The following is a 57,671-nucleotide window of genomic DNA, read 5'->3' on the forward strand; positions in this document are numbered from 1 at the left end:
TCCGGCGGGCGACCGTAATAATAGCGAGCCGGATAGCCGGTCTCCAGATAGTCCGGAATGGCCGCTTCCGGCCAGAAGATGATCCGCGGATCATCGTCTGCCCGTAGCGTCAGTTCCGCCAGCTTCGCCAGATTCTGATCCTCATAGCCGGCCTTCCATTTGTCCTGCTGACCGATATTGGGCTGGACCACGGTGATCAGCGGCTGGTCTGGAGACACCGGCGTCGCTCGTGGTTGCGGCAATAACGCAAGTCCGGCAAAGACCAGAAGCAACGGCAGCGCCACCCGCCATTCTTTCCGGCAAAGCAGCCACAGGCCGCCCGCGCCAGCGATCAGGATCGCCGACAACCCATAGGTGCCGATGATCGTGCCGGACCCGGCCATCTGGCCGAGCGGTAGCGCAACCGACCCGAGCGGGTTCCAGATGAAGCCGCTGAACACCCAGCTCCTTAGCCATTCGGTGACGATCCAGGCTCCGGCCAGTGCGATGACCAGGACCAGCGGCCGGCCCCTGCCGATCCACCAACCGGCCAGCGCGGCCAGCGCTGGATAGACCGCCAGATAGAGCGAAAGCAGCACGACAGCGATATAACCGAGCCACTCGGGCATCGCCGCCTGGAAGGTGAAAGCCTTGGCGATCCAGTTCAGGCCGATGATGAAATGGCCGACACCGAACAGCCAGCCGGTAAAAAAGGCGGCCTTGCGGCTCCCTGCCCGCATCACCAACACCATCCACCGGGCCAGCATCAATATGGTCAGCGGCCAGAGGTTCAGCGGCGCGAAGCCGGTTGCGCTCAACCCGCCCGCAAACAGCGAGATTGCATAGGGATGGCGGGCGATCATTTCACGGAGTTTTGACACCAGCGGCTTTTGCCGTGTTCGCGATCACCATTCAATTGCTAATTGCCGGAACAGCCATTTGCTTGCTAACGTCCGGCCATGAAAATTCTCGCTCTTCTGACGCTCGCGCTGACGCAACCGGCAAATAGCCAGCTCGAGCCGCTCAGCACGGACCAGCAACAGGCCCTCACCTGCGTCGCCGTGCTGGCGATTGTCGCTTCCGAACAGGAACGGGGCGTAACCACCGCGCTCGACTATCCCTTGCTCGCCGAACGCGGCGCGACCTATGCCGGGCTGGTCGGCCAGCGGATCATGGAGGATAGCGGCCGCAGCAAGGAACAGGTCCGCGATGCCATGATAGCAGCCGTGGCCGAGCGGCAGGCTCTCGCGCAACAGGCCGCCGATCCGGATGAGACGGTTGGTGACGAAATGGCCGGCTGCCTTGCTTTGCTCGATGCCGCGGTGCCACCCAAACCGAAACCGGACCTGACGCAATGCGCCGGCATGCTGCAACTTGCCTATGAAGAAGTTTACAATCGCGAGGGACTGTCCAAGACAGCGCAGGATCTGAAGACATTGGCAACGGTGCTCGACAGCCGCGCGCGCGACAAGATGCGGGCCGAAGGACTGAGCGGTCAGGAAAGCGACATAATGCTGACCCGGAGCCGAGAGGCGATGCTGGCCGACGCCAGGGAGCGGGAATCAAGCGGTCAGGGTTCCAATCTGGATTTTGAACATTGCTTCACCCTCGCCGCGCCGGAAGACAAGCAGAGAAAATATGAACATTGAATCCCGACCGCCCCTGCGGCCGTTCCATCTGGCTTTTCCGGTCCATGATCTCGACGCGGCCCGCACTTTCTATGGCGATCTGATCGGTTGTGAAGAAGGCCGCAGCGACTCACACTGGATCGATTTCAATCTTTACGGGCACCAGCTCGTCGCTCATCTTGACCAGACCTACACCGCCCTGCCGATGGTCAATCCGGTCGATGGCGAGCAGGTCCCGGTGCCCCATTTCGGCGTCGTACTGACCATGGCCGAATGGCAGGCACTTGCCGATCGGCTATCCGCAGCGGGGATCCGCTTTGTGATTCCGCCAACAATCCGCTTTGAAGGACAGGTGGGCGAGCAGGCGACGATGTTTTTTCAGGATCCGAGCGGCAACGCGCTCGAGTTCAAGGCCTTTGCCAGCGATGACCGGCTGTTTGCCAAGGAGTGACCGGCAAATTCGCGCCTAGGCCTGTTGCTCGTTGCCGATGCTGACCAGACCATTTTCCAGTTGCCGTTCGGCCATGTCCCGCGCGCTGTTGCGCGCCAGCCCCAATGATCCGGAGAGACGCTCTCCGATCAACGCATCGCCGAGGGCCATCAGCACCAGCACCAGCGTATCTTCGTGCAACTCGCGATCCTTGTGCCCGTCATCCCCGACATCGTCGACCAGTTTGTGAATCGCCTCGACGATCGGATCCAGCGCATCCTCGTTACCGGTCAGCATCATCCAGGACCAGAGCGCCGCAGCCCCCTGTTTGTCAAACGCATCGAAGGTCAGATCGACAATATCGCGCGCGGAGCCTTCGCCGGAGCGTGACTTGATAATAGCCTGCGCAATCATGCCGCAGACCTCGTCGGACAGATAGACCGCCAAAGCTTTTTGCAGACCCGAGGCGGAGCCGAAATGATGCAGGAGATTGGCATGGGTGCGCCCGATCCGGCTGGCAACGGCCTTCAGTGTTACCGACTGCGGCCCGGTTTCGATCAGCAGATCGCGGGCGGCTGCCAGCGCCATGCCGCGGCTTTCTTCAGGAGAGAGGCGTCTCTTTGCTATTGACATTTATGTAAGTAACCCTATTATCACTGATGTTAGCTATAGGCCGCATTTCGCAAAATGGAAACAGCCCATGAATATGCCCCAGATTGTCAGTGCTGAACCGGCAACCATAGACACGCCCACGCCCGAGGGACACGAAATCACACCGCGTGACCGCCGTTTCGGCCGGGAACAAGGCTATGACCCTGAAAAATACTGGCAGAATGGCGATCCTATCGCGACTGCCTTTTACAATTGCCTGTCGCTCACCTTCCCGCGCGGCGAAGCCTTTTTCATCGAGAGCGTGAAAGAGTTTCGCGAGCACACGCCACAGCAGTTGCAGAAAGAAATCCGCGCCTTTGTCCAGCAGGAAGTGATCCACAGCCGCGAACATCTGGCGCTGAACCGCCGGGTCGAGGAAAATGGCTATGACACCAGCCGAATCGAACAGCGGATCACCGAATCGCTGGCCATGACAAAAGGCCGCCCGAAAATTACCAATCTCGCGGCGACGATGATCCTCGAACATTTTACCGCGATCATGGCCCAGCAATTTCTCGCCAATCCCCGCCACTGGAAGGATTCGGACGAGGAAACCGCCGACCTGTGGCGCTGGCACGCCCTCGAAGAGATCGAGCATAAGGGCGTTGCCTATGACACCTGGCTCTACGCGACCCGGAACTGGAGCCGCTGGCAACGCTGGAAAGTGAAGGCACTGATGATGCTGGTGATCACCCGCAATTTCTGGGGCAATCGCTGGAACGATACACTCGATCTGCTGGCGCAGGACGGCATGACCGGATGGCGGATGAAGCTGAAGCTGCTGAAATTCCTGCTGATCGAGCCGGGCATTGCGCGGGCGATCATCATCCCGTGGATCAAATTCTTTCTGCCCGGATTTCATCCGTGGAACGAAGATGACCGGCACCTGATCCGGCGCGCCGAGAGCGAATATGAGTCGGCGATTACCGGACGGCCGGCGACAGCCTAGAATCAAGTCCTAGCGCCCGGCGATTAGTGCGCAGCTCTGTTGATGTCGACTTTTTCGACCCATTCCGGAAAGAAACTGGGCTCGCGGTTCGACCATCCCGGCGCGGTCGCCGCGGCTTCGCTGATTGACTGCAGCAGGCTCTTGCGGGTTTTCGGGTGCAGATGGGGTAATGCCGCCGCTGCGCAAAAGGCGCCGGGCAACCATGGACGTGAATCCGGTCCGAGCAGCCGCTCGTAGAGAAAACGAAAGGCCGGGAAGCTGTGGATACGGCCCTGACCCAGATCATAGGCGGCCAGCGAAATCAACGCCGGCATGAACGCCTCGATGCTGTCGACCGCGCAGTCTTCGGGAATGGCTTTGCGGATATCGCGAATGCGCCGGTACAGCGAAATCTGCACCTGGATGCCCGCTTCTTCCACCTTGTCCCGCGACCATGTCTCGACGGCATCGGAACGCTCGAGCCCGACGTCCAGCGACCGGCGGATATAGCGCTGGGTCGCGGAGCTGAAACTCGCAAATTCCTTTATCTCGGCCAGCGTCATCGCACCGGGGACGGATCGTGTTTCCTTGGTCATCTCTTCACCACTCCTCGTGGGCTTTTCCCACCAGAACAGTTGAGCAAAACATGGTTAGCAATTGGTTAAACCGGAGCGGTTTAATCCTGCGCGGCCTCTACGGAGTGGGAAAATTGCGCGTAAGGCTTATAAAGTTTCGACCAACCGCAAGCATGGTTCGACCGGTCGCGATTCGGCTAGAGACAATTGATACCAAATTGGCCTAAGCTGACCCGAAACCACGAATTGAACGCATATGAGAAAATTTGAACTGGGAAACCACAAGCCGTCGGTCGGGCATCAGGTAGCCATCCTGTCGATCGTCGGATTCTGGTTTTTCTACATGATCGTCCTGACATTGCGGGCGTCCATCGGTGACTGGCCGGCGCAAGGCGAGATGGTCATGCGGCGGACAGTCGTCACGATTTTCGGTATCGGCACAACCTATCTGCTCTATCTGTTTCTGCGACAATTCGAGGACCGGGCCCTTTCGACCCGGATCATAACGGCCTTTGCCGCCGCCATTCCCTGCGCGATCATCATCGCCTCGTTCAACCATTATGTCTTCAACGTCTATTATCCGGAAAATCTCTGGGACGAAGCGCATGTCGAGGAAATGCGCAAATATATGTCGCAGGAGAATCTGGCGTTCAAGGCGATCTTCGAAGATGCCACGTCGCGCTTTTTCTTCATCGTCAGCTGGACCTCCCTCTATCTGACTCTGAGCTACGCTGGCAGGGTCCGGCAGGTCGAGCGCAAGGCCGCCCGCTTCGCCCAGGCGGCGCAGGATGCCGAATTGCGGTCGCTGCGCTATCAGGTCAATCCGCATTTCCTGTTCAACACGCTCAACAGCCTGAGCACCCTGGTGATGCGCAGCCAGCCGGAAGAGGCCGAGGAGATGATCCTCAACCTGTCGAAATTCTATCGTACCAGCCTGTCCGGCGATCCTCTGGAGGATGTGCCCTTGTCGGAAGAGGTGCATCTGCAAAATCTCTATCTCGATATCGAGGCGGTGCGCTTCCCCGAACGGCTGCGGACGAAGGTGAATATTCCCGACGACCTGCTCGGCGTTCTGGTCCCTGGCCTGATCCTGCAACCGCTGGTGGAGAATGCGATCAAGCATAGTGTCGCCCACAGCAAGCGCCCGGTGACCATAGCGATCAGCGCCCGCTCCGACGGCGACAATCTGATCCTGACGGTGGCCGATGACGGCGATCCGCGACCGGTCGATCTGCAGGATGATGGCGCCAGCAACGGCATTGGCCTGGCCAATGTCCGCGACCGGCTCGAAACGCGCTTTGGCCGGCAGGCCGGTCTGCAGACTGTACGTCCGGCAGAAGGCGGCTATATTGCGCAGCTGACCCTCCCGTTGATGCTGGACAACCCATGACCGAAGAAACCGAAACCAGACCGCTGACCACGCTGATCGTCGACGATGAGCCGCTGGCGATCGAACGGCTGCAACTGCTCTGTGCGCGGCAGCCGGATATCAATCTGATCGGTACCGCCAGCGACGGCGAAGCGGCGCTGCGCCTTACCGAACAGCTGAAGCCGGATTTGCTGCTGCTCGATATCGCGATGCCCGGCAAGGACGGGCTGGATGTCGCGCGCGCCCTATCCGGCCAGGCCGATGCACCCGCGATCATATTTGTCACCGCCTTTGACCGCTTCGCGGTCGAGGCCTTTGATGTCGCCGCAATCGACTATGTCCTGAAGCCGGTCGAAAATGCCCGCCTGCAGCTGGCCATATCCCGGGTCAGGGAACGCACCGCCGAACCGCGAAAGGATGAAGCAGACGACTCCCCCTGGGCCGAAGAATTCTGGGTCCCCTACAAGTCCGAACTGCGCCGCATCGTCGCCTCCGAGATCGACCGGGTCGAGGCCGAGCGCGACTATATGCGCCTGCATGTCGGCAGCGTCAGCTATCTGCTGCACCAGACCATCACCGGTCTGGAAGAGCGGCTCAATCCGGAAGAATTCATCCGCCTGCACCGCTCGCATCTGGTCCGGCGCGACTGGATTGCCGGCCTGCGCCATGACGGCGGCGGCGTGTGGATGGCCTGCCTCAAATGCGGCACCGAAATCCGCATCGGCCGTACCCATCTGGCGGCAGCGAAAAAGCTGGCGGGCAAATAGCCGCCGTTCCTGATAGCGAGTCGGTCTTTCCGTAAGAATACCCATCGACAAGATATCGGGGGAAGTCCTATTTAGCGGCGTCACCATCCGGGACCTTCGGACATCATCGTGCTGCTGAATATCGCCATCATTCTTGCCGCAATCGCAACCGGACTGTTGCTATTCTCCCCGCGCCTGGCGAAATCAGCCCTCTGGCGCGCGACGGTGACACCATTGGCCTCGATTATCGGCAGCGGATTTCTGGTGCTCGCACCGATACTGGTGACCGACTATGGCTATATCGCGCCACTGATCATGGCCGGCCTTTGTCTCGGTGCCTATCTGTTTGGCGGCGCCATCCGGTTCAATATATTGCAACGCAATGGCAAGCATCCGCAGCAGGACCGGTGGACGGACCACCTGGAACTGGCCGCTTCCTGGGCTTTGGTGTTCGCCTTCATCATTTCGGTTGCCTATTATCTCAACCTGTTCGGTGCATTTGGGGTCAGCCTGACCGCATTTGACAATGATGCCAATGCCAAGCTGCTAACCTCGGCCGTCTATCTGTTGATCCTGATCGTCGGCTGGACCCGCGGTTTCAAGGCGCTGGAGAAGATGGAATACAGCGCGGTGACGCTGAAGCTGGCGATCATCGTCGGTCTGCTGGTCGGTCTGACTTCCTATTTCTACCAGAAGGCGAGCGCGGCGACATTGTTCGTTCATCCGCCGCTGCTTTCCGGCTGGCCGGCGATCACGCTCGCCTTCGGCCTGATCATCACGGTGCAGGGCTTTGAAACCTCCCGCTATCTCGGCCGCAATTATGATTCGGCGACGCGGATCAAATCGATGCGGCTGGCGCAGATTGTCAGTAGCGTGATCTATTTGGTCTATATCGGCCTGTTTGCCTATAGTTTCGAGCGCGAGCAATTTGCGCTCACCGAAACCGCGATCATCGACATGATGGGCATCATCACGCCGGTTCTGCCGCTGCTGCTGGTAGCAGCTGCGCTGGCCGCCCAGTTCAGCGCCGCGATCGCCGATACCAGCGGCTCGGGCGGACTGGTCGAGGAACTGACACAGGGCCATATCAAGGCACGCACCGGCTATGCGATCCTGGTCGGTATCGGACTGCTGCTGACCTGGAGTGCCAATGTTTTCCAGATTATCGCTTATGCGAGCCGCGCCTTTGCGCTCTATTATACGTTGCAATCATTGATCGCGGCGCGCCGGGCGTTTCTGATCGATGGAGAACGGCTCAAGGCTGCGGGCTTCATCCTGCTGGCGATATTCGGCATCATGATCATGCTGTTCGGCAATGATGTCGAATCGTCAAATGCTTGAGCAGCGCCGGACCATCGGGTGGTATCGGCCTGCTAGGCGATGACCGTCCGCGGCCGGGCCTGCCGATAGGTGCCCAGGATCCGCACGCTGTTGCAGTGATAGCCCAGTTCGGCAAGCGCCCGGTCGATCGCCGGATCGCCGGGAGCACCCTCGATATCGGCGAAAAATTCGGTGGCGGCAAAGCTGCTGCCCTGCTGGTAGCTTTCCAGCTTGGTCATGTTGACACCATTGGTCGCAAAGCTGCCGAGCGCCTTGTACAGCGCGGCCGGTATATTTTTGACCTCGAAGATGAAGGTCGTCATCAACGGGCCGTCGGGTTCGGGGACGGCCGCTTCCGGCGCGAGCACCACGAAGCGGGTGATATTGTCCGGCGCATCCTCGATTGCATCGGCGATCGGCTGAAGACCGTAGATCTGGGCGGCAAGCCGGGGTGCGATAGCCGCGGCATGGGGGTCGTCCTGCTGGGCGACAAAGGCCGCCGCCGCCGCCGTATCGGCATAGGCCACGGGGATGATGCCACGCTTGCGCAGATAGTGGCGGCACTGGCCGAGCGCTTGCGGATGGCTCATTGCGGTGCGGATCTCGGCGCTGGCCGAGCGCGCCATCAGGCAGTGGCTGATCTGCATGAAATATTCGTCGACGATATGAAGACCCGATTCGGGGAGCAGAAAATGGATATCGGCAACCCGCCCGTTGAGCGAATTTTCGATCGGAATGATCGCGCTGCCGGCCGTGCCATGTTTCACGGCGTCAATCGCATCCTCGAAAGCAAAGCAGGGAACCGGCAAGCCGTCCGGCGCATAGTCAAGCGCGGCGAGATGGGAATTGGCTCCGGGAGCACCCTGGAAGGCAATCGCCTGTTCCGGCTTTTCAGCGCCTTTTTCGGTCATTTTCCTGACCATGCCCAATGCGTTTTTCGGAAAGCTGTCCATCTCGTCCCTCTATTACATTGCTGCGATAGTCGAACGGGATGCAGCGGGGCAAGAGGGAAGTGGCCCGCCGGTCAGGCGCCTGCGCATTTCGCGGGGACCGTCGCATAAATTACGGCAATTGAGGCCTTGCGTTGGTCCGTTGCTCTCTTTACAGACAGCACAAATTTGGCAGGCCCATGGCCGCCGCTCACTCAGGGGTTTGAGAGACAATATGAGCAACAACAACACCATCGCAGGCTGGGTCCTGGCCGGCGGCATCGCGGCCCTCGGCTTTTCAATTCTCAGCGGCAAATATTTCCACGCGGGCAAGCACGAGCGTCCGGAAGTCATGGGCTATGTAATCGAGGGCGTTGAAACCTCCGGCGGTGCGGACGCCGGTCCGTCGATCGAAGCCCTGTTGCAGACGGCCGATGCCGCGGCCGGTGAAAAGGTTTTCGCCAAATGTGCCGCTTGCCACACGATCAACCAGGGCGGTGCCAATGGCGTCGGTCCAAACCTGTGGGACACCATGGGCAAGCCCCACGGTCATGTCGCCGGCTTTGCCTATAGCGACGCGCTGAAAAGCATTCCGGGCAACTGGGACTGGACCGCCATGGACGCTTGGCTTACTTCGCCGCGCAAATATGCCAATGGCACGAAGATGACCTTTGCCGGTCTCGGCAAGGCCGAAGACCGGGCCAATCTGATGGTTTATCTGAACGCCCAGGGGTCGAACATTCCTCTGCCGCCTCCTCCAGCGGCCGAAGAGCCGGCTGCTGAAGAAGCGGAGGCGGAAGCCGGCACTGAGGCAGAGGCCGAAGAAGCCGTGGAAGCCGACGCAGCGGCGGCTGAAGAATAAGCGCCGGCCCGGGCTGCGCCGGGCTGCCTAGTTGCAGTCCAGCTCGTAAAATTCCTGGATAATATCCCAGGCTTCGTCGGCGGTCTCCACGAACTCGAACAGCTCGAGGTCCTTACGGCTGATCGTGCCTTCGTCGGCCAGTGCGTCGAAGTTGATCACGCGGTTCCAGAATGTCTTGCCGAACAGCAGGATCGGTAGCTTTTCCATCTTGCCGGTCTGGATCAAGGTGACCAGCTCCAGAAACTCGTCCAGCGTGCCAAAGCCGCCGGGGAAGACCGCGACCGCCCGGGCGCGCAGCAGGAAGTGCATCTTGCGCAGCGCGAAATAGTGGAACTGGAAGCTCAGCGACGGAGTCACATATTCATTCGGTGCCTGCTCATGCGGCAGCACGATATTGAGACCAATCGATTCCTTGCCCACATCGGCCGCACCGCGATTGGCTGCCTCCATGATCGAGGGGCCGCCACCCGAGCAGACAACGAAATCGCGTTTGCCATTCTCCGAAATACCGCAAGCGCTGGCCAGCCGCGCCAAATTCCGGGCTTCGTCATAATATTTGGCTTTTTCCTTCAACCGCTCGGCGATCTTGCGCGAATCCTCGTCGGCCGCCGCCTCAATCAGGGCATCCGCCTTGTCGGGTTCCGGGATGCGCGCCGATCCGTACATCACCAGAGTCGATCCGATACCCGCTTCGTCGAGCAGCATTTCCGGCTTTAGCAGTTCAAGCTGGAAGCGGACCGGACGCAATTCCTCCCGCAGCAGAAAATCGGTGTCCTGAAACGCCAGCCGATAAGCCGGATCGCGGGTCTGGGGGGTTCCGAAATCCCCTTTCTCGGCGAATTCGGCTTCCTGTTTTGCACGGTAAAAACGGCGGTCGTGGAGATCTTTATTGGTCATGGCCTTGCTCTAATGCATAGAGCAGTGACTGACCAGTGACCTTGTGTCGCTATCGACAATATCCGCTGCCGCTCATGTCGAGATGAAAATGATCCCGATGGGCCGCATTGTAATTGGGGCTGAGAACAGTGCCAAAACGTTTGCAGGCGCTTGAGTGGATAGCGGCGAGAAACTGCATTTCCTGGCGACCGCTTTTCCAGTTATTCTCGACTGTGATCCGCCGACCGTCGGCGAGCACGAAACCGGAAACATCGATCGCATTGGCATGCGCATGTTGCGACAATTTACCCGATCCGGCGATATTACGACAGCTGTAGCTGCCCATTGTCTCGATCCGCTGGAGATCGCTGCCGAGATATTTGCGCGCCGCCCGTTTGACGGCATATTCGGTCCATGCCGCAAATTTTCCGGCGAGTTCGCATTTTACCGGCCCGAGATTGGTGACATCGGCCCCTACATCCAGCAACTTGATACTGTCGATCTGGCTGCACCCGCCGCTGAACCGGCGATTTGGCAAGGGCGAGAAACGGACATTGGCCCTGCCCAGTTCGCTAAAACATTGCTGCGCCGAAGGGGTCGGGTTGAACGAACCGAGACCGGCGGAGGCCTGGGGCCGCTGCGATTGGCTGCTAGGGCCCGCCGGGATCGCGCCACAGGCACTGACAATCAGCGAAGCGAGACCCAGAAATGCGACATTGCGCGCCCGGCGCCCGATATCAGATGACCTTTTCATGCTGCGCTCTATGTCAGAAGATGGTTAAATCCGGGCTGCAATCCATGGTTAACAGAATCTTGCCCCCTGTTTTGCCGGATTGTGAATTACCTAGTCGGAAACCACGCTCAGCGACACCGGATGCGAAAGTCAGGAAAAAAACCGGGCCGGGGATTGAAAAGCTCCCCCGCATTGCTAACCTTGATCGGTGTAGCTGCAATTTTGAACTTGCGCGCCTGAAATGTCGATGGACAAGACAGCGGTGCCTGTTCAAAATGGCGGCAAACCTATCAGAGCTGGAGAAGATGCCCATGAAATATTCCGTTATTACCGCCGCTGCGACTGCCTTGATCGCCACCACCGGTCTGTCCTCCCCGGCCCTGGCCACCGGCAAGATGACCTGCGAAGCGGGCCCGCAATCCGGCTGGAAAACGCAGGCCGAGCTGAAAGCAGAGCTAGTAAAAAAAGGCTGGACAGTCAAAAAATCCAAGGTCGATGGCGGCTGCTACGAAGTCTATGGCACCACTCCGGAAGGCGACCGGGTAGAAGCCTATTTCCATCCCGTATCCCTTGAAAAACTGCTGGTTTCACGCCGCGGCGAGATTCTTTTCCAGAAGAAATAGACGGTATCATCCGCAACAAAGATCGCGCTTGACATGCTGCGCCGCACAAGACAAAGCGGCGCCGGGCCACGCGGTCCCAACGCCGCGCGAGCTCTCTGTAAGGAGAAGCGTTACAATGACTGATACGACTATACCGACGCCAGAATTGCGTCCAGACTGCCCGAATTTCTCTTCGGGTCCGACAGCCAAATTCCCCGGCTGGTCCCTCGACAATATCAACACCATCGCCATGGGTCGCTCGCACCGTTCTGCGACCGGCAAGGGACGATTGAAATATGCGATTGACCTCAGTCGCGAACTGCTCGGCATTCCCGACGATTATCTGATCGGCATTGTTCCGGCCTCCGATACAGGCGCCGTCGAACTGGCGATGTGGAATATGCTGGGTGCCCGTCCGGTGACGGTTGCCGCGTGGGAAAGCTTCGGCAATGTCTGGATCCAGGACGCCGTGAAGCAACTCAAGCCTGCCAACCTGACGGTCCTCGAAGCCGATTATGGCGAAATTCCTGACCTGACCACGATCGACAAGGGTGACGATATCGTCTTCACCTGGAACGGTACCACGTCGGGCGCAAGAATTCCCGATACCGACTGGATTGCCGACGACCGCGAAGGCGTCACCATCAACGACGCGACCAGCGCCGTCTTTGCCCAGCCGATGGACTGGTCCAAGCTCGATGCCACCACCTACAGCTGGCAGAAGGTCATGGGGTCGGAAGCCGGTCACGGCATGCTGATTCTCAGCCCCCGCGCCGTAGAACGGATCGAAAGCTACAGCCCGTCCTGGCCGCTGCCGAAAATCTTCCGGGTGAAGAAGGGCGACAAGCTCAACACCGCGATCTTTGAAGGCGCGACGATCAACACGCCGTCCCTGCTCGCAACCGAAGACTATATCGCTTCGCTCGAATGGGCCAAGTCGATCGGCGGCTTGCCGGAACTGCATGCCCGCGCCGACCGCAACGCCAAAACCGTCCACGACTGGATCGAAGCCACGCCGTGGATGCGCAACATGGTCAGCGATCCGGCCAAATGGACCAACACCGGCGTCTGCATGGTGTTCCAGGGCGAATGGTATGACAGTCTCGACGACGATGCCAAGGCCTCCGTGCCCAAGAAGATCGCCGCAATGCTCGAGCAAATGGACGTTGCCTACGACTTCAACGGCTATCGCGATGCACCGCCGTCGCTGCGCATCTGGTGCGGCTCAACGGTCGAGCAGGAAGACATACGCCGTCTGCTGCTGTGGATCGAATGGGCCTATGCTCAGGTAAAAGCCGAGCTTTCCTAATTGTGTCGCCCCGGCGCAAGCCGGGGCCAGACCAATGCCCTGCTGTAAAGCCATTGGTCTAGAAGCCGGCCCGTGCCGGTGCGATCATTCCGACAAGGAACATTATCATGCCAAAAGTACTTATTTCCGACAAAATGGACCCGAAAGCCGCCGAGATTTTTCGGCAGCGTGGTTGCGAAGTTGACGAGATCACCGGCCAGACGCCGGAAGAGCTGATGAAAATCATCGGCGAATATGATGGCCTTGCCATCCGCTCCTCGACCACGGTCACCCCCGAACTCCTGGACGCTGCGACCAATCTGAAGGTCGTCGGCCGCGCCGGTATCGGTGTCGACAATGTCGATATCCCGGCCGCCTCAGCCAAAGGCGTCGTGGTCATGAACACACCGTTCGGCAACAGCATCACCACGGCGGAACATGCCATCGCCCTGATGTTCGCGCTAGCCCGCCAGCTGCCCTCCGCCGACGCCTCCACCCAGGCCGGCAAATGGGAAAAGTCGAAATTCATGGGCGTCGAGCTGACCAACAAGACGCTCGGCCTGATCGGCGCTGGGAATATCGGTTCGATTGTCGCCGAACGCGCGATCGGATTGCGGATGAAGGTTGCCGCCTATGATCCGTTCCTGACCGAAGAGCGGGCCGTGGAAATGGGCGTCGAGAAAGTGACGCTGGACGAACTGCTCGCCCGCGCCGACTTTATCACCATGCACACGCCGCTCACCGACCAGACGCGCAATATCCTGTCCGCCGAAGCGCTGGCCAAAACCAAGCCGGGCGTCCGTATCATCAACTGCGCGCGTGGCGGGCTGATCGACGAGGCAGCCTTGAAGGAAGCTCTCGAATCCGGCCATGTCGCCGGCGCGGCCCTGGACGTTTATGCTCAGGAACCGGCAAAGGAAAATGCCCTGTTCGGGACACCGAACCTGATCTGCACACCGCATCTTGGCGCTTCCACCAGCGAAGCCCAGGTGAATGTCGCGATCCAGGTCGCCGAGCAGATGGCTGACTATCTGGTCAATGGCGGCGTCGAAAATGCGCTCAACATGCCGAGCCTGTCGGCGGAACAGGCACCGAAGCTGAAACCCTATATGGCGCTTGCCACCCAGCTTGGTTCTCTCGTCGGCCAACTCGCAGCCGACCAGATCAAGGGCGTGGCCGTTGAAGTGGAAGGCGCAGCCGCAGAGCTGGACCAGAAGCCGATTACGGCAGCGGTTCTGGCCGGACTGATGCGGGCCTATAGCGACACCGTCAACATGGTCAACGCGCCCTATCTGGCGAAAGAACGCGGTCTCGATGTCCGCGAAATCCGTCATGAGCGCGAGGGTGATTATCACACGCTGGTCCGCGTATCCGTAACCACAGACGAAGGCGAAAAATCGGTTGCCGGCACTTTGTTCGGATCGTCCGGTCCGCGGCTGGTCGAAATGTTCGGGATCAAGGTCGAAGCCGATATGGAAGGCGATATGCTCTATATCGTCAACCGCGACGAGCCCGGCTTTATCGGTCGCGTCGGTTCGACTCTTGGCGAGGCAGGCGTCAATATCGGCACCTTCCACCTTGGCCGTCGCAGCGATGCGCCGGGTGGCGAAGCGGTATTGCTGCTATCGATCGATTCGCCGGTCGAAGAGCCGGTGCTGTGGTCGGTCTGTCAGCTGGAAGGCGTCAAGACGGTCAAGGCCCTGAGCTTTTGATTCAATAGGCGAGACCCAAGAAAAAAGATGGCCTGAGCCTTTGCTTGGGCTATGGAGCAGGGCCATGCGAAAACCATCGAATCTCTTGCCCGAAGGATTTCACGACGCGCTGCCGCCTTATGCCGAGGCGGCATCGCGACTGGAACGCGATGTGCTCGATACGCTCGCCAGCCACGGCTATGCGCGGGTAACCCCGCCGCTCGTCGAATATGAGGATGGCCTGACCGACCGGATGCAGGGCGCCTCGCGCAGCGATCTGATGCGCTTTGTCGATCCGATTTCGCAGCGCACCTTGGCACTGCGTCCCGACATGACCATGCAGATCGGTCGGATTGCCACGACCAGTCTGGCCGACCGTCCCCGGCCGCTCCGGCTCGGCTATTCCGGACAGGTATTGAAATTGCGCTCGGGACAATTGCAGCCGGAACGCAGCCGGCTGCAAATTGGCGCAGAGTTGATCGGCAATGACAGCGTTATTGCCGCCAGCGAGATTGTCTCGGTCGCGATCGAAGCGCTCGAACGGGCAGGTGTTTCCGGCATTACCATCGACTTCACCCTTCCCGATTTGATCGATATTCTGGCCGATGGCCCCTTGCCCCTCAATGAAATCCAGATTGCCGAGGTCCGGAACGAACTGGATATGAAAGATGCTGGCGGGCTGAACAGCATCGGCGCAACCGGTTATCTGCCACTGATCGAAGCGACCGGACCGTTCGATGAAGCAATGGCCAAAATGCGGGACTTTGACAGCGACGGCCTGCTGGGTTCGCGGCTGGACGGCATTTCCCGGATTGCCGCAAGCATCAAGGGCAAGGCCAGCCTCACGCTCGACCCGACCGAACGGCACGGTTTCGAATATCAGAACTGGTTCGGCTTCACCCTCTATGCCGACAGTTTCATCGGCGCTCTGGGCCGCGGTGGCAGTTATGAAATCGTGCACCCGGACGGCGATACAGAAGCCGCAGTCGGCTTCTCGCTCTATCCCAATCCGCTGATCGACGCCGGATTTGGCGCCAAGGCCAGCGAGCAGATTTTTCTGCCGATTGGCCATGACAAGCAGCTCGCGGCACATTTGCGGCAGACGGGCTGGCGGACAGTGGCGGCGCTGTCGGACAAGGACCAGGCCGAGGCGCTTGGATGTTCCCATATTCTAAACGGCGACCAGCCGGAACCAGTATAAGAAAGTGATTCAATGGCCAATGTAACGGTAATCGGCGCGCAATGGGGTGATGAAGGCAAGGGCAAGATTGTCGACTGGCTATCCGAACGCGCCGATGTCGTGGTCCGTTTTCAGGGCGGCCATAACGCCGGCCATACGCTGGTCGTCGATGGCGCGGTTTACAAGCTTTCGCTACTGCCCTCCGGCATCGTCCGGGGCGCCCTGTCGATTATCGGCAATGGCGTCGTGCTCGATCCCTGGCATCTGCGCGACGAGATCGAGAAACTGACCGGTCAGGGCGTCGCGATCAACACCGACAATTTCGGCATCGCCGAAACCTGCCCGCTGATCCTGCCGATCCACCGCGATCTCGACGCCATGCGCGAAGACGCCAGCGGCAAGGGCAAGATCGGCACCACCCGCCGCGGCATTGGTCCGGCCTACGAAGACAAGGTCGGCCGCCGCGCGATCCGCGTTTGCGATCTCGCCCATCTCGACGACCTGGGGCCGCAGCTCGACCGGCTGTGCGCGCATCACGACGCGCTCCGTGCCGGCTTCGGTGAACCGCCTGTGGATCGCGAACGGCTGCTCAATGACCTGAAGGAAATTGCCGACAGTGTGTTGCAATATGCCCAGCCGGTCTGGAAGCGGCTCAACGAAGCGCGGCGCGACGGCAAGCGCATCCTGTTCGAAGGCGCGCAGGGCGTCTTGCTGGATGTCGATCACGGCACCTATCCCTTTGTCACCAGTTCCAACACGATTTCGGGCACCGCTGCAGGCGGCTCCGGCATTGGTCCCTCCGGCACCGGCTATGTTCTCGGGATCACCAAGGCCTATACAACCCGCGTCGGCTCCGGGCCCTTCCCGACCGAACTGGACGACGAAATCGGCCAGCGGCTCGGCGAGCGCGGCCATGAATTCGGCACCAACACCGGCCGGCAGCGGCGCTGCGGCTGGTTCGACGCCATATTGGTGCGGCAGGCCCTGGCCGTCTCTGGCGTCCATGGCATCGCGTTGACCAAGCTCGACGTGCTCGACGGTTTCAAGGAACTGAAAATCTGCGTGGGCTACCAGCTGGATGGTGTGACCTATGATTATCTGCCGCCCCACCATCAGGACCAGGCGGCGGTGCAGCCGGTCTACGAGACCATGGAAGGTTGGAGTGAATCCACCGCCGGCGCACGCAGCTGGGCCGATCTGCCGGCGCAAGCGATCAAATATATCAAGCGGGTCGAGGAACTGATCCAGTGCCCGGTTGCCCTGGTGAGCACTTCACCGGAGCGGGACGATACAATTTTGGTGACCGATCCGTTCGCGGATTGAGGAAGGTTTTGTATTTTGCCTGCGCGGGGAGATGATTGGTCTGATTTAGAAATCGATATTGCAGTCGCTGATTATTTCTCAATGCTTGCAGATGAGCTCAATGGGACGAAATACAATAAGGCTGAACACAATCGCGGTTTACAACAGGCAATCGATAGAAGCAGAGGCTCGATTGAATTCAAACATCAGAATATCAGTGCGGTATTGCTAGGTCTGGGCCAACCATGGATATTGGGATACAAACCTGCATCAAATTTTCAAAACTCCCTCATATTAGGCGTATTGAGATTTCTCGATAGTACGACAAACTGGAATCCGATCGAAAACAGGAAATATATCGCGGGTTCATCCGATCAAACATTGTTTGAGAATCGGACGTTATGGGTCGGTCCGCCTCCTGCGCATCGAAACGAACTCCCTCCAGTTCAACCTGAATCCCTTGATCGAGTGATCGATCTTGGTGATCCGGCGGCCAGAGATGCTCGCAATCGCACATTAGGCGATGCGGGCGAAAGATGTGTTCTTGAACATGAAATGATGACCTTAAGAAATGCCGGTCGAACGGATTTAGCAGATAAAGTCAAATGGACGGCGCAAGATAATATGGCTGCAGGGTATGATATTGGTTGATATTTTCCCGACGGCCGAGAACGCTGGATAGAGGTTAAAACTACGAACGGCTGGGAACGTACACCGTTTCATATAAGCAGAAACGAATGCTTGGTAGCTAACGAGAACCGAGAAAGATGGACTCTGCTGCGATTATACGACTTTTCAAGGCAACCCAGAGCTTTTGAGTTGCGACCACCGTTGAACAATCACGTTGCATTGACGCCGACGGGATTTCTGGCTCACCTGAGATAAATCATCAAACATCGTCCGCAGAGATCATTTCCTCGCGGTCGATCTCGCCGGTCATCGAGGCCACCGTCACCGCTACCGCGGCATCGCCCGAGACATTGGTGGTCGTCCGCATCATGTCCATGATCCGGTCGACACCGGCGACAAAGGCGATCGTTTCCAGCGGCACGCCGACGCTGCCGAAGACCAGCGCCATCATGATCAATCCCGCACCGGGGATCCCCGCCGCGCCCACCGCGCCTAGCGTGGAGGTAATCGAGATCAGGAGATAATCGCCCCAGGTGAGGTCGACGCCGAATATCTGCGCGCCGAACAAAGTTGCGAGGCCGAGATACATGGCGGTACCGTTCATGTTGATCGTAGCGCCCAGCGAGACGACAAAGCTGGCCACCGAATTGCGGACACCCAGATTGCGTTCGACGCAGCGCAGCGTCACCGGCAGGGTCGCGTTGGAAGAAGCGGTCGAATAGCTGACCGCGATCGCGTCAACGATACCGCGAAAGAAATCGAGCGGTGGCAGTTTGGCGACAAATTTGATCATCCCCGAATAGACAATCCCGATGATCAGCAGGCAGCCGAGATAATTGAGCCCGACCAGTTGGGCCAGCGAGAGCAGTGCATCCATGCCCAATGTACCCGCGACCCAAGCCATCAGCGCGAACACGCCAAATGGCGTCAATTCCATCACGATCATCGTGACTTTCTGCATGACGATAGCGCCGCTATCGAAGATCTTGGCGAGCGGCTTGCCGTCTTCCTTGGCCATCAAGATACCGATACCGATCAGCAAGGCAAAGACGATCAGCGGCAGGACGCGGACATCGGCCATCACCTGCACCGGACTGTCCGGAACAATCGACAGTATCATGTCAATCGCGGTCGTTTCATTGGGGACCGGTGTCTCGCCTTTCTCGATAGCACTTGTGTCCACACCATTGCCGGGCTGGAAAAATGTGCCGAGTGCGAGGCCAAGCCATGCGGCGATCTGGCCGGTGATGACGAACAGGATCATCGCCCGCCCGCCGACACTGCCCAGTTTCTTGAGATCACCAAGCGCCGCAACACCCGCCACCAGCGAGAAGAAGATCAGCGGGACGACCAGCATCTTGATCGCCTTGATGAAGAAATCGCCGATCCATTTGATCGTTTCCGATTCCGGCCCCCATACCAGGCCGGTGATGACACCGAGCACAAGCGCCGCGATCACACGCTGCCAGAGCGGTATCTTGAACCAGAATGCCAACATGCGATTGTCCCCCGAAATTCTATCCCCCATGCCTATCGACCGCTGCGGGGCGCGGCAAGCCTTTAGGGGCAAACTACATCCAGAAGCTGATTGCCAGGCAGGTCGACAGGCCGACGCCAAAGGTCAGCGGGATGCCCGCCTTGAAGAAATCGGTGAAACGGTAATTGCCCGCAGCGTAGACCAGCGTATTGGTCTGATAACCGATCGGCGTGGCAAAGCTGGCGGAAGCGGCAAACATGACCGCGATCACCAGCGGACGGGGATCGACGCCCAGATCATTTCCCAGCGCAATCGCAATGGGCGTGATAATGATCGCGACCGCATTGTTGGTCACAATCTCGGTCATGATGACGGACAGCACATAGATCGCGAAAACCAGCCCCCAGGGTGGTACTTCCCGCAAATAGGGCGTCAGTTCGGAAACGATGAGGTCAACGCTGCCGGCCTGCTGCAAGCCGAGCCCCACGGCGAGCATCCCGAATATCAAAACCAGCACATTGCCGTCGATCGATCCCCAGGCCTCTTCCGCGTCGATACAACGCGCCAGCAGGATCGCACCAACCGCGAGAATGGCGGCGACAGCCAGCGAAATGACATTGAAGGCGGCCAAAACCACCACCGCAACCAGAGCACCGATGGCAATGGGCGCCCGGTCCCTGCGAAAGGCGCGAATCTTGGTCTGGCCGACACCGAACAGATTCGGGTTCTGATACATGCGATGGATATCTTCGCTGGACCCGGTCACCAGCAACCGGTCCGCCGCGTGGATACGGGCGTTGGTCAGATCGGACCGCGGCAGATTGCGATAGCGGGTCATGCCCAATATGCGAACATTGAGCTGCGACAGGAAGGGGATGTCATAAAGCCGGTTGCCGATGCTGGGATGGCTCGGCGCCACCGTGGCTTCGACCAGTTCCTCGCCCAGCGGCCCGGCATCGCCCTTGTGGACTATGCCGACCTTGAAATCCTCCGATTCCCGCAGCGAAATCAGCTCGGCAAGATCCAGTTGCACCACGATCCGGTCGCCCGCCTGCAACTCGTGATGATCCAGATCATGACGAATATAGCTGCTCAGCCGCTTGACGGCCGTGACTTCGATCCCCGCCCGGCGCAGCTCGGCTACGGCAGCAAGTTTCTTGTCGATCACCGACGCTCTGTTGCGCACCGTTAATTCGGTAAGAAAGGCGCTTTCATCGCTACTGTCAAACTGGCCCTTAACCTCGCCACCGGGCAGCAGCCAGCTGCTGAACAGAACCATCATCACGGTGCCGGCAACGGCAGCGATCAGGCCATAGGGGGTAATCTCGAAAATCCCGAACCCTGCGAGCCCCTGATCCCGGGCAACGGCATCGACAATCAGGTTGGTCGACGTGCCGATCAGCGTGGTCGTACCGCCCAATATGCAGATGAAGCTCAACGGGATGAGCAGTTTCTTGGACGAGAAACCGGTGGCCCGCGACAAGCGCAGGATGATCGGGATCAGAACAATCACCACCGGCGTGTTGTTCATGAAGGCGGAAGCGACAAAGGCCCCCAGAAACATTTCCGCGACCGCCAGCTTCGGATGCCGCTTGGCGCGCTTGATGATGAATCCGGCAATGGCATCGATTGTGCCAGTGCGCAGCAGAGCCCCAGACAGGATGAACATCGCGGCAATCGTGATCGGCGCCGTGTTGGAGAAGACCGAAAAAAGACCATCGGAATCAATGATCCCGAGGAACAGGAACATGCAGGCGCCGAGCACAGCAACCACTGCGGCGGGAAAGCGCTCCATGATGAACCCGGCAAACAGAAAGCCGAGAATCACGAGGCCGATGACGGCCTTGTTGGCCTGAATATATTCATCAATGACGTGAAGAATGAGGTCGATCATGGATCAGGACCAGCCGTCTGCACGGTACAGCGAGCCAAAAGGTGCCAAGGGCATGGCAGCTGGTTCCGGAATATATGTCATCCGCATTGCGCCCTATGCATCATTTTCTGATCGGCAAGAACCAATGCCATCATCGCCTCGACGACGGGCACGCCGCGAATGCCGACGCAAGGATCATGACGACCCTTGGTCGATATTTCGGTCGCTTCTCCTTCCGGAGAGATCGTGGGAACGGGCGTCAATATGGAGCTGGTCGGCTTGAACGCCACACGGCAGAAAACCGGTTGCCCGGTGGAAATACCACCCGCCGTACCGCCACTATGGTTGGCGAGAAATTCCGGGCCATCGGCTCCGGGCCGCATGGCATCGGCATTTTCCTCGCCGCGCAAGCGTGCTGCGGCGAAGCCGTCGCCAATTTCCACGCCCTTGGTCGCGTTGATCGTCATCATCGCCGCGGCAATCTCGCTGTCCAGCTTGGCATAGATGGGCGCGCCCCAGCCGGCGGGAACGCCGGTCGCCTCGCAGGCGATGATCGCGCCGAGGCTGCTGCCGTCCTTGCGCGCACCATCGACAAGGGATTCCCAGCGTTTGGCTGCAACCGGGTCGGGGCAGAAAAACGGGTTATTGCCGATTTCATCAGCATCAAAATTTGCCGGATCAATGGCGTCGCCGCCGATTTCGGCCACCCATGCGCGGATCGTGACTTCCGGAATCACCAGCCGCGCCACGGCACCGGCCGCAACCCGTGATGCCGTCTCGCGCGCGCTGGACCGGCCACCGCCGCGATAGTCGCGAAAGCCGTATTTCCGGTCATAGGCATAGTCGGCATGACCGGGGCGATAAGCTTTGGCGACTTCGCTATAGTCCTTGGACCGTTGATCGACATTCTCGATCATCAGCGAAATAGGCGTGCCGGTGGTTTTTCCTTCGAAGATTCCGGAGAGAATTTTGACCTGATCCGGCTCCTGCCGTTGCGTCGTATATTTCGACTGGCCGGGCCGCCGTGCATCGAGAAAGGGCTGCACATCAGCCTCGCTCAGTTCCAGACCAGGCGGGCAGCCGTCAACAACCGCGCCGAGCGCAGGTCCGTGGCTTTCTCCCCAAGTGGAAAAGCGAAAGGCGTGGCCGAAGATATTAAAACTCAAAAGTCGCTCTCCGCGTTTAAAGACTTATTCTGCATCCGATCCCCATTGCCCGGACATCGGCATTCATCAATCCAGCGCGATATCCGGCGCATCTTCCTGCTTCATACCAACGGTATGATAGCCGGCATCGACATGATGGGTTTCACCGGTGACGCCAGCAGAAAGATCGGACAGGAAATAGAGAGCCGACGCGCCCACATCATCGATGGTCACGTTGCGCCGAAGCGGCGAGTTATGCTCGTTCCATTTCAGGATATAGCGGAAGTCGCCAATGCCGGAAGCGGCCAGCGTCTTGATCGGACCGGCGGAAATCGCGTTCACCCTTATGCCGTCAGGACCAACATCATTGGCCAGATATTTGACCGAGGTCTCCAGCGCGGATTTGGCCACGCCCATGACATTATAATGCGGAATAACCTTCTCGGCGCCGTAATAAGACAAGGTCAACATGGACCCACCCGCGCTCATCAGCGCCGCGGCGCGCTTGGCGACGGCGGTGAAGCTGTAAACGCTGATATTCATGGTCATCAGGAAATCGTCCAGTGTGACATCGAAATATTTGCCGCGCAGCGCTTCCTTGTTGGTGAAGCCAATCGCGTGAACGACGAAATCCAGCTTGCCCCAGCGCTTCTCGATTTCGGCAAATGTCGCGTCGAGCTGGTCCATGTCGCTAACGTCGCAATCGAGCAGGAAATCACAGCCCAGTTCTTCGGCCAGCGGCTTGACCCGTTTGGCCATCACCTCGCCCTGATAGCTGATCGCCAGCTCGGCGCCATCGGCGGCCAGACGCTGCGCGATACCCCAGGCCAGAGACTTGTTGTTGGCAAGCCCCATGATCAAGCCTCGCTTGCCTTTCATTAAATCACTCATCGCCATGGTCTCCTGAATTCCGATAATCGCCGCTGATAAACGCTATCCGAATGATTTTCCAGCGTATCATTCGTCCTGTCCGATTCTGGAGGGCCGTTCGGCCAGCGCGGCGTTTATCTCTGCTCCGATTACCATTCCGAGACCGACAAGATAGAAAAAAATCAAGGTGATCACGACCCCGGCAAGGCTGCCATAGGTGAGCTGGTAGTTTGCAGCATATTTGAGGAAAACCGGCAAAAGTCCGGTGATCAGGAGCCACCATCCGCTGATGAACACGGCGCCCGGCCATTTGGGATATTGCCGCGGCCGATATTGCCGGGGCGTCAGCAGCCGGAACAGAAGATAGAGCGTTGTGAACAGCATCAGAAACGGAACGGCGCTGGACAGCGACAGCCAGAGTGCATCGCTTTCGATGGCCGGGAAATAGGTTCCCAGAAATTCGCTGACACCCGCCACCACAAATTGCGCGCTGAGCGCCAGCATCGCGAAAAATACGGAAATCAGAATGAGCGCAATCGATGTCAGGCGATATTCCCAGAACGCCCGCTGCGCCTGGACGCCGTAAGCGCGGTGGAGAATTTCGCGGATGGTTTCGATCAGGCTGGTGGTGGTCCACAATCCGACGATCGCGCTCAGCCAGAGCAAGGGACCGGTCCGCGCCGTCATCGCGTCATTGATCGGGTCGTGCAGCGCGCCCGCGACCGAAGGCGGAACGGTGACCAGAAAAGCCTCGACAAAATCGATGCCGATCGCGGTCTGGCCGAAACCGCCAACAATCGCAGCGGCAACGATGAAGAAAGAAAATACCGCAAGCAGCGACATATAGGCGAAATTGCCGGCAAAGGTGAAACCGTCATGATAGACGCCCACGGCGGTACGCTCGGCGATGATAAGCGCGCGTCGGATTGCACTTTCCTCGGCGAGCGTCTCGCCGGTTCGCTTCCCCGATGCTGCCGGTCCCCCGCCGACCTGCCGCCGGGCCTCGGGAGACAGTTCAGACTGGGAATTCCGGTTCAAACCTACACACCCATGCTGGCGCGCGGATTGTCTTTCGGATCCCAGTCCTTGACAAATTCAGCGAGCTTTTCATCCTTTTCCGGCAGAGTGATCATCAAGGTCACCAACTGGTTGCCGCGGACACCGGATTTGCTGTAAAATCCCTTGTTCTTCAGGCGCAGCGTTTTGCCCGAACTCGATCCGGCAGGAATGGACAGCATCACCGGTCCGTCCACCGTGGGCACCTTGACTTTCGCCCCTTCAACCGCCTCTTTCAGACTGATCGGCAGCTCCAGCCTGATATTATCGCCGTCGCGCTCATAAAAGGGGTGGGAATTGATGTGAATGGTGACAATCGCGTCACCATTGCCGCCCGGCCCCTGTCGCCCCTTGCCGCTGAGCCGCATCTGGGTACCTTCCTCGACGCCTTTCGGCAGGCTGAGGTCGATGGTCTTGCCGTCTTCCAGCGTGATACGCTGTTTCTGCAACGTCGCGGCGGCAATAAATTCCACCTTCAGCCGGTAGGAAACATTGGCGCCCTTGGGCGGTGGCGCGCTGCGCTGGCGACCGCCGAAGGGCGAACCAGCGCCACCACCGCCGCCAAACAGGCCTTCGAAAATATCGCCGAAATCAGCGCCGGCATTGCCGAAATCATGCTGCTGGCCCGCTGGTCCGCGCTGGTAACCGCCACCGCCGCCGAACCCGAAAGGAGCGGTAGGATTGCCTTCTGCATCAATCTCTCCGCGATCAAATTGCGCGCGCTTGTCCTTGTCGAGCAACAGATCATAGGCCTTGGTGACGTCGGAGAAACGCTCCGTCGCCTTGGGATTATCCTTGTTCCTGTCCGGGTGCAATTCCTTCGCCAGCTTGCGATAGGCGCTCTTGATTTCCTTTTCACTTGCGCCTTTTGCGACACCCAATGCTTGATAGGGATCTACCATTACTTACCCTTTTTCAAATCCTTACCCCGCAGAGATTGGGATTTTCTACTCATTTTCAACACTAGTGTCCTATTCGGGTATGACGGCATCTGCAACCTTGCTGTGACGCGTGAAACGCAAAAGCAGATATAATACCAGCCCCAGAGGCCCCAGCATCAGTACGAACAGCAAGATAGGTATCTGTATCCAGCGTGCAAACCCGTATTTGTCCGCATTGCGCGCTACCCAGATTCCGACGAACAAATCAAAGGCCAGATAATGGATCCAGCCGATGGTGGCACCGCCGGGGCTGGACAGCGTTTGCTGGACACCGGCAAGACTGGAAAAGTCCATCGCAGCTCCCGCGCCGCTGTCAACAATTCCGGCCATCAGCAGTATCATGACCACCGCATAGCTTGCAGAGAGCAAGGCCATGCCACCATAAAATAACCCAGTCATCACCACCGCCCCGCGCGGAGCCAGAAGCAGAATGACCCACAGCGTCAGCGCGTAGATATTGGTAACGGAAAAAACCAGCTCCCAGTCCATGAGCCCCCCTTTTACTCTGCTGATAGCAGAAATCAGAACCTTTTCGCCGAACAAAATATTGTTTGTTTGCCGGTGAGCGACAGACTGTTACAAGCCGTCCCATGACCGACCCCTTTTCCCTGTTCGAGAGCTGGTATGCCGAGGCGCGTACCACCGAGCTCAATGATAGCAACGCAATGACCATTGCCACCACCGACGCCAGTGGACAGCCGTCGGCACGGATGGTCCTGCTCAAGGGCCATGGCCCTGACGGCTTTGTCTTCTACACCAATCAGCAGAGTCGCAAGGCAGGCGACATTGCGGAAAATCCCAAGGGCGCAATCCTGTTTCACTGGAAAAGCCTGCGGCGACAGATTCGGATTGAGGGCCATATCGCAACGGTGGCCGACAGTCTGGCCGATGCCTATTTCGCAACGCGCAGCCGGGACTCGCAACTTGGAGCCTGGGCATCGGACCAGTCCCGCCCGCTGTCGGACCGCGCGACCTTCGAAGCGCGTTTTGCCGAGATGACCAAACGCTTCGAGGGCGGCGATGTCCCGCGCCCGCCACACTGGTCGGGCTATTGCCTGACGCCGGTACGATTCGAATTCTGGCAGGACCGCGCCCACCGGCTGCACGAGCGACTGACCTTCGTCCGCGACGGAGACAATTGGACGGAGGGGCTGCTCTACCCATGACCAGCCTGCCTTATTATCATGTCGACGCATTTGCCGATCGCCCTTTCGCCGGCAATCAGGCAGCAGTCATGCCGCTCGAAAGCTGGCAGGAGGATGCAGTCCTGCAAGCCATTGGCGAAGAAAATAATTTTGCCGAAACAGCCTTCTACTTGCCCGACCAGAGCGGCCAGGCAGATTATGAATTGCGCTGGTTTACCCCAAAGCTGGAAATCGCGCTTTGCGGCCATGCCACGCTCGCCAGCGGGCATATAATCTTGTCGCAACAGCCTGATCGCCAACAGGTAACGTTCCGGACACGGAAGGCCGGCATCCTGACCGTGATGCGCGAGGGAGACGGCTATGCGCTTGACCTTCCGGCTTATCCCCCAGCACCCCAGGAGATGCCCGAGATTGTCGCGATCATCGGCGGAAATCCGGTCGAAACCCAGTTTCACGAAGGACGCTATCATGTTCTCCGATACGAAAATCCCGAGGATGTGCTGGCCCTTATACCGGATATGAAAGCGCTCGCCGCCTTGGGCAATGCGCAATTCATCTGCACCGCGCCGGGCAACGACAGCGACGTGCTGAGCCGGGTTTTCGTTCCGGGCGGAGGGGTTGACGAAGACAGCGTAACCGGTTCAGCCCATGCCGTACTGACACCTTTCTGGGCCAGACAGTTGGGCCGCGATCGCTTTACTGCTTATCAGGCTAGCCAGCGCGGCGGCTATGTCCGCTGCCGTCTGGACGGCGACCGGGCCTGGCTGGGCGGCAATTGCGTGACCGTGGTGGAAGGCAGCTTTCGCCTGTAGCTTTCCGACGGTGGCAGATATTAGCTGCGATAGGGGAAAAGGGCCATTATCCGGCCGATCTGCGCGCTCATCGGGGCCAGGTCTTCATCCTGTGTCTTGCCAAGCCGGACCACCGTGAGTTGCTGTTCGGGCGACACGACGATCTGCTGACCGAGATGGCCGAGCGCGGCGAAGATGGTGTCCGGACCATTGTCGGGAAACAGCACCTGATTGCGGCCTTCGGGACGCCTTTTGTTAAGCCAGAGATGGCCGCCATAGGCCGGGTCGTTTTTGGACGACGTTTTCATGAACTTTACCCAGCTTACCGGCAAATGCTGAGCTCCTTTCCGGGCACCATTGTTGCGCAGAAACTCTCCGAATTTTGCATAGTCACGGGCCGTTGCATGGATGAAACTGCCCCCGAGAAATGTTCCGTTGGGACCGAATTCCGGATAGGTCGAATCCATTCCCAGCGGCTCGAGCAAGCGACCGCGGATGAAACGCAATGTATCGTGACGACGCACTTCCGGGTCGGGACTCTTGGTCAGGGTGCGCGCGATGATATCGGACAGAATGATGCTGGTCGCGGTGCTATATTCAAATTTCTCGCCCGGTCTTGCCTCCATCGGACGCGCTTCCGCATAAGCGGCGGCATCCTGCGCGCCATCGAGAAACAGCATACGGTTGGTGTCCGCTTCGAAGACGGTTTTCCCGCCCTCCTCCGGCACTTCGGTATGGTCCAGACCGGACGACATATGGAGCAGATGTCGCAAGGTGATATCACCGCGCGGATCACCAGGTCTTTGCCATGCGGGCACAGGCGCGGGATCGTCGAGCACCAGCCGCCCGTCTGCCACTAGGAAGCCGATCAGGGCACCGGTAAAGCTTTTGGCCATTGACCAGCTGATGAACCGGGTATCTTCATCATAGCCTTCACCATAGCGTTCGGCGATGATCCTGCCCTGATACATCAACACAAACGCCCGCGTTTCCGCCATCGCCGGATCTTCGAACAGCGGCGCGACAACCGCATCCAGCCGCGCCTTGTCGACAGGGCTGCTATCCGCAATATAGGCCAGTTCCGCGGGACTTTTTTGCGGTGCGCTGACAGTATCACCATCCGATCCGCACGCAGACAAGGCAAGCGTAAGGGCCGGGATGAAGGCGAGTTTAATCTTGTGCATAGGCCGTCGTTGCACCAATAGAAGCCGCCATGGCAACCGTAAAAGACTCATCCTCCTCTCCGCCGGGCAAGTTGCGCATTGCATTATATGTCGCTGCGCTGTTCCTGCTCGTTCTGATCGCGGTGCTCGCCGATAATTACAGCAGCATCAGGGGGCAGCTGGATATCGGCACCGCCTATGGCGCGCGGGTGGCCTGTTCGTGCCATTATATCGGCGACCGGGATATCGACGATTGCCGCAAGGATTTCGAACCCGGCATGGAAGTAATCGGATTGACCGTGGATGACGATCACCGGAGAGTGACCGCCTCGGCATTGTTGATAGAGTCTGCAACCGCCGAATTCCGGGAAGGCTGGGGCTGCGTGATCCTGACAGACGAACAGATCAAGGCGGAATAGGCTAGACTTCGACGCCAGCCAGCCATTGCTGTTCGACTGCAGCGGTGCTTACGATCCAGCCACCGCCCAGCACGCGATCCTTGTGATAGAAAACCGCTGCCTGCCCCGGAGCGACACCGAATTCCGGATTGTGGAACTGCAGTTCGTTGCCCTCCAGCCGCGCCAGTGTCGGCTTAGACATCGACCGCACCTTTACCTCTACCGGACCGGCATAATCGCCGCCAATCCAGTTGATGTCGCGGAGCGAGGCCGAGGCAACCGCCAGTGCAGATTTCGGTCCGACGATCACACGCTTTGCCTCCGGCTCCAGCCGGATAACATAGAGCGGTTCGGCCTGACCACCGATTTCCAGTCCCTTGCGCTGGCCCACGGTATAATGAATGAGGCCCTTGTGCCGCCCCATCAGCGTGCCATCAATATGGACAATCTCGCCATCATCATCGGCATCGGGGCGCAATTTGCGCACGACGCTGGCATAGTCGCCATTGGGAACGAAGCAGATATCCTGACTGTCGGGCTTGAAGGCGACTGCGAGCCCCATGTCCTCGGCTATTTCGCGCACCTGCGTCTTGGGCATATCGCCCAGCGGGAAACGCAGATATTCCAGCTGCTCCTGCGTTGTCGCAAACAGGAAATAGCTCTGGTCCCGTGCCGGATCGAGCGCCCGGTGCAATTCGGCACCACCCGGGCCAGCCACCCGCCGCACATAATGGCCGGTTGCCAGACAGTCGGCGCCCAGCTCGCGGGACAGTTGCAGCAGGTCGGTAAACTTGACCCCCATATTGCACTGTACGCAGGGAATTGGGGTCCGGCCGGACATATATTCGTCGGCAAAGACATCCATCACCGAATCCTTGAACCGGCTGGCATGGTCGAAAACATAATGGGCTATGCCGAGCCGGTCGGCCACAGCACGGGCATCGCGGATATCCTGTCCGGCACAGCAACTGCCAACGCGTCCGACCGCTTCGCCATGATCATATAGCTGCAGCGTAATGCCAATGGTTTCGGCGCCGGTGCGCGCCGCCAGGGCGGCGACAACGCTCGAATCCACACCGCCAGACATCGCCACTACAATGCGCTTGCCCGTGAGGTCGTCCCCGAGCTGGAAATTTCCGTCTATATTGTTCTTCATCACAACTGCACCCCTTAGAGAATTCCCGCCGCTTGCGCCAGCACAGCGAACAATTCCCGTTGCGGACACGGACGTGATCCATTTTGGTACGAATTGGCTCGATGCAAGGAAGGATTGCTTAACTTCTCCTAAGGCCGCGTAAACACCCCTTTTACATAAGTTTATATCTTCGCTGCTAGACCGGCGTCTATGGAAATGAACTTCCCCCACAAAGGCGCCGAATGGCCGGTGCTGGATGAAGGTCGCGATGGTACCGGACAGCGTACGGATCATCAGGCCCTTCTTGCCAAGGCCATAGCGAGGCAGACGTCCAGCCAGTCGGCGCGGAAATTTGTCGCGGCCAAGCGGAATTCCGGAAAGGCGAAGTCTGCGCTTCACGCCTCTTTCATGGATGACCGGATGGCTTTTTTTGCCGGACAATCCCGTTCTGACAAAAGCGGATTCGGGGGGACAACTTTGTTCAGGACCGGTAGTTTTCGGCCTGATCTAGCACAGCAGGGAAGCGATAGAATGCAAGAGTAGTAAAATTATAAACGTGACGTTTACCTTGGCAGTTCAGGTAATCGAAAAACTCTCCCGCTACGAAGGCCAGACGGAACGGGAATGAGGTGAAATGCCGCAAGGCAAAATTGAGGGTAGTATGATTGAAAACCAGAAAATAAAACCAGCGCAAGTTGTCGGGCCCCTTGGCGAACCACTCACCATTGACGATTTGCCGAAACCCGGTACGACTCGATGGGTAGTCCGCCGCAAGGCAGAAGTCGTCGCGGCGGTGAACGGCGGCCTGCTGACTGTAGATGAAGTTTGCGACCGCTACGATCTGTCGCTGGAAGAATTTGCGTCCTGGCAGCGCGCTGTTGACCGGTCCGGCATGCCCGGACTGCGCGTCACTCGCATCCAGCATTACCGGGACCTTTACGAGCGCCAGCAGAAATATTGATCGCATCCCTTCGTAACTGCATCCCGTACAAGATATATTGATCAGGGCGGCCGGACATGTTCCGGCGGCCCTTTTTTATTCCTTCAAGTTCAGGCGATAATCAGCTATGTAACTGTATTCGCGGATATACAGAATTTATAAGCGTATCAGATCAGGAGGAACATATGGGTTGGATTATTGCATTGATCGTAGGCGGTATTGCGGGCTGGCTGGCCAGCATGGTCATGGGGCGCGATGCATCCATGGGCGTCTTCTGGAATATCGTCGTCGGCATCATCGGTTCGGTAATCGGCAATTTCGTCGGCCGCTATTTCGGCTTTGGCGGCAGCATCCAGGAATTTTCGATCGCCGGTCTGCTGACGGCTTTTGTCGGTGCGGTTGTTCTGTTGCTGATCCTCAATCTTATCCAGCGTGGCAGGGTACGCTAACCTCCCTCTTCAGCAGGGCATTCTGAAACGCAAGGGGCCGGTTCTTTCACGAATCGCCCCTTTCGTACGATGATATTGATCGTTGGTCGAACCGGGCTTGAATGTCGGGCCGAAACCTGTTCCGGCTTGCTGCTGGTGCATTATTCATGTAACACAGCAAATATAAATCCGGACAGACTGGAGAATCAGCGATTCTTTTGTGTATTGCACAATTAAATTGCGATAAGGGCCCCGCCTGAAGAGTAAAACAATGAACTATGAATCCACCATCCCCAGCGACGATATTGCAACGCTTGAAAATGTCGAAATGCGCGACACCAATCGCAAGCGGCTGATCATTGCAGTCGCCGTGATCGTGGCGCTGTTGCTGGCCTATATTGCCTATAACTATTTCGCCGGCGGAGCAGTCGAGGATGACGGCGCGAGCCAGGCACCGATGGTATCGGTCATGAGCCCCGGCAAGCAACAGGTTGTGCGGACCATCAACGCAACCGGCACGCTGGCGGCACGACGGGAGATAGAGGTCAGTGTCGTCGGTGAAGGCGGACGCGTAACCAATGTCTATGTCGACGCTGGCGACTGGGTTAAACAGGGCCAGATCATGGCGAGCATCGACCAGTCGGTCCAGTCTCAGCAGGCGGCAAGCCTCGAAGCGTCAGTCGGCGTGTCGCGCGCCGATCTCAATCTGGCGCAGGCCAATCTCGATCGCGCGGAAAAGCTGGTCGACCGCGGCTTTATTTCAAAGGCGGATATCGACCGGCTGACCGCAACCCGCGATTCCGCCGCCGCACGTTTGCGCATGGCGCAGGCACAGTTTAACGAGGTTCGTGCGCGCAATGGGCGGCTGAACATCGTCGCCCCCAAGGCCGGACTGGTTCTGGAACGGAATGTCGAACCGGGCCAGACTGTTACACAGGGCAGCGGTACCCTGTTCCGGATGGCACAAAATGGCGAGATGGAATTGCAGGCGCTGCTCGGCGAGAGCGACCTGGCCACGGTTACGGTCGGCACCAAGACAGAGGTCACGCCGATTGGGACGGACAAGCTTCTTACTGGACAAATCTGGCAGATATCTCCGACCATTGACCCGCAATCGCGCCAGGGCGTTGCCCGCATCGCGCTGGGCTATGATAGCGCCTTGCGACCCGGTGGCTTCGCCAGCGCGCGCATACAGAGCGGTACATCGGACGCCGCTGTTATACCGGAATCCGCATTACAGAACGATAGCGAGGGCAGCTTCGTCTATATCATCGACGCGGACAACAAGGCCGTGCGGCGCGATGTGGTTGTCGGTTCGGTATCAAGCGCCGGGATATCCATCATCTCCGGGCTGACCGGCAATGAGAAAGTCGTGCTCCGTGCAGGTGGCTTCCTGAGTTCTGGCGAAACCGTTCGAACCGTCGTTCAGAAAAATGCGAACGGCGCTGGATCCAGTGCGCGAAACTGAGGCCTGACCGATGAATCTTCGCAATATTTCAGCCTGGAGCACCCGCAATCCGGTCGTGCCAATGGTGCTGTTTGTGGCCTTGCTCCTTGCCGGTCTGCTCAGTTTCAACCGGATGGATGTGGTCAACAATCCGGACGTTGAATTTCCGGCTGTTTCAGTCCGAATTTCGCAGCCCGGTGCCGCTCCGACGGAAATCGAGAACCAGATCACCCAAAGGGTCGAGGCAGCGGTCCGGTCGATCAGCGGTGTCAAGAATATCAGCTCGACGGCCAGCGAAGGCAGCAGCAGCACCTTTGTAGAATTTGAAATCGGCGCGGATGTCAACGACAGTGTCAACGAAGTAAAAAATGCCGTCGACCAGGTCCGCGGATCGCTGCCCGACGGCATTCTGGAGCCGCAGATATCCAAGGTCGACGTCGCTGGTGGACCGATCGGTTATTTTGCGGTTAAAGCCGATGACATGACAGTCGAACAGCTGAGCTGGTTCGTCGATGATACAGTCGCCAAACGATTGCTTACCGTCAATGGCATGGCAGAGGTCAGCCGCTTTGGCGGCGTCGACCGTGAAATCCGTGTCATTTTGAAGCCCGACCGGATGCAGGCGCTCGGCGTGACCGCCAATCAGATCAACAGCGTGCTGCGCCAGGTAAATATCAATGCCGCCGGTGGTCGCGCGGAGGTCGGAGGTACCCGCCAGTCGGTCCGCGTTCTCGGCAATGCCGACGATGCCTATGAATTGTCGCAAACCCAGATTGCACTACCCAACGGTCAGGTCATCAAGCTGAGCGATGTCGCGGAGGTTAGCGACGCCTTCGGCGAGCGTAGTTCGATCAGCAAAGTCAAGGGCGTAGAGGTTGTCAATTTCTCCATGGAACGGGCACGCGGTGCTTCCGACGTCACGGTCTACGATGCAGCGATCGAAATCATGGACAAAATCGAGGCCGAAAATCCGGGGATCGAGTTCATTCCGCTGGGGACCAGCGTCGATTATACAAAATCGCAATATAGAAGTTCGATGCTTGCGATGATCGAGGGCGCCATATTGGCGGTGGTTGTGGTCTTCATCTTTCTGCGCGACTGGCGCGCTACGGTCATTTCGGCCATTGCCATCCCCCTGTCGGCAATCCCCACTTTCTGGTTCATGGATCTGCTCGGATTCAATCTCAACTTCCTCTCTCTTCTGGCACTGGGTCTGGTGGCCGGTGTGCTTGTTGATGACGCTATCGTGGAGATCGAGAATATCGTGCGCCATATGCGCATGGGAAAAACCGCCTATCAGGCGTCGATCGACGCCGCCGATGAAATCGGCCTTGCCGTGGTTGCGACTTCTTTCTGCATCGTCGCCGTCTTCCTGCCGGTTGGCTTGATGCCCGGAATATCCGGCCAGTTTTTCAAGAATTTCGGTATTACGGTCGTTGTCTCGGTTCTGATGAGCCTGGCAGTTGCGCGTATGATCACGCCGATGATCGCAGCCTATTTCCTGAAGGCCAAGGGCCATGCGGAACATGGCGAAGGCATCTGGATGGATCGCTATATGCGACTGCTGCAATGGGTTCTCGACCGCAGCGAAGCCGACCGCATCCGGGAAAATCTTGTGCCGGCCAAAGCCGCCTGGTGGCAATATCTGTGGGGCTTCGTGATGTTCACCCTGATCGTTGTCGCATTCCTGGCTCCAGCCTTCGCGGTGGGTTTCCTGCTGAACGGACTGCTGGAGGCGCTGATACCCAGTGACCTTCTCCGGGCCCTGCTGAGTCTCGCTGCCGGCATTGCTGTGGGCGGGCTTGCCGGATATTTCGTGGCCTTCCTGTTCAGAATTCTTTCGGGGGTCATCGGCGGTCGTTTTGCCGACTGGTATACCTATCGTTCCGGCCGTTTCCGGGCACGCGCCCATGATCACCGGATGTGGATGATGGGCGTCGGGATAATAGCCTTTGTCCTGACCGTGATTCTCTTCGCTATCACCCCGCAGGAGTTTCAGCCGGTCACGGATCAGGATACGAGCCGGGTCGAGATCGAAGTTGTTCCTGGCACCACTCTGGAGCAGACCGAAAAAATCGCCGATAGAGTGTCCGAACTGATGTATGCACAGCCGGAAGTCGACCGGGCCTTGACACGGGTACGCGAGACCAATGCCACGGTGTTCGTATCTCTCAAAAAGGACCGGAGCAAAACCTCGATCGAATTCGAACGCGGCTTGCTGCCGGAACTTCAAAAAATTCCCGATGCCAGGATTTCCTTCCAATCGCAGAGCGGTGGCGGTGGAACCGGCCGGGATATTTCAATCATGCTGACGGGCTCTGATCCGGAATTGCTCGATGCCACAGCGGCGCAATTGGTCGAACAGATGAAAGATATCAAACTGGTCCGCGCTCCGCGGATCGCGGCCGACCTGAGCCGGCCGGAAATCATCATCACGCCCTATCTCGATCTGGCGTCCCAGCTCGGCGTCACCACCGCCACACTCAGCCAGACAATCCGCATTGCCACACTCGGGGAGATCGACCAGAACGCCGCGAAATTCTCCCTTTCGGACCGGCAGATTCCGATCCGTGTCATGTTGCCGCTCGAATCGCGTAACGATCTGACCACCATCCAGAACCTGCCGATTCCGATTGCCAGTGGCGGCACCGTGCCGCTCAGCCGGGTAGCCAAGGTGAGCTTCGGCTCCGGTCCTACCTCGATCCAGCGCTATAACCAGAACCGGCGGACCTTTGTCGGAGCGGATCTGGCACCGGATGTGATCAAGGGCGAGGCGATGGAACAGATCTTCGACCTGCCGATCATGAAAGACCTGCCGACCGGCGTCTCCAACGAGGCATTTGGCGAGGACGAATGGCAGGCCGAACTGGCGGTAAATTTCATGATCGCCCTGATTTCCGGTATCTTGCTGGTCTTTGCGACGCTGGTCCTGCTTTACAAGCGGGTGATGTCGCCGCTGGTCAATATGGGCTCGCTGGCACTTGCGCCGCTCGGTGGCATATTCCTCGTGTGGCTCTGGGGTCTGTCGCTATCCATGCCGGTCTTGATCGGGGTGCTCATGCTATTGGGTATCGTCAGTAAGAATTCGATCCTGCTGATCGACTTTGCGATCGAGGAAATGCAGAAAGGCGTCCCCAAATTCGAAGCGATCATGGATGCCGGGCACAAACGTGCCCAGCCGATTGTGATGACCACAGTCGCCATGACGGCGGGTATGGTACCCACCGCTCTCTCCCTGTCCGGCGACGGCGCCTGGCGCGCGCCAATGGGGGTTGTCGTGATCGGTGGCCTGATCGTTTCAACCTTGCTGACGCTAGTTATCGTACCGGCCGGATTCAGCCTGGCGGACGGGTTCGAACGGCGCGCCGGTCCATGGCTCCGCAACCGGCTGCTAACGTACAAGACCGGCGACGACCGGCATGACCGGCCCGGAGCAGAGGTTCAGCCCGCCGAGTGAAGCCGATATCGTCTCAGAGCAGCAGCGGCGGAATCTACCCCGCTACCAAAGCGGGCAATGCCGGCCGGGATATGAAGATCATCGCCACCGGCATGCTGGTAGTGATGGCGATCATCTATTTTGCCGCCAAAAGCTATGAAGCGGTGCATCCCGCTCTCGGGTTCGTGCGCGCCTTTGCCGAAGCCGCGATGGTTGGCGGGCTGGCCGACTGGTTTGCCGTCACCGCCCTGTTCCGCCATCCCATGGGCCTGCCGATACCGCACACCGCAATCATTCCGCGCAACAAGGATCGCATCGGTGACACGCTTGCCAATTTCCTCAAGGATAATTTCCTCATTTCCCGTCTGGTCGCGCAACGCATGCGCCATGTGGACCTTGCCAGTGGCATCGGCCGCTTTCTGCAATCGCCAAGTGGCGGCGAAGGCCGACTGAAATTCGGCGCGTCACGACTTTTGGGCGACGCCATTGCCTCGCTCGACAAAGACCGGCTGGGCACGATGTTCAAGGGCGCAGTCAAGGAACAGGCGGTCGGACTCGATATTGCGACACCCATGGGTCAGATTCTGGCCGCGGTCATGGCGGAAAACCGGCACGGACCGCTGATCGATTCGAGCATTCGCTGGGCCTATCGGACGCTGGACACCAACGAGGCGGTGATCCGTAAAATCGTTACCGACCGTGCCAATGCGGTGATGCGCTGGACGGGTCTGGACGACCGGGTTGCCAACGAGGTGCTGGATGGCCTCTACAAGCTGATGGCGGACATGGCGGCCGATCCCCATCATCCGGTCCGGGCGAAAACCGAGGAAAGCCTCGAGCAGCTGGCCCGCGAGTTGCAACATGATCCGGACCTGCGCGAAAAGGTCAATGAATGGAAGCTCGAGATGATCGAGAATCCGGCGATTGCCTCATGGCTCGACGGCATCTGGGAACAAGGCAGGGAAGCACTCTTGCGATCAGCACGTGATCCCGATGCGGCTATGGCCGGTCAGTTTGGCGATGCGCTGATCCAGCTGGGCAACAGCCTGCAGCAGGACAAGCAGCTGAACCGCCAGATCAATCGTTTCGGGCGGCGGGCGGTGATCGGTGTTGTCGACAGCTATGGCGACAATATCGTCAAGCTGGTGTCCGAAACGATACGCGGCTGGGACACCCAGACCATCACTGACCGGGTCGAGAATGCCGTCGGTCGCGATCTCCAGTTCATCCGGGTGAACGGCACACTGGTCGGCGGGCTGGTCGGCCTGTCCCTGCACACGCTGGGCTACTGGATCTAGCGCGAAAGCAGAAGGCGCGCCTGTCCGGCAATCTGCGCCAGCATCGCAATCGACGGCTTCGGTGTCTGCTGCGCCCGGTCCATGATCTTGCGGAACTGCGCCACCCGGGCGATATTGCGTTCCGCCCAGCTGTCGACGAATTGCTGCATGTCCTTGCCGCGGGTACGGCGCAGAAAATCGAGCCGCATCTGCTGGAAATCACGGGCTAGGCCGGCGACGAGCAGGCGGTCCCAGGGATCGGACGGATTGATCCGAGTCGCGGTCATCTGCGCCCAGTCCAGGCCAAGCTGACTGCCGAGACCGGTAAAGGCCGCGGCAACCTCCAGCGCATCAATATCCCGGCTATGGGCCAGATAGGCGATACCGGCCGCGCCGTCATTCTTGTAGATATTGGCGATCTTGCCGGCGATCTCCGAAGTGGCCCCCGCCTCGACCAGCAGCTTCACCTGACGTGACGCCTGCAAGCGGCCTTCCGCGGTTATCAGGCTTTCGACATTTTCGTTGAGCAGGGTCACGCCGGGCGCCAGCATTTCGACGGTATCGTCAATCCGGTCATCCGAAACGCCGATCCGCATCAGATCCGCCATATGCGAGCGCAGGACATAGGCAAGCCGGTCAAACAGCGTGATCCGGATATCTTCCGCAATCTCCGCTACCTCCAGCGCGTGCCACAGCCGGTCGGCGTGGAACAGACGTTCTGCCATGACAAAGGCCCGCGCGACCTCGCCCAAGGTGCAGCCTTCTTCCTCGGCCAGTTCGAACGGGTCGATCAGCCCGAGCCGGTTGATCATTCGGTTGGCCAGTTTTGTGGCTATGATCTCGCGGCGCAACTGATGGCTAAGAATGGCTTCGCGATGGCCTTCCTGCATTGCCGGCGGAAAGGCCTGCAGCAATTCGCTGTCCAGCCCCGGGTCATCCCCCAGGTCGCTATTTTCAATCGCATCCTGCAGAGCAAGCTTGGCAGTGGATATCAGCACCGCCAGCTCCGGCCGATAGAGGCCCCGGTTTTCCTGGCCGCGGCGGATCAGGTCCTCGTTACTGGCCAGCCCTTCCACCGTCCGGTTCAACTGCCCCTGTTCCTCGAACTGCTCGATCAGGCGGACATAGGATGGCAAGGATTTTGCTCCCCCCATTTCGGCGATGGACAGGCCCAGAGCCTGTAACCGGTTGTCTTCCAGCACCAGCGCGCCGACATCATCGGTCATCGATTTGAGCAGCTTGTTTCGCGCCGCGGGCTGCAGATTGCCGCTTGCCAGTTCCGCATTGAGGGCAATCTTGATATTGACCTCGTTGTCGGAGCAATCGACGCCGGCGCTATTATCGATAAAGTCCGTATTGATCCGCCCGCCGCCCGCGGCAAAGGCGATACGCGCGGCCTGTGTGATACCCAGGTTGGCTCCCTCGCCGATAACTTTCACACGCAATTGTTCGGCATTGACGCGAATCTTGTCATTGGCCGGATCGCCGACTTCGATATGATTTTCCGCCGCCGCTTTCACATAGGTACCGATCCCGCCAAACCACAGAAGATCGGCATTGCACGCCAGTATCGCTGCCATCAGCCGCGACGGTGTTGTCTCCATATCTTCGGCCAGACCGAGCATTCTGGCGGCCTGGTCGGAAAGCTTGATCGTTTTCGAACCGCGCGAAAATACCCCGCCGCCTTCCGAGATCAGTTCCTTGTCATAATCTTCCCAGCTGGACCGCGGCAAGTCGAACAGTCTTTTCCGCTCAATCCAGCTTTTCGCCGGATCGGGGTCCGGGTCGATAAATATATGCCGATGGTCAAAGGCAGCCACGATCTTCAGGCTCTTCGAAAGCAGCATGCCATTGCCGAACACGTCGCCCGACATGTCGCCGACCCCGACCACCCGGACCGGTTCGCTCTGGATATCGATTCCCGATTCAGCAAAATGACGCTGGACGGAAACCCAGGCGCCACGCGCGGTAATCCCCATCGCCTTGTGATCATAGCCGTTGCTGCCGCCGCTGGCGAAAGCATCGCCGAGCCAGAAACCGCGATCAATAGCGATCTGGTTGGCGATATCGGAGAAGCTTGCCGTGCCCTTGTCCGCCGCGACGACAAAATAGGGATCATCCTCGTCGAGCCGCTGCACTCTGGCCGGCGGTACGATCTTGCCCTCGACGATATTGTCGGTCAGCGACAACAAGGCCGAGATGAAGATTTTATAGGCCTCCACCCCTTCGGCGAGAAACGCGTCACGGTCATCGCCGGAGGGCAGTTGCTTGGCAAAAAAGCCGCCCTTTGCGCCGGTCGGTACGATGACCGCATTCTTCACCCGCTGGGCTTTCATCAGGCCCAGTATTTCGGTGCGGAAATCGTCGCGCCGGTCGGACCAGCGCAGGCCGCCACGGGCCACCGGCCCGGCCCGCAAATGTATACCTTCGACCCGCGGACTGTAGACAAATATCTCGCGCCACGGCACCGGCGCCGGCAGTTCCGGAATCCTGGCGCTCTCGATCTTGAAGGCCAGAGCTTCGCCGGCCTGATAGGCAAACGCATTGGTCCGCAATATCGATTCAATGACCGCGCGGAACAGCCGCAGGATGCGGTCATCGTCAATGGCGTGTACGCTGATCAGCGCCGCGTCCATGTCGCGTGTTGCCAACTGGGTCGCTTTCGCGCGATCACCGTCAAAATCCGGATCATGCAGAGCGCGGAAAATCGTGATCATCGCAGCGGTGACGGCCGGTGCTTCGGCCAGTGCTTCTACAACCGTATTCAGACCATAGCTGAGACCCGTCTGTCGCAAATAGCGGAACCAGGCCCGCATCCACACCGTCGAGCGCGCATCGATTCCCGCGGTCGTGATCAGCTGGTTGAACGCATCATTTTCCGCCTCGCCGTCGAGCACATTGGTGATGGCCGCCTCGATTTCATCGGCACGGGCGATCAGACGGTCGCAGCGCTCCTCGGACCGCAGTTCGAGCAGAAAATCGTGAATGAAACCCAGACGCCCATCGTCCAGCGGAGTCGGCACCGATTCGCGCACGATAAAGCCGAAATTTTCCAGTTTCGGGACTGCATCCGACAGCGGCAGCGCGCCGCCCAGATGATAAATTTTCAGCCGCAGCAGATTGTCGGCATCGCTGGCAAGGCGGTAAAGCCGGGTGGAACGCTGCCCGCCGCGCTCCAGCTTGAACAGACGCAGGATATCCTTGGCCGCCTCCAGCGCACCATAGGTCGACTGGTAGGTGCCCGGGAAGCAATTGGCATAGCGCTGCGCCAGAACCGCGGCCCGGTTTTCCTGACCCGCTTCGCGCAGGTTGCGCTCGACTTCCGGCTTCCAGCCCCGGACCATATTTTCAAGTTGCTGGTCGAGCAGATCGGGATCCGGAATTCTGCCGTCGGCTCCCATGTCGAGCGTATAGCGCAGAGAAGAGACTCCACCCTCTTCAAGCGTATTGGACCAGCTCAGAATTTTTGCGCCGGTTGCCTCCGTCAGCATTTGCTCGACATTCTGCCTGCGTTCGGTCGAAAGCTGCTCGCGCGGGAGCCAGACAAAGGCGAAGAGATGGCGGGCGAGCGGCGAGATCACGCTATGCAGTTTGGGGCGCGGCCGATCGATCAGCGACATCGAGATCAGCGCCAGTTTCTCCAGATCATCTTGTGCAAAGGTGATCAGCAGATCATGCGGCAAAGAGGTGAGCGCATGGGTCAGGCTTTTCCCGGCGTGGCCCGATACCGAAAATTCAAACTTGTCGAACAGCCGGGTGAGCTGGGTTCGCAACACCGGAATATTCTCGGGAGAAGCGGCCAGCGCCGCGCTGGTCCACATGCCGGAGATGATCGACAGCGCCGTGATCTTGTTCTTTTTCCTGACCGGGACGATGATCAGGTCCATCAGCACATGCCGATGCACTGTGGACAGCTGGTTGGACTTGATGATCAGCGGTGCCTTGCCGCCATTTTCAAACCATTCGAACGCGCGCCGCCTGCTTTCATCGGATAGTATCGGTTGCGGGCGCATCCGGGCCAGACCGAGCCGCTCGGTACGGCCGCCCTTGGTATCGACCATTTCGTGGCCGAGCAATGTCAGGTTGCGGTCGAGGAACCAGCGGAGCAGCGTCGCCCCTTCTCCCTCGGGCAAACCGTCGGCATTCTCACCCAGCACGATCTGCAATTTCAGCCAGTCGGTCACCGCCGCGGCGACATCCTTGAGATTCGCGCGCAGCGCCTTCACCAGTTCCCGGCGGACACGGGCGTCGGTTCGCTCCAGCTCGATATAGATAACCGATTCGCGCTTTTCACCGGGGGGGGCCTGCTCGACAAGCTCGATCAGCTGCCCTTCGGCATCCCGGCGCACGGCAACCACCGGGTGGATCAGCCGTTCGATTGTCAGGCCGAAGCCGGCAATCGTGGCGCAAACCGAATCCACCAGAAACGGCATGTCGTCATTGACGATCGCGAGGCGCAAGTGCCGGTTGTCATGCTGGCCGCTGACGCTTTCCAGCGACAGGTTCGCTTCGCTGCCCCGACGTTCCTGGGCGGATCGCAAGGTGAACCGGGCGGCTTCCTCGCAGGCCTGTTTATCAAAACCGATATTTTCGCCGGGCAACGCACTCTCGCGAAAGGCAGCCACCAGCTTTTTTTCGAGACCGTCAAGCCTGTCCTGGGCTGACCCGGATTTCCGTTCGCGATTGGCCGCCATTTTACCCCCAAGTGGATCGAGACGGGTCAGGCCCCGCCAGCATGGCTATGCTATGCGCCCAATCTGCAGCGCGCTCAAGGGCCGAGCCGGTCCTTTTCGCTTGCGATAGGAGAATGTTTTTGACCGTGATATTTCGGTTACATATGTAACTAGAGGCAGGATAGCAACGGCGTCACCGCCACCGCCTGCAGGATCAGATTTCGGTATGTTTCAACGCCTGGCTGGTCAGCTTGTCATTGCCGCGAACCGGTCCGACAATGGACAATTCACCGTCCGAGCCCTTGCGCGCGACGAGCACGACAAATTCGGAATCCCCTGGATCGATATCCTGCAACTGCCGCGACGGCGCTGCACGCAGTTTCACCAGCATATCCTCTCCGGCCGACCGCAGCTTGTTGAGCAGCCCTGAGGTCCGCCCGGCGGCGCGCTCGGCCTGCACAATCGCTTTCAGACCACCCTCATGCTGACCGAGCAAATCGGCGAGCGCGCCCTTGGCAATCGCATTGCGCTTGGCATATTTCAGCACTGCGGCATATTCGGTCAGCCGCGTCTTGTCATAACCGGTACCAAATACCAGTTTGACGATCGGCGTCATCGGTGCGCGTTCCTGGACCACAAGGCCGCAATCTTCGAGCAGCATCTTATAGTCGTCCGGGAACATCTCGGTCATCAGATAGAAATCATAGGCGTTGCTGATGGCGGCATATAGCGCCGCACGGCTGCGCTGCTCGTTATGCGCGGCATGGTCGGCGCTATTCCGGGCAGCCGCCAGCCAGTCGGCCAGACTCGCGTCCTCGGCCGGCTGATCCGGCGATTGCGCTTCGTCCTGTTGCGGGATGATGGCGAAGGCGGGCGTCAGCTCAAGCGGGCTGGTCGCGGCCTGATCCTCCCGGCCGGTTGCATTCGGTCCGTCTTCCCAGACCGGACCCGCCACCTTGCGTTCGGGAGCCGAAAGCATCGCCTCGGACACTTCCCCTTCGATCTCCCGCTGGACGGTATCGGCGGCCACTTCCTTCCAGTTGATGACGCCGTAGATAAAATCTATCGTGTCGTCATCGGTCGAGAAGGGCAGCAGAATACCGCGATACATGATCGTGATGCCTGCATGATTGACAAATTCGGCCTCGAAGCCGATCGGCGCCTGATTGGCGATGATCTGCAGATAATGGTCGGTGATACGCGAAAGCAGGGAACGCGCCGGCACATCGGCAACCGCGGTGATCGACGCGTCGATCTTGCACTCCTCGCGCAGCGCGCGGCCGAGAAACTGGATCGCGGGATTCTCGATGCCGTTGGTGAAATCGAGCAACACGCTATTGGGTCCGAAATCATCGTCCGATTCGGGCGACAGGTCCTCGACATTGGGAAAATGCCGTTTGCCCAGCAGGCTGGCCCAGAAATTATAGGCGCGTACATGCATGCGCCGCTCGTCCTGGCTGATCGGTGGTGGCGCCTCGACCGCGGCGTCATCGTCTTCAAAGACCGTGTAATCAGGTGCCGATAGCAAATCCTGATCGCCGAGTTCATTGTGAGTCCGTAGGTTTTCCATGCTGCCCCATCGCGATTGCATCAATTCCACACCGGTCTGCACCACCATGGTAAATATATGGTAAATATCCGGATCTGAGGCCCAGAACCGGCAGGTGCGGGCCGGAGAGCGCCACAATGGCAAGCGCGCGAAATATCGACTGCGCACTCTTGTCACGGCACGGCTCTGCTGTTAATGGCGCGCGATCAATGGAAAAGGCATGAGGTCTACCCTCCTCCGTTTCATCGATGCCGCTTTAGCTCAGTTGGTAGAGCATCGCATTCGTAATGCGGGGGCCAGAGGTTCGAATCCTCTAAGCGGCACCACTCAGTTTCCCATTTCCGACCGTCTCTGCACCTGCCTCGATATGGCATAATTAATGCCCATTTATCCGTAGCTTGCGTGGGATGGGTCGATCACCTTTGCGACCGGAGACCCTTTGTCGGTGGTGGAACGGTGCCAATATGGCCCATCGTCTCAGCGGGCCATTTCGTGGCTGTCAGATGCACATTAAGATCTTGGGCTGAGGGTTCAGGCGAACCCGAACATTTTCCTCTGACTCGGCCAATCGAGCGGAATAGCGTTGGCGCGGGTGAGTTTGCGACCGGGTGACCAGGATCCTGCTTGTCGTAGCGTTTGGTGTGAACTTTACGAAGGCGTGTTCTGCGCGGCAGCCTGTTCAAACCGTTGCGTTTGAGTATCCGGTATATCGTTGCATCGAACAATTTGATGCCGTGATAGCGCGCCAGATACCACATGATCCGTTCAGGCCCGAGGTGGTGTTTGCGCCGCAGGTGCAGCACCTTCTCCGCCACCTTAGGCGGTGTCTGGTTAGACGGGTTTTTAGGAATGGTTTTGGTATTGACCAGGCCATCTTCGCCTTCGCGCTCATAGGCGCTCTTCCATCTGTAGAATCTGGCCCGGCCAATGCCAAAATAGCGGCACGTCTTGGCTACATGCCCTACCTTCTCTGCGTGCGGCAATATCCGTAATTTGCGCTGTACTTCGCGTTCGTCTTCCTACGTCAGCAATTTACAGAAGATGTCTCGCGAGTCCTTACATATTTACACTTGAACGGATTGGATGAAAAACAAAGCGGCTGGTCTGCTCCCGCAGTAATTGCGGTCGTTCCCGCTGGGCAACTACCTTGTCTGCTGCGCGCCTCCACATAATACGTAGCCATTCGAGATAATAATTGCTGAAAGCGGACATCCTCTTGGCCCATTCCGGCCATGAGAATGACAATGACCCACTCACAATTTGATCCAGCTGCGCAAAACCGGCAATTGCTGATCATATGCCCGGCGATGAGCTTGTCCGCCTATCTCAGCGCGCTTTGGACAATACGGCTTTTGCCTTCGCCCGGCATCATCTGCACCACCGCCTTCACTTCTTCACCCAGATCGATATTGAGCACGCCAAAAACTGCAGCATCCACGACCAGGGGATGCTCGATAAGAAGATTTTCACATTCCTGCGGGTAAATATTCACGCCGCCGGAAATGATCATGAAGGTCTTGCGGTCGGTCAGATGGACAAAGCCGTCTTCATGGACATTTTGGGCCGTTAGCGGACTGGCCGCATTTCAACTGCAACACCGAAAAAGCAGACGTTGACGCACAATAAATATATCAGTATATCATGATATATGGATAATAAGGATGCCCTAAATGCCTTCGCGGCGCTTAGCCAAGTTACCCGGCTCAATGTTTTCCGCCTGCTCGTCAAGACTGGAGAGGAAGGTATGCTTGCGGGTGATATCAGCGATGCACTCGACGTGCGCCAGAACACTATGTCGGCCAATCTTTCGATCCTTACGCAATCTGGACTTGTCAGGAATGAGCGCCAAGGCAGAAGCATCCGCTATTTTGCCGATATGAACGGAGTGAGAGGACTGCTCGCCTTCCTGATGGAAGACTGCTGCGGCGGTCATCTAGGACTTTGCCAACCGGTGATCGATGAGATCGCCTGTGCCTGTTAGGACTTTGCTTTGCCCTTGTCGGCTTAAACTCTGGCACGGCGCTCGCAACGGTGGCTGGAGTTCTGGTCGAAGTGCCGATGATGCTCTCGCTGGTCGCCATTGCCAACCGCACCCGCAATGCCTTCCCCCAGCAATAAAGGACAGCCGATGAGAATTCTCTTTTTGTGTGTCGCCAATTCTGCCCGCAGCCAAATGGCCGAAGGGCTCGCCCGCCAACGCTTTGGCGACCGAGCCGAAATTGCCAGCGCAGGATCGCAGCCGACGAAGCTCAATCCCTATGCCATTGAGGCAATGGCGGAGAGTGGCGTCGACATTAGCGGCCATAGCTCCAAGTCCGTAGATGGTATGAATGCCGCCGATTTTGACTATGTCATCACGCTATGCGCCGAAGAAATTTGTCCGGCTATACCTGGTGCAACCAAGCGGCTGCATTGGCCGATCGATGATCCGGCGAGTGATGATCCAAGCCTGACGCCAGAAGACCTGCGCACCCGTTTTGCTGCGGCGCGGGACAATATCTATACTCGTATTGCGGTTCTGGAGGCGCTGATCGACGTGCCGCAGGGGCCAAAGTCGCAAGAGTTCCACGCCAGTATCAGGGTCGGAGATCTTCCGAAAAGCACTCGCTTTTACAGTTGGCTGCTTGACGTAATGCCAAAGGAATGGACGCATCGCTTCGCGACATTCATCCGGCCAGACCTTAATTTGAATTTCGTGCTGCTTGTTTCCGACGGCAAGTCGCTCCACCATGACACGCTTTATCACCTTGGACTGGATGCTGGGTCGAAGGCAGCCGTTATTGACGCCTATGACCGTGCGCTGAAAATGGGCGCCGAAGTCTTCAAGCCGCCGCGGACCACTTGGCGCGGCACGCCCCTACATGAATTGTGGCTAAAGGACCCGGATGGCAATTTAATCGAACTCTATGCCCGGCTGACCAACGCCGAACTCGCAAATATGCCCGATGACAAGACCGAGGAATATCTGATCCCCGGAACGGAGCCAAGCCATGCTTGAATATAGTGTAACCGCCCACCGAATCGACGATCATGGTAGCCTTGCCGAGACGAAGCAGGCGCAGATAACGCTCGATACGGACATGAAAGGCCGCGCGGATGCCTTCAATCCTGCGGAGCTGTTCCTCGCCCCCCTTGCTGCCTGCATGATCAAAGGCATTGAGCGGGTGACGCCGATGTTGGAGTTCGATCTGCAAGGGGTCGTGGTCAAACTGCACGGCATCCGACAGGACAGCCCGCCAAAGATGGCTTCAATCGGCTATGAGATCATCGTCGAAACAAGCGAGAATGATCGGCGACTCGACCTGCTACACAAGAATATTCGAAAATTCGGCACCATCTCAAATACGGTTGCCGAAGCGACCAAACTCGAAGGCACGATACGGAGGAGCGAATGAGCCGCCTCGCTACCGAACGTCTTTTCGCTTCGCGTATGGGCTCGTTACTGGGCCGAGGCTGCGATTATGTTCTCCTTTGTTGCCTTTGCCAAAAAGACGAAGCACTAGTGTCCAATTAACGGAGATACGGCATGAGCGTAGTTATTTACCACAATCCCGATTGCGGCACATCGCGCAATGTGTTGGCCATCATCAAAGCATCCGGTGAAGCGCCTGTTATTATTGAGTATCTAAAAACAGGCTGGACACGTCCCCAGCTTTTGGGCTTGTTCGCCGCTGCCGATTTAACACCGCGCACGGCGCTTCGAACAACAAAATCTCCCGCAGACGAGTTAGGCCTGCTTGACCCTTCTGTAAACGACGAGGCGCTTCTTGATGCGATGTTGGAGCATCCCGTGCTTGTCAACCGCCCCATCGTTTGTTCGCCAAAAGGCGTGCGGCTTTGCCGCCCTAGCGAGGCCGTGCTGGATCTTCTGCAAAGCCTGCCTCCCGGCCCGATGGAAAAAGAGGATGGCTCGCCGCTGATTGATGCGGAGGGAAATCGAGTTGACTGATACTCCGAATCTCGAAGAACAACATTTCCGACCAATCGACGAAGAACGCCTATTGTCGCCAGAGCGGGCAACGCATGCTCCGCGCATTTTGCTGCTTTATGGTTCTCTCAGAGAACGTTCTTTCAGCCGATTGATGACCGAGGAAGCAGCTCGCATCCTGACGCGGCTCGGAGCCGAAGCGCGGACCTATTCGCCTTCTGGCCTGCCGCTACCAGATGACGCGGAGGCAAATCATCCGAAGGTCCAGGAACTGCGTGATCTGATGACTTGGTGCGAAGGCATGGTGTGGTGTTCACCTGAGAGGCACGGCGCGATGACAGGCGTCATGAAAACACAGATTGACTGGATACCGTTGTCGCTTGGGGGCGTAAGGCCGACACAGGGTAAGACATTGGCTGTGATGCAGGTCAGTGGCGGGTCGCAGAGCTTCAACGCGGTGAACCAGCTTCGTATCCTTGGTCGCTGGATGCGATTGTTGACCATTCCTAACCAGTCTTCCACTCCCAAAGCATTTCTGGAGTTTGATGAGGCAGGGAGGATGAAGCCTTCACCCTTTTACGACCGGATGGTCGATGTCATGGAAGAGTTGACGAAGTTTACTTTGCTGACCCGAAATAACAAAGATTACCTGTTGGAACGTTATAGCGAGCGCAAGGAAAGTGCAGCTGAACTATCCCAGAGGGTAAACCAAAAGGCCATTTGATTGCAGCTCGACCGATCGAGCGCGAGTAAATAGTGCGTGTGGAATAGCAACCATCAGGCACAATCTTCGACCTTGGGAATGACGTCTCCTGACGGCATTTCAGCCTGCCCAGATCTGAACCGGTTACGGAATGTCTGCATTTAACCTTGCAACCCCGACACAGCAGCCGTCGTAACTCATGTTTCAGGAACTTCTGCTTCAGCCCCGATTGTGGACGATCCAAGTCCAAATTTGATCACCGCAGAGCTGTCAATAACAGAATGGCGCTCGATTCGGTACTGGCTGTGTACATGCAAAGTCCGGATCGCTTGCTGTTCGCCGCTGTCTTGCCGCTTCGCCAATCAGCATCAGGGCGGGGCCATCTCCCAAGGCAGATTTCGCTGAAAGTGCCAACAGATCAAGGCGGGTGCTGAATTGACGCTCTTCGGGGAGGCTGGCGTTTTCTATCAGAAGCACGGGTGTGTCTGCCGGCAAGCCAGCTACAACAAGCTGGCGTGAAATGGTCGCTGCTGCGCCTTTGCCCATATAGATTGCTAGCGTTGCCTTGGGATCCGCCAGCGCCTGCCAATCGAGATCGAGCTCTTCACCCGCTTTTGCGTGAGCGGTTACAAATATCAGCTTGCGGGCGAGACCGCGCAAGGTCAGCGATATTCCGGCACTTGCAGCGGCGGCTGATGCAGCAGTTATGCCGGGGCAGATGTGACAGGCAATGCCATGTGTGGCGAGCGCATCCATTTCCTCTGCCGCACGACCAAAAATCCCTACATCGCCGCCTTTCAGGCGAACCACTCGTTCTCCCACCAATGCGGCGTCAACCAGCATGTCGTTAATGCTGCGCTGGTCTTTGGAATGGCGGCCGGATCGCTTGCCGACAGGAACAAGTCTCGCGGAGAGCGGTGCAAGTTCCAGCACGCCTTTACCAACAAGGGCGTCATAAAAGATGACGCTGGCAGCGCGGATCAGTTTCTCGGCCTTGCGGGTCAAAAGATCCGGATCGCCGGGACCTGCGCCGACTAGCCATATGGTTCCGGGCGGGATGATAGCTTCGGTCATTCTGCGGCCTCCAATTTGATGTCCTGTGCCTCGATCAGCAATTTGGAAAGCGCAGGGCGGCAACTGCCGCAATTTGTCCCGGCATTCAATGCCCTGCCGATATCGTCCAGACTGGTGAGCGATTGCTCGCCAATGGCGCCGACAATCTGTTTAACGCCGACGTTGAAACAGATGCACAGGATTGCGCCCTTATCCGGTCCGGCGACTTTCGGGCGTGCTGCGAGCAAGGATGGAGCATCCGCCTGTTCGTCGCTGACCAATTGTGCCGCAATCCATTCCCGTGATGGAAGTTGACCGTCGCGCGTCACGAAAAGCGCGGCCGCCAGCCTGCCTTCGCCATCGCGCACGGCAACCCGGCGCATCCCGCGTTTCATGTCGATGGCTTCGAGATGTTCACCGACAGGGAGCAGTCTGTGCACGTCCATATTGTCTGCGCCCGCCATTTCGGTAAGCCAACCGCCCGCTATCCTTGCACTCGTCCAATACAGAAGGGCTGGCAATGCCGGTCGCTTGCTGCTGACCAGAAAGGCTTGCCATTTCGCTCCGGCTGCCTCGATATTGCACGGACTATTTTTATACGCGGGTTGGCCCGATACCGGGTCGACCGTTTGATCGGGCAACCGGTTGGCACGACCACCGCCGCTCATCTGATCGGTCCAGTGCATCGGGACGAACATCTCGCCTTTGCGTTGCGCCTCGGTAATCTGCACACGAAAGATGCTATTGCCCTGCGGCGTCATGATCCGCGCCAACGTACCATCACCAATAGCGCGCTCCCTCGCATCATCCGGGTGAATTTCGACCAGCGCTTCGCGACGATGTTGTGACAGCCGCGGACTGAGGCCTGTTCGGGTCATCGTGTGCCACTGATCCCGATAGCGGCCGGTATTGAGACGGAGCGGAAATGCACGATCAACCGGCGCCGGAGCAGACGGAGCAACAGCAACCAGCCTTGCCTTGCCATCGGCAGAGGTGAATTTCCCCTCCACAAAAGGTGATGCACCACCCCAGGCTTTCGGCACCCAGTCGTCATATTCGCTATCGCTGGTGCCGGCCCATTCGGATATATCCAGCTTGCGCTGGCCGTCGTTGTGAAATCCGGTTTGGGCGGCATATTCGCGGAAAATATCTGCCGGTCCGCCGAACGCGAAGGCGTTGCCAAATCCCATGCGGCGGGCGACCTCCTGAACGATCCACCAATCGGCCTTTGCCTCGCCGGGGGGCGCGAACAGCGAACGCTGACGGCTGACGACGCGCTCGCTGTTGGTGACGGTCCCGTTTTTCTCACCCCAGGCGAGCGCCGGCAGCTTCAAATCGGCATAGGCAGCCGTGTCGGTTTCGGCGATAACATCGGACACCACGACAAAATCACAGCGATCCAATGCCTCGCGGACAAAGCCTGCATCCGGCATCGAGACGGCCGGGTTGGTTGCCATGACCCAGATCGCCTTGATCTTCCCTTCATGCACATCGCGGAACATGTCGACCGCTTTGCGCCCCGGTTTGCGGGCAATGGTCGGGCTTTTCCAAAAGGACTGCGCAGCGTCGCATTCTGCATCGGAGAAGCCCATGTGCACGGCCAGCATCGATGCCAGCCCGCCTACCTCCCGCCCGCCCATCGCATTGGGCTGGCCGGTTATCGAAAACGGTCCTGTTCCCGATTTGCCAATCCTCCCCGTGGCCAGATGGAGATTGATAATGGCATTGCCTTTGTCGGTGCCGCCCGCCGACTGGTTCGCGCCCTGGCTGAACAGGGTGACCATTTTCGGATGAGCGGCGACCAGGTCGGCAAGCTGATCGAATGGTTCGGGATCGATACCCGCGGAAGCCGGATCGCCGGTTAGCCCGTTCCAGAATCCGGTCGGTGTCGCCACATGATCGCGCAAATAATCTTCGTCCAGCAATCCCCTTGTCATCATCTCGGCGAGCAATGCGTTGAACAAGGCGACGTCCCCGTCGAGCGCGATGGGCAAATGGAGATCGGCACATTCGGCTGTTTCGGTGCGGCGCGGATCAATAACCACCAGCTTCGTCCCGCGTTCGCTGCGGGCCTTTTCGATGCGCTGCCAGATCACCGGATGACACCATGCGGTGTTCGAACCAACCAGCAGGACGAGGTCGGCATTTGCCAGATCATCATAGCTGCAAGGCACCACATCCTCGCCAAAGGCCCGCACATGGGCGGCAACCGCGCTGGCCATGCACAGGCGGCTGTTGGTGTCGATATTGGCGCTGCCGATAAAGCCTTTCATCAGCTTGTTGGCGACATAATAATCCTCGGTCAGCAATTGGCCGGAGACATAGAATGCGACGCTGTCCGGGCCATGCTCGCGGATTGTCTCGGCAAAGCGATTGGCCACCAGATCGAGCGCCTTGTCCCACTCCGCCGGCTCACCGTCTATTTCCGGACGGAGCAGCCGTCCTTCAAGATTGACCGTATCCGCCAAATGCGTTCCCTTGGAACAAAGCCGGCCGAGATTCGCTGGATGCTCCTCGTCACCCGCGATGATCACATCGCAGTCACCGGTGATTTCGGCTTTGATGCCGCAACCGACGCCGCAATAGGGGCAAGTGGTGCGAACCGGAGTCACACGGCCCCGGCGAGGGCGGGAGCGCGTTCGATATAAATCCGGCCCGCGTCAATTTTAACCGGGATCACCGGCACGCACCCCTTGTCCTCGCCCAATGCCTCGCCCGTCAGCAAGGAAATGCGCCAGTTATGCAGAGGACAGGTTACGCTGGTGTCGTGAACGATCCCCTGACTCAGCGGCCCGGCCTTGTGCGGGCATTTGTTCGCCAGAGCATGAATGCTGCCCGTAGCGGTGCGGAATATCGCTATCTCCTGGCCGCCTTGTACCGGCAGCGTCCGCGCGCCCATGGCAGGCAGTTGTTCGACCGGGCCGATATCGATCCATTTTGCATCTACCATCATGCAGGCTCCAGAACGGCAAAGGGCCGAATTTCGGCGATATGCTTGTGCAAGTGGCTTTCAGCCCCGGCGACGCGTTCCGCCCAGGGATCTTTCTGATGCACCGACTGGGCGAACAGAAAACGTTTCTGCAATTCCTTGCGGCCGGTCTCGTCCTCGACAATGCGGCTCTTGATATAGTCCATACCGACCCTTTCGACCCACGGTGCCGTGCGGTCTAGATAGCGTGCTTCCTCGCGGTAAAGCTGGATGAAGGCGGCAATATATTCGAGCGCCTGTTCTTCGGTTTCGACCTTGCAGAGGAAGTCGGTGCCGCGCAGATGGATCCCGCCATTACCGCCAACGCTCAGTTCATAGCCACTGTCGACACAGATGATTCCGAGATCCTTGATCGATGCCTCTGCACAATTGCGCGGACAGCCCGATACGGCGATCTTGAATTTATGCGGCATCCAGCTGCCCCAGGTCATCTGTTCGGCCTTGATCCCGAGACCGGTCGAGTCCTGTGTGCCGAAGCGGCACCATTCGCTACCGACACAGGTTTTTACGGTGCGCAGCGCTTTGCCATAAGCATGGCCGGAAACCATGCCGGCGGCGTTCAGGTCGGCCCAGATCGAGGGTAAATCCTCTTTCTTGATACCGAATATATCAAGACGCTGCCCGCCGGTGACCTTGACCAGCCGCGCTTCATATTTGTCCGCAGCATCGGCAATTGCCCGAAGTTCATTGGGCGTCGTAATCCCGCCCCACATTCTGGGGACCACCGAATAGGTGCCGTCTTTCTGGATATTGGCATGCATCCGTTCGTTAACGAACCGGCTTTGCGGATCTTCCTCATGCTCCGTGGGCCAGGCACATAGCAGATAATAATTGAGCGCCGGACGACAGGAAGCGCAGCCATCTGGCGTGGTCCAGTGGAGTTCCTGCATCACCTGCGGTATGGATTTCAGATCTTTTTCGAGGATATTGCGCCGCACGTCCTCGTGCGTGAAGCTGGTGCACTGACACATTGGTGTGACCGTCCGTGCGCCGCCATAATCTTCGCCGAGCGAGATGCTCAGCAAGCTTTCCACCAGGCCGGTGCAGGAAGCGCAACTGGCGGAGGCCTTGCAACCGGCCCGGACGCTATCGAGGTCATTGGCTCCACCATCGATGCACGCAACCACCTGTCCCTTGGTTACGCCGTTGCAGCCGCAGATTTCTGCGTCAGGGGACAATGCTGCAACGGCGCTGTCAGGGTCCAGCGTGGCCCCTCCCGAAGCAAAGGCCTGGCCGAAAATAAGCGCTTCGCGGATATCGGATATGTCTTCCTGGCGCTTCAGGAGATCGAAATACCAGCTGCCGTCTACCGTGTCTCCGAAGAGAACGGCCCCAATGAGCTTGTCTCCCCGAACGACCACCCGCTTATACACCCCGCGGGAAGCGTCGCGCATGACAATATCCTCGGTGTCGTCTCCACCTGAAAAATCACCGGCGGAGAACAGGTTGATGCCGGACACCTTCAGCTTGGTTGCGGTAACCGAACCGGCATATCCGGAAGGATCATCGGTCATGAAATCGGCCAGAGAGCGGCACATTTCCCAAAGTGGCGCGACCAGCCCGTAACAGGCGCCACGATGCTGCACGCATTCCCCGACCGCGACAATTGCCGGATCACTGGTTACCATATTGTCGTCTACGACGATGCCGCGCTCGACGTCCAGTTCCGCCAGTTTGGCCAGAGCTACCGATGGCTTAATCCCGACCGCCATGACGACAAGATCGGCCTCGATTTCGGTCCCGTCCTTGAGCTTTACGCCCGTGACCTGGCTGTCTCCCAATATTTCCGCAGTATCGGCCTGGGTAATGATCGTTTGTCCGCGCCGTTCCAGTTCGCTTCGCAACAGAAAGCCTGCCGCTTCATCCAGCTGCCGCTCCATCAGGGTCGGCATAAGGTGCAAGACGGTCACATGCATCCCGCGCAGGGAGAGACCGTGCGCCGCTTCCAATCCCAGAAGACCGCCGCCGATCACGACGGCATTGCCGCCCGTCTCTGCCGCTGCCAGCATTTTGTCGACATCATCCAGATCGCGAAAGGTGATAACGCCCGGCAACTTGTGCCCCGGCACCGGAATGATGAACGGATCGGACCCGGTGGCAATCAGCAGCCGATCATATGGCGTCACCCGGCCCGAGGCACTGACCACCTCTCTGGCTTCGCGTTTGATCGCTATGACAGCATCGCCGCTAACCAATTCTATGCCGTTATCATCATACCAGCTTTGATCATTGATAATGATGTCTTCGAAGCTCTTGTCGCCGGCCAGAACCGGAGACAGCATGATCCGGTCATAGTTGACCCGGGGTTCCGCTCCAAAGATGGTGATCGCATAGCGGTCCCCATCACGGGCGAGAATTTCCTCCACGGCACGACAACCGGCCATGCCATTGCCAATGACGACAAGGCGTTCACGGGCCTGCCCGGAAGCTTTTTCCTGCTGAACGTTAGTTATAACCGGTGCATTCATTTACAAATTCCAGTTGTTAAAAACTATATCCCAGCCGCAGCCAGAATTTCTCCGTATCGACGCCATAGCTGTCGGCGTTGTAGTTGGCGTATTTGAGACCGACGCTGAAGATGCTGACCTTGAAATTGAGCGCCGCATCAAATTCCGTGCCGTATTTGATGCTGCCGACATCGCTCCGAAAATCATGATAGGCTGCGTTTGCGGTGATACCGCCGAGCAGATTGATCTTCTTGCTGATGCTGACATATTTGTCTTCGAGGCCCGCCGGTGGCGTGCCGAGAAACACATCCGCCCAACCGTTGAACTTGTGCAATGTGGCAAGCGGTGTCTGAAACCGATTGCCTGCGCTATCGGCACCCAGGCTCTCGTAACCCAGAGTCAGGCCAAAGCCTGAAACGGTCGTGCCAACCGAACCGGCAATATAGTCGACGGAAAAATTATTTGGATTGGCCTTGTAATCTTTTTGCACCGCATAGCTGCCCGCAAAATCTACCGTGAAACCTTCGGAAACGGGAAGCTTTGCCGTCGCGCGCAGTCCGTAGGTAGCGGAGGAACTCAGCGAAACCGGCTGGCCAGCATCAAAATCGAGCAGATAGGCGAAGCCCTTCAGATTGACCGGCCCGGCCTTTACTCCAGCGCCCAGAAATATCAGGTCTCCGTCAAACGCTTCACGCGCACCGGCATCAGCACCAAATATCGTGCGCTGGGAAATGGCATAAGTGGCTTCCAGCGTCAGTGGTTTCAGCGCCGTGACCGATGCGCTGACGGCATCGAAAGTCTGTTCATTCTGGCGCCAGCCGACGCTGCCCACGAAACGCTGGTCATCAATGTTGATTCTCTGGCGCCCGACGGTAAGGCTGCCCTTGTCCTTCTTGGCGAATTTCAGCTGAATGCGGTTCAGTTCGATATTTTCCGGGTCGGCGACGACGGAAAATGGTTCGACGCCATTGCCTGCATTAGTGTCATTATAGTCATTTATAATGCCCAGCGTCGCTTCGCTCTCGACGAGAAATGAAAGTCCGATATCACTGGCCAGTTCCAGCCCGGCCCTTGCCCGCAATGTCAAAGAGTCCGCGCTTGTTACCGGCTGGTCGACATGCTCATAAGCAAGCCGGGCGTCGAAAATCGGGTCCAGGGTCAAGCCTTCGGCAACCACCACCGGATCGCCGGTCTTGGCCAGGGCAAAGGAAGGTGTCGCCAGCGCGGCTCCTGACAATAATCCAATCGAAATGATATTTCTTTTTTTCATTTTCTTCCCCGTTAAAGACCTTCTCTCTTGGCGGGCATCCTCTCGGTTCAGGCCGCTTCCTGCTGCGTGCTCTTGTTCGGATTTCCATGTTCATATTCGGCCAGAAACTGCAGGACTTCCTGCCGGTAAGCGTAAAATTTCGGATGTTCGAGCAGCGCCTTCCGATCGCGTGGCCGTGGCAGATCGACATCGAGTATCTTGCCAATGGTAGCCTGAGGGCCATTCGTCATCATCACCACCCGGTCGGCGAGCAATATCGCCTCGTCCACGTCATGGGTGACCATGATGGCGGTGACTTTCGTTCGGTTCCAAACCTCGATCAAGACATCCTGGAGATCCCAGCGGGTGAGGCTGTCGAGCATACCAAAGGGCTCGTCGAGCAGCAGCAATTTGGGAGACAAAGCGAAAGCGCGCGCTATGCCAACCCTCTGGCGCATGCCGTTCGACATGTCGGCGGCGGTTTTGTCCATGGCATCGCCAAGACCAACGCGGTCCAGATAATATTCGATGATGTCCTTGCGTTCCGAACGCGTGCTGTGCGGATAGACCCGTTCCACGCCGAGGGCGACATTCTGTCTGGCGGTCAGCCATGGCATCAATGACGGAGCCTGGAATACGACGGCCTTGTCGGGCCCGGCAACATCAACTTCCCGTCCGTCCAATATGATCCCGCCATCGCTGATCTCGTTCAGTCCGGCAGCCATTGTGAGCACGGTTGACTTGCCGCAACCGGAGTGGCCAATCAGCGAAATAAACTCGCCCTTGTCCATCAGGATATTTACATCCTCGACCACCGTCAGCGGACCTTTGGGCGTTGGGTAGATTTTCTTGAGTTTGAAAAACTCGAGATAGCGCGTTTTGATCGGGCTTTGTGCTGCATCAAGATAGGCCTGCGGCAAATTCGTCTGCTCGCCTTCTTGCGCGCCTGAAAGGTCCAGGGGCGTGATATCCGGCAGATCCGCGGATTCGGACGCAACCGCTTTTTGATCACTGCTCAATATATCAAGATAGCCAACAATCTTATTGCGCAGGGTTTTATATGCCGCATCTTCATTCATTGCCTCGCGCTGGCGGGGACGCTCGATATCGACATCGAATATCTTGCCAATGGTGGCCGATGGGGCCGGGGTCAGGATCGCCACACGGTCGGCCAGCAGCAGCGCTTCATCCACATCGTTGGTTACCAGAACAATCGTCCGCTTTTCGTGTTTGCGGATGCGCTCGATCTCGTCCTGCAATTTTGCCCGGGTCAGCGCATCGAGCGCCGACAAAGGCTCGTCCATCAGCAGGATTTCGGGCTCCATCGCAAGGGCGCGCGCAACCGCGACGCGCTGCCGCATGCCTCCCGACAGCTGGGCCGGCTTGCGATCCATCGCGTGATCCAGGCCGACCAGTTCGATCTTCTGCCGCACCAGCGCCGCACGCTCTTCCCTGGACTTGTCCTGATGAACCGCATCGACCGCTAGTGCGACATTGGCTTCAACGCTCAGCCAGGGAAACAACGAATAGCTCTGGAAGACCAAACCACGATCCTTGCCCGGTCCTTTGCACGGCGCGCCCTTGACCAGCACTTCCCCGCTATCGGCTTCGGCCAGTCCGGCGATGCAATTTATCAATGTGGTCTTGCCGGCACCGGAAAAACCGAGAATGGCGATAAATTCTCCCTCGGCGACATCAAGGTTGATGTTGTCGAGCACATCGGTCCGGATTCCGGACCCGTCGACAAAGGACTTGCTGACGTTGTTCAGGGATAGGATGGGAAGGCTATGGGTCATAATATCCTCCTCAAACCGTACGATTGCGACTGGCGAAATTTTG

At 58.3% G+C, this 57,671-nt stretch carries 50 protein-coding genes, 1 tRNA gene and 3 pseudogenes (2 of these 54 running past the window's edge); 28 read left to right on the forward strand and 26 right to left on the reverse strand.

Annotated features, from left to right (window positions below; translation table 11 throughout):
• Positions 1 to 842, reverse strand: the 5' portion of a protein-coding gene (lnt, locus tag ACHZCJ_RS09675; RefSeq protein WP_321327774.1) for an apolipoprotein N-acyltransferase. 688 nt of this gene lie to the left of the window's left edge; 842 of the gene's 1,530 nt are visible here — the first part of the coding sequence; it begins with the start codon at positions 840 to 842; the stop codon falls past the left edge of the window.
• Positions 843 to 938: 96 nt separating this feature from the next.
• Between lnt and ACHZCJ_RS09680 the strand changes: the two genes are divergently transcribed.
• Both ACHZCJ_RS09680 and ACHZCJ_RS09685 read left to right on the forward strand, forming a co-directional pair.
• Positions 939 to 1,628, forward strand: coding sequence for a hypothetical protein (locus ACHZCJ_RS09680; protein ID WP_321325957.1), 690 nt, complete (start codon positions 939 to 941; stop codon positions 1,626 to 1,628).
• Positions 1,618 to 2,058, forward strand: a complete 441-nt coding sequence (locus tag ACHZCJ_RS09685; protein WP_321325958.1) for a VOC family protein — start codon at positions 1,618 to 1,620, stop codon at positions 2,056 to 2,058. The genes ACHZCJ_RS09680 and ACHZCJ_RS09685 overlap by 11 nt, the downstream gene beginning before the upstream one ends.
• Before the next feature lie 15 nt (positions 2,059 to 2,073).
• Here the strand turns inward: ACHZCJ_RS09685 and ACHZCJ_RS09690 are convergent, their stop codons facing one another.
• Entirely contained in the window at positions 2,074 to 2,670 is a 597-nt protein-coding gene (locus ACHZCJ_RS09690; protein ID WP_159646080.1) for a TetR/AcrR family transcriptional regulator, read from the reverse strand.
• 67 nt (positions 2,671 to 2,737) lie between these two features.
• Between ACHZCJ_RS09690 and ACHZCJ_RS09695 the strand changes: the two genes are divergently transcribed.
• A complete protein-coding gene (locus ACHZCJ_RS09695) occupies positions 2,738 to 3,637 on the forward strand; it encodes a metal-dependent hydrolase (protein ID WP_321325960.1) in 900 nt (299 codons plus the stop codon).
• Between the two features lie 23 nt (positions 3,638 to 3,660).
• On the opposite strand, the gene ACHZCJ_RS09700 is transcribed toward ACHZCJ_RS09695, so the two are convergent.
• Positions 3,661 to 4,212, reverse strand: a complete 552-nt coding sequence (locus tag ACHZCJ_RS09700) for a hypothetical protein (protein WP_159646086.1) — start codon at positions 4,210 to 4,212, stop codon at positions 3,661 to 3,663.
• Between the two features lie 235 nt (positions 4,213 to 4,447).
• Between ACHZCJ_RS09700 and ACHZCJ_RS09705 the strand changes: the two genes are divergently transcribed.
• The 3 genes from ACHZCJ_RS09705 (at position 4,448) to ACHZCJ_RS09715 (ending at position 7,647) form a co-directional block, all read left to right on the forward strand.
• Positions 4,448 to 5,581, forward strand: a complete 1,134-nt coding sequence (locus tag ACHZCJ_RS09705) for a sensor histidine kinase (RefSeq protein WP_159646089.1) — start codon at positions 4,448 to 4,450, stop codon at positions 5,579 to 5,581.
• Entirely contained in the window at positions 5,578 to 6,327 is a 750-nt protein-coding gene (locus tag ACHZCJ_RS09710; protein ID WP_321325964.1) for a LytTR family DNA-binding domain-containing protein, read from the forward strand. The genes ACHZCJ_RS09705 and ACHZCJ_RS09710 overlap by 4 nt, the downstream gene beginning before the upstream one ends.
• Before the next feature lie 108 nt (positions 6,328 to 6,435).
• Complete coding sequence (locus ACHZCJ_RS09715) at positions 6,436 to 7,647, forward strand: hypothetical protein (protein WP_321325967.1); 1,212 nt, start codon at positions 6,436 to 6,438, stop codon at positions 7,645 to 7,647.
• 32 nt (positions 7,648 to 7,679) lie between these two features.
• Here the strand turns inward: ACHZCJ_RS09715 and ACHZCJ_RS09720 are convergent, their stop codons facing one another.
• A complete protein-coding gene (locus ACHZCJ_RS09720) occupies positions 7,680 to 8,579 on the reverse strand; it encodes a prephenate dehydratase (protein ID WP_159646095.1) in 900 nt (299 codons plus the stop codon).
• Between the two features lie 211 nt (positions 8,580 to 8,790).
• Between ACHZCJ_RS09720 and ACHZCJ_RS09725 the strand changes: the two genes are divergently transcribed.
• Positions 8,791 to 9,417, forward strand: a complete 627-nt coding sequence (locus ACHZCJ_RS09725) for a cytochrome c family protein (RefSeq protein WP_321325970.1) — start codon at positions 8,791 to 8,793, stop codon at positions 9,415 to 9,417.
• A 27-nt stretch (positions 9,418 to 9,444) separates the two neighbouring features.
• On the opposite strand, the gene ACHZCJ_RS09730 is transcribed toward ACHZCJ_RS09725, so the two are convergent.
• The gene (locus tag ACHZCJ_RS09730) at positions 9,445 to 10,314 is read right to left on the reverse strand and encodes an LOG family protein (RefSeq protein WP_321325972.1); all 870 of its coding nucleotides are present in this window, start codon (positions 10,312 to 10,314) and stop codon (positions 9,445 to 9,447) included.
• 49 nt (positions 10,315 to 10,363) lie between these two features.
• Entirely contained in the window at positions 10,364 to 11,047 is a 684-nt protein-coding gene (locus ACHZCJ_RS09735; RefSeq protein WP_321325974.1) for an extensin family protein, read from the reverse strand.
• Positions 11,048 to 11,337: 290 nt separating this feature from the next.
• Here ACHZCJ_RS09735 and ACHZCJ_RS09740 point away from each other — a divergent pair, with 290 nt between their 5' ends.
• The 7 genes and pseudogenes from ACHZCJ_RS09740 to ACHZCJ_RS09770 all read left to right on the forward strand — a co-directional run.
• Positions 11,338 to 11,649 (forward strand): PepSY domain-containing protein, encoded by a 312-nt coding sequence (locus tag ACHZCJ_RS09740; RefSeq protein WP_159646106.1) that lies wholly within the window; start codon positions 11,338 to 11,340, stop codon positions 11,647 to 11,649.
• Between the two features lie 115 nt (positions 11,650 to 11,764).
• The gene (locus tag ACHZCJ_RS09745; RefSeq protein ID WP_159646109.1) at positions 11,765 to 12,937 is read left to right on the forward strand and encodes a phosphoserine transaminase; all 1,173 of its coding nucleotides are present in this window, start codon (positions 11,765 to 11,767) and stop codon (positions 12,935 to 12,937) included.
• 107 nt (positions 12,938 to 13,044) lie between these two features.
• A complete protein-coding gene (gene serA, locus ACHZCJ_RS09750) occupies positions 13,045 to 14,628 on the forward strand; it encodes a phosphoglycerate dehydrogenase (RefSeq protein WP_321325975.1) in 1,584 nt (527 codons plus the stop codon).
• A 64-nt stretch (positions 14,629 to 14,692) separates the two neighbouring features.
• The gene (locus ACHZCJ_RS09755) at positions 14,693 to 15,808 is read left to right on the forward strand and encodes an ATP phosphoribosyltransferase regulatory subunit (protein WP_321325976.1); all 1,116 of its coding nucleotides are present in this window, start codon (positions 14,693 to 14,695) and stop codon (positions 15,806 to 15,808) included.
• A 12-nt stretch (positions 15,809 to 15,820) separates the two neighbouring features.
• A complete protein-coding gene (locus ACHZCJ_RS09760) occupies positions 15,821 to 17,110 on the forward strand; it encodes an adenylosuccinate synthase (protein WP_321325978.1) in 1,290 nt (429 codons plus the stop codon).
• Positions 17,111 to 17,125: 15 nt separating this feature from the next.
• Positions 17,126 to 17,740: a hypothetical protein gene (locus ACHZCJ_RS09765; RefSeq protein ID WP_321325980.1), complete on the forward strand. Its 615-nt coding sequence runs from the start codon at positions 17,126 to 17,128 to the stop codon at positions 17,738 to 17,740.
• An 18-nt stretch (positions 17,741 to 17,758) separates the two neighbouring features.
• Positions 17,759 to 17,974, forward strand: a pseudogene (locus tag ACHZCJ_RS09770) (DUF3883 domain-containing protein); the annotation flags it as partial.
• 4 nt (positions 17,975 to 17,978) lie between these two features.
• Here ACHZCJ_RS09770 and ACHZCJ_RS09775 read toward each other — a convergent pair.
• From ACHZCJ_RS09775 to ACHZCJ_RS09805, 7 genes are all read right to left on the reverse strand, one after another.
• Positions 17,979 to 19,217, reverse strand: a complete 1,239-nt coding sequence (locus ACHZCJ_RS09775; protein WP_321325982.1) for a dicarboxylate/amino acid:cation symporter — start codon at positions 19,215 to 19,217, stop codon at positions 17,979 to 17,981.
• A gap of 73 nt (positions 19,218 to 19,290) precedes the next feature.
• Complete coding sequence (locus ACHZCJ_RS09780; protein WP_321325984.1) at positions 19,291 to 21,090, reverse strand: SLC13 family permease; 1,800 nt, start codon at positions 21,088 to 21,090, stop codon at positions 19,291 to 19,293.
• A 77-nt stretch (positions 21,091 to 21,167) separates the two neighbouring features.
• Positions 21,168 to 22,235 (reverse strand): chorismate synthase, encoded by a 1,068-nt coding sequence (aroC, locus tag ACHZCJ_RS09785; RefSeq protein ID WP_321325985.1) that lies wholly within the window; start codon positions 22,233 to 22,235, stop codon positions 21,168 to 21,170.
• 66 nt (positions 22,236 to 22,301) lie between these two features.
• Complete coding sequence (gene fabI, locus ACHZCJ_RS09790; protein ID WP_321325986.1) at positions 22,302 to 23,105, reverse strand: enoyl-ACP reductase FabI; 804 nt, start codon at positions 23,103 to 23,105, stop codon at positions 22,302 to 22,304.
• Positions 23,106 to 23,171: 66 nt separating this feature from the next.
• Positions 23,172 to 24,122, reverse strand: a complete 951-nt coding sequence (locus ACHZCJ_RS09795; RefSeq protein WP_321325987.1) for a YihY/virulence factor BrkB family protein — start codon at positions 24,120 to 24,122, stop codon at positions 23,172 to 23,174.
• A 2-nt stretch (positions 24,123 to 24,124) separates the two neighbouring features.
• Positions 24,125 to 25,042 carry a DnaJ C-terminal domain-containing protein gene (locus tag ACHZCJ_RS09800; protein WP_159646136.1) on the reverse strand — a complete coding sequence of 306 codons (918 nt, stop codon included), beginning with the start codon at positions 25,040 to 25,042 and terminating at the stop codon, positions 24,125 to 24,127.
• A 69-nt stretch (positions 25,043 to 25,111) separates the two neighbouring features.
• Positions 25,112 to 25,570: an ABA4-like family protein gene (locus ACHZCJ_RS09805; protein WP_159646139.1), complete on the reverse strand. Its 459-nt coding sequence runs from the start codon at positions 25,568 to 25,570 to the stop codon at positions 25,112 to 25,114.
• A 101-nt stretch (positions 25,571 to 25,671) separates the two neighbouring features.
• On the opposite strand from ACHZCJ_RS09805, the gene pdxH reads away from it, so the two are divergent.
• Positions 25,672 to 26,247: a pyridoxamine 5'-phosphate oxidase gene (gene pdxH, locus ACHZCJ_RS09810; protein WP_159646142.1), complete on the forward strand. Its 576-nt coding sequence runs from the start codon at positions 25,672 to 25,674 to the stop codon at positions 26,245 to 26,247.
• Positions 26,244 to 27,038, forward strand: a complete 795-nt coding sequence (locus ACHZCJ_RS09815) for a PhzF family phenazine biosynthesis protein (RefSeq protein WP_321325988.1) — start codon at positions 26,244 to 26,246, stop codon at positions 27,036 to 27,038. The genes pdxH and ACHZCJ_RS09815 overlap by 4 nt, the downstream gene beginning before the upstream one ends.
• A gap of 20 nt (positions 27,039 to 27,058) precedes the next feature.
• Here ACHZCJ_RS09815 and ACHZCJ_RS09820 read toward each other — a convergent pair whose 3' ends face one another.
• Positions 27,059 to 28,201 (reverse strand): serine hydrolase, encoded by a 1,143-nt coding sequence (locus tag ACHZCJ_RS09820; protein ID WP_321325989.1) that lies wholly within the window; start codon positions 28,199 to 28,201, stop codon positions 27,059 to 27,061.
• Positions 28,202 to 28,230: 29 nt separating this feature from the next.
• Between ACHZCJ_RS09820 and ACHZCJ_RS09825 the strand changes: the two genes are divergently transcribed.
• Positions 28,231 to 28,599 (forward strand): hypothetical protein, encoded by a 369-nt coding sequence (locus ACHZCJ_RS09825; RefSeq protein ID WP_321325991.1) that lies wholly within the window; start codon positions 28,231 to 28,233, stop codon positions 28,597 to 28,599.
• Position 28,600: 1 nt separating this feature from the next.
• Here ACHZCJ_RS09825 and mnmA read toward each other — a convergent pair whose 3' ends face one another.
• The gene (gene mnmA, locus ACHZCJ_RS09830) at positions 28,601 to 29,734 is read right to left on the reverse strand and encodes a tRNA 2-thiouridine(34) synthase MnmA (protein ID WP_321325992.1); all 1,134 of its coding nucleotides are present in this window, start codon (positions 29,732 to 29,734) and stop codon (positions 28,601 to 28,603) included.
• Positions 29,735 to 30,374: 640 nt separating this feature from the next.
• Here mnmA and ACHZCJ_RS09835 point away from each other — a divergent pair.
• The 5 genes from ACHZCJ_RS09835 (at position 30,375) to ACHZCJ_RS09855 (ending at position 37,262) form a co-directional block, all read left to right on the forward strand.
• Positions 30,375 to 30,674, forward strand: a complete 300-nt coding sequence (locus tag ACHZCJ_RS09835) for a DUF1153 domain-containing protein (protein ID WP_089133443.1) — start codon at positions 30,375 to 30,377, stop codon at positions 30,672 to 30,674.
• Positions 30,675 to 30,838: 164 nt separating this feature from the next.
• Positions 30,839 to 31,102 (forward strand): GlsB/YeaQ/YmgE family stress response membrane protein, encoded by a 264-nt coding sequence (locus tag ACHZCJ_RS09840; protein ID WP_321325994.1) that lies wholly within the window; start codon positions 30,839 to 30,841, stop codon positions 31,100 to 31,102.
• Between the two features lie 250 nt (positions 31,103 to 31,352).
• On the forward strand, positions 31,353 to 32,549 hold the full coding sequence (locus tag ACHZCJ_RS09845) for an efflux RND transporter periplasmic adaptor subunit (RefSeq protein ID WP_321325995.1): 1,197 nt from the start codon (positions 31,353 to 31,355) through the stop codon (positions 32,547 to 32,549).
• Between the two features lie 10 nt (positions 32,550 to 32,559).
• Positions 32,560 to 35,985, forward strand: a complete 3,426-nt coding sequence (locus ACHZCJ_RS09850) for an efflux RND transporter permease subunit (RefSeq protein WP_321325997.1) — start codon at positions 32,560 to 32,562, stop codon at positions 35,983 to 35,985.
• 71 nt (positions 35,986 to 36,056) lie between these two features.
• Positions 36,057 to 37,262, forward strand: a complete 1,206-nt coding sequence (locus tag ACHZCJ_RS09855; RefSeq protein WP_321327776.1) for a DUF445 domain-containing protein — start codon at positions 36,057 to 36,059, stop codon at positions 37,260 to 37,262.
• On the opposite strand, the gene ACHZCJ_RS09860 is transcribed toward ACHZCJ_RS09855, so the two are convergent.
• Together ACHZCJ_RS09860 and ACHZCJ_RS09865 are read right to left on the reverse strand one after the other, a co-directional pair.
• Entirely contained in the window at positions 37,259 to 41,935 is a 4,677-nt protein-coding gene (locus tag ACHZCJ_RS09860) for an NAD-glutamate dehydrogenase domain-containing protein (protein ID WP_321325999.1), read from the reverse strand. The genes ACHZCJ_RS09855 and ACHZCJ_RS09860 overlap by 4 nt on opposite strands.
• A 193-nt stretch (positions 41,936 to 42,128) precedes the next feature.
• Positions 42,129 to 43,484: a hypothetical protein gene (locus ACHZCJ_RS09865; RefSeq protein ID WP_321326002.1), complete on the reverse strand. Its 1,356-nt coding sequence runs from the start codon at positions 43,482 to 43,484 to the stop codon at positions 42,129 to 42,131.
• Between the two features lie 229 nt (positions 43,485 to 43,713).
• Here ACHZCJ_RS09865 and ACHZCJ_RS09870 point away from each other — a divergent pair.
• Positions 43,714 to 43,789, forward strand: a tRNA-Thr gene (locus ACHZCJ_RS09870).
• A 276-nt stretch (positions 43,790 to 44,065) separates the two neighbouring features.
• Here ACHZCJ_RS09870 and ACHZCJ_RS09875 read toward each other — a convergent pair.
• Both ACHZCJ_RS09875 and ACHZCJ_RS09880 read right to left on the reverse strand, forming a co-directional pair.
• Positions 44,066 to 44,482 (reverse strand): annotated as a pseudogene (locus ACHZCJ_RS09875) (helix-turn-helix domain-containing protein); the annotation flags it as partial.
• Between the two features lie 341 nt (positions 44,483 to 44,823).
• Positions 44,824 to 45,018: pseudogene (locus ACHZCJ_RS09880) on the reverse strand (acyl-CoA synthetase); the annotation flags it as partial.
• Positions 45,019 to 45,111: 93 nt separating this feature from the next.
• Between ACHZCJ_RS09880 and ACHZCJ_RS09885 the strand changes: the two are divergent.
• From ACHZCJ_RS09885 to arsH, 5 genes are all read left to right on the forward strand, one after another.
• Positions 45,112 to 45,444, forward strand: a complete 333-nt coding sequence (locus tag ACHZCJ_RS09885; protein WP_321326004.1) for a metalloregulator ArsR/SmtB family transcription factor — start codon at positions 45,112 to 45,114, stop codon at positions 45,442 to 45,444.
• Positions 45,445 to 45,591: 147 nt separating this feature from the next.
• The gene (locus tag ACHZCJ_RS09890; RefSeq protein WP_321326006.1) at positions 45,592 to 46,461 is read left to right on the forward strand and encodes a VOC family protein; all 870 of its coding nucleotides are present in this window, start codon (positions 45,592 to 45,594) and stop codon (positions 46,459 to 46,461) included.
• Entirely contained in the window at positions 46,454 to 46,858 is a 405-nt protein-coding gene (locus ACHZCJ_RS09895) for an OsmC family protein (RefSeq protein ID WP_321326008.1), read from the forward strand. The genes ACHZCJ_RS09890 and ACHZCJ_RS09895 overlap by 8 nt, the downstream gene beginning before the upstream one ends.
• Positions 46,859 to 46,989: 131 nt before the next feature.
• Positions 46,990 to 47,412: an arsenate reductase (glutaredoxin) gene (gene arsC / locus ACHZCJ_RS09900; protein ID WP_321326010.1), complete on the forward strand. Its 423-nt coding sequence runs from the start codon at positions 46,990 to 46,992 to the stop codon at positions 47,410 to 47,412.
• Positions 47,387 to 48,115, forward strand: a complete 729-nt coding sequence (gene arsH, locus ACHZCJ_RS09905) for an arsenical resistance protein ArsH (protein ID WP_321326012.1) — start codon at positions 47,387 to 47,389, stop codon at positions 48,113 to 48,115. The genes arsC and arsH overlap by 26 nt, the downstream gene beginning before the upstream one ends.
• A 249-nt stretch (positions 48,116 to 48,364) precedes the next feature.
• Here the strand turns inward: arsH and cobA are convergent, their stop codons facing one another.
• The 7 genes in view from cobA to ACHZCJ_RS09940 are tightly spaced (at most 47 nt apart) and all read right to left on the reverse strand, a layout consistent with a single transcriptional unit that may run on beyond the window.
• On the reverse strand, positions 48,365 to 49,168 hold the full coding sequence (gene cobA / locus ACHZCJ_RS09910; protein WP_321326014.1) for a uroporphyrinogen-III C-methyltransferase: 804 nt from the start codon (positions 49,166 to 49,168) through the stop codon (positions 48,365 to 48,367).
• Positions 49,165 to 51,759 carry a molybdopterin-dependent oxidoreductase gene (locus ACHZCJ_RS09915; protein WP_321326016.1) on the reverse strand — a complete coding sequence of 865 codons (2,595 nt, stop codon included), beginning with the start codon at positions 51,757 to 51,759 and terminating at the stop codon, positions 49,165 to 49,167. The genes cobA and ACHZCJ_RS09915 overlap by 4 nt, the downstream gene beginning before the upstream one ends.
• Positions 51,756 to 52,097, reverse strand: a complete 342-nt coding sequence (gene nirD / locus ACHZCJ_RS09920) for a nitrite reductase small subunit NirD (RefSeq protein ID WP_173205622.1) — start codon at positions 52,095 to 52,097, stop codon at positions 51,756 to 51,758. Before nirD ends, ACHZCJ_RS09915 begins: the two co-directional genes overlap by 4 nt.
• Positions 52,097 to 54,604: a nitrite reductase large subunit NirB gene (nirB, locus tag ACHZCJ_RS09925; protein WP_321326018.1), complete on the reverse strand. Its 2,508-nt coding sequence runs from the start codon at positions 54,602 to 54,604 to the stop codon at positions 52,097 to 52,099. Before nirB ends, nirD begins: the two co-directional genes overlap by 1 nt.
• A 16-nt stretch (positions 54,605 to 54,620) precedes the next feature.
• Complete coding sequence (locus tag ACHZCJ_RS09930; protein ID WP_321326019.1) at positions 54,621 to 55,853, reverse strand: alginate export family protein; 1,233 nt, start codon at positions 55,851 to 55,853, stop codon at positions 54,621 to 54,623.
• Positions 55,854 to 55,900: 47 nt separating this feature from the next.
• Positions 55,901 to 57,628, reverse strand: a complete 1,728-nt coding sequence (locus tag ACHZCJ_RS09935) for a nitrate ABC transporter ATP-binding protein (protein ID WP_321326022.1) — start codon at positions 57,626 to 57,628, stop codon at positions 55,901 to 55,903.
• Positions 57,629 to 57,638: 10 nt separating this feature from the next.
• Positions 57,639 to 57,671, reverse strand: the end of a protein-coding gene (locus ACHZCJ_RS09940; RefSeq protein ID WP_321326024.1) for an ABC transporter permease. 1,035 nt of this gene lie beyond the right edge of the window; 33 of the gene's 1,068 nt are visible here — the last part of the coding sequence; its start codon lies off the right edge, out of view; it ends in the stop codon at positions 57,639 to 57,641.

Source organism: uncultured Parasphingorhabdus sp. (genome assembly GCF_963677535.2).
In the GTDB taxonomy this organism is placed as follows: Bacteria; Pseudomonadota; Alphaproteobacteria; order Sphingomonadales; family Sphingomonadaceae; genus Parasphingorhabdus.

Coding starts and splice junctions, on each gene's coding strand:
- cobA (WP_321326014.1), bottom strand. CDS start 49,168: ATGACCGAAGCTATCATCCCGCCCGGAACCATATGGCTAGTCGGCGCA.
- ACHZCJ_RS09730 (WP_321325972.1), bottom strand. CDS start 10,314: ATGACCAATAAAGATCTCCACGACCGCCGTTTTTACCGTGCAAAACAG.
- nirD (WP_173205622.1), bottom strand. CDS start 52,097: ATGGTAGATGCAAAATGGATCGATATCGGCCCGGTCGAACAACTGCCT.
- ACHZCJ_RS09865 (WP_321326002.1), bottom strand. CDS start 43,484: ATGGAAAACCTACGGACTCACAATGAACTCGGCGATCAGGATTTGCTA.
- ACHZCJ_RS09705 (WP_159646089.1), top strand. CDS start 4,448: ATGAGAAAATTTGAACTGGGAAACCACAAGCCGTCGGTCGGGCATCAG.
- ACHZCJ_RS09740 (WP_159646106.1), top strand. CDS start 11,338: ATGAAATATTCCGTTATTACCGCCGCTGCGACTGCCTTGATCGCCACC.
- ACHZCJ_RS09820 (WP_321325989.1), bottom strand. CDS start 28,201: ATGCACAAGATTAAACTCGCCTTCATCCCGGCCCTTACGCTTGCCTTG.
- ACHZCJ_RS09755 (WP_321325976.1), top strand. CDS start 14,693: ATGCGAAAACCATCGAATCTCTTGCCCGAAGGATTTCACGACGCGCTG.
- ACHZCJ_RS09695 (WP_321325960.1), top strand. CDS start 2,738: ATGAATATGCCCCAGATTGTCAGTGCTGAACCGGCAACCATAGACACG.
- ACHZCJ_RS09815 (WP_321325988.1), top strand. CDS start 26,244: ATGACCAGCCTGCCTTATTATCATGTCGACGCATTTGCCGATCGCCCT.
- mnmA (WP_321325992.1), bottom strand. CDS start 29,734: ATGAAGAACAATATAGACGGAAATTTCCAGCTCGGGGACGACCTCACG.
- ACHZCJ_RS09800 (WP_159646136.1), bottom strand. CDS start 25,042: ATGGTAGATCCCTATCAAGCATTGGGTGTCGCAAAAGGCGCAAGTGAA.
- ACHZCJ_RS09860 (WP_321325999.1), bottom strand. CDS start 41,935: ATGGCGGCCAATCGCGAACGGAAATCCGGGTCAGCCCAGGACAGGCTT.
- ACHZCJ_RS09895 (WP_321326008.1), top strand. CDS start 46,454: ATGCTTGAATATAGTGTAACCGCCCACCGAATCGACGATCATGGTAGC.
- ACHZCJ_RS09930 (WP_321326019.1), bottom strand. CDS start 55,853: ATGAAAAAAAGAAATATCATTTCGATTGGATTATTGTCAGGAGCCGCG.
- ACHZCJ_RS09690 (WP_159646080.1), bottom strand. CDS start 2,670: ATGTCAATAGCAAAGAGACGCCTCTCTCCTGAAGAAAGCCGCGGCATG.
- ACHZCJ_RS09825 (WP_321325991.1), top strand. CDS start 28,231: ATGGCAACCGTAAAAGACTCATCCTCCTCTCCGCCGGGCAAGTTGCGC.
- fabI (WP_321325986.1), bottom strand. CDS start 23,105: ATGAGTGATTTAATGAAAGGCAAGCGAGGCTTGATCATGGGGCTTGCC.
- ACHZCJ_RS09710 (WP_321325964.1), top strand. CDS start 5,578: ATGACCGAAGAAACCGAAACCAGACCGCTGACCACGCTGATCGTCGAC.
- ACHZCJ_RS09720 (WP_159646095.1), bottom strand. CDS start 8,579: ATGGACAGCTTTCCGAAAAACGCATTGGGCATGGTCAGGAAAATGACC.
- ACHZCJ_RS09885 (WP_321326004.1), top strand. CDS start 45,112: ATGGATAATAAGGATGCCCTAAATGCCTTCGCGGCGCTTAGCCAAGTT.
- ACHZCJ_RS09850 (WP_321325997.1), top strand. CDS start 32,560: ATGAATCTTCGCAATATTTCAGCCTGGAGCACCCGCAATCCGGTCGTG.
- ACHZCJ_RS09700 (WP_159646086.1), bottom strand. CDS start 4,212: ATGACCAAGGAAACACGATCCGTCCCCGGTGCGATGACGCTGGCCGAG.
- serA (WP_321325975.1), top strand. CDS start 13,045: ATGCCAAAAGTACTTATTTCCGACAAAATGGACCCGAAAGCCGCCGAG.
- ACHZCJ_RS09685 (WP_321325958.1), top strand. CDS start 1,618: ATGAACATTGAATCCCGACCGCCCCTGCGGCCGTTCCATCTGGCTTTT.
- ACHZCJ_RS09745 (WP_159646109.1), top strand. CDS start 11,765: ATGACTGATACGACTATACCGACGCCAGAATTGCGTCCAGACTGCCCG.
- ACHZCJ_RS09735 (WP_321325974.1), bottom strand. CDS start 11,047: ATGAAAAGGTCATCTGATATCGGGCGCCGGGCGCGCAATGTCGCATTT.
- ACHZCJ_RS09680 (WP_321325957.1), top strand. CDS start 939: ATGAAAATTCTCGCTCTTCTGACGCTCGCGCTGACGCAACCGGCAAAT.
- ACHZCJ_RS09890 (WP_321326006.1), top strand. CDS start 45,592: ATGAGAATTCTCTTTTTGTGTGTCGCCAATTCTGCCCGCAGCCAAATG.
- arsH (WP_321326012.1), top strand. CDS start 47,387: ATGCGGAGGGAAATCGAGTTGACTGATACTCCGAATCTCGAAGAACAA.
- ACHZCJ_RS09855 (WP_321327776.1), top strand. CDS start 36,057: ATGAAGATCATCGCCACCGGCATGCTGGTAGTGATGGCGATCATCTAT.
- ACHZCJ_RS09835 (WP_089133443.1), top strand. CDS start 30,375: ATGATTGAAAACCAGAAAATAAAACCAGCGCAAGTTGTCGGGCCCCTT.
- ACHZCJ_RS09935 (WP_321326022.1), bottom strand. CDS start 57,628: ATGACCCATAGCCTTCCCATCCTATCCCTGAACAACGTCAGCAAGTCC.
- arsC (WP_321326010.1), top strand. CDS start 46,990: ATGAGCGTAGTTATTTACCACAATCCCGATTGCGGCACATCGCGCAAT.
- nirB (WP_321326018.1), bottom strand. CDS start 54,604: ATGAATGCACCGGTTATAACTAACGTTCAGCAGGAAAAAGCTTCCGGG.
- ACHZCJ_RS09845 (WP_321325995.1), top strand. CDS start 31,353: ATGAACTATGAATCCACCATCCCCAGCGACGATATTGCAACGCTTGAA.
- ACHZCJ_RS09805 (WP_159646139.1), bottom strand. CDS start 25,570: ATGGACTGGGAGCTGGTTTTTTCCGTTACCAATATCTACGCGCTGACG.
- ACHZCJ_RS09725 (WP_321325970.1), top strand. CDS start 8,791: ATGAGCAACAACAACACCATCGCAGGCTGGGTCCTGGCCGGCGGCATC.
- ACHZCJ_RS09780 (WP_321325984.1), bottom strand. CDS start 21,090: ATGATCGACCTCATTCTTCACGTCATTGATGAATATATTCAGGCCAAC.
- ACHZCJ_RS09775 (WP_321325982.1), bottom strand. CDS start 19,217: ATGTTGGCATTCTGGTTCAAGATACCGCTCTGGCAGCGTGTGATCGCG.
- pdxH (WP_159646142.1), top strand. CDS start 25,672: ATGACCGACCCCTTTTCCCTGTTCGAGAGCTGGTATGCCGAGGCGCGT.
- ACHZCJ_RS09840 (WP_321325994.1), top strand. CDS start 30,839: ATGGGTTGGATTATTGCATTGATCGTAGGCGGTATTGCGGGCTGGCTG.
- ACHZCJ_RS09760 (WP_321325978.1), top strand. CDS start 15,821: ATGGCCAATGTAACGGTAATCGGCGCGCAATGGGGTGATGAAGGCAAG.